Source organism: Pacificoceanicola onchidii, assembly GCF_004804335.1.
Taxonomy (GTDB): Bacteria; Pseudomonadota; Alphaproteobacteria; order Rhodobacterales; family Rhodobacteraceae; genus Pacificoceanicola; species Pacificoceanicola onchidii.
On sequence record NZ_SRXY01000012.1, the window covers coordinates 1 to 55,382 of the forward strand.

Consider the following 55,382-nt stretch of genomic DNA (forward strand, 5'->3'; position numbering starts at 1 on the left):
GGCGAGGGGCCGGTCAGCGGCTGCACGCGCTCAAGGTCCGCCCAGTTGCGGAATTCCACAACGCGTTCCTTGCGCACGCCTTTGGCGCGCAGCTTGGCGAGCATCGGCTGGGAGATCGAGCTGACCCGGTCAAACCGCGCCATGACCCAGCGCTCGAAATTCAGCGCAAAGCGCCCGCCGCGGCTGTGTTTCTGCAAAAGGCCGGTGGCAAAGGCCGCCTCGACCTCGAAATCCTGCACATGCAGCCATGTTTTTGACCCGCTGAGCTTGGCCACGGCCAGCAGAAGCGGCGCGGGCAAAAGCGATGGCGCGATCAGCACCATGACATCGGGGCGGCGCGTGAGCGCCTTCCACAGCAGCACCGGCAGGGCGGTCAGGGCAAAGCTGATGTAATGCAGCATCCGGCGCGCGCCCTTGGGCACGGCGGGCACGTAGATCGGGCAATGCACGATTCGTGTGCCGTTCTCGCTGGTGCGGGTTTTCCACCACGGCCGCTTCCAGCCGTCGAAGGTGCGCCATGCGGGGTAATAGGGGCGGGCGGTGACCACATGGGTCTCGACGCCTTCCTGCGCCATGTATTCGGCAAATCCCGTTGTGTAGAGACCGGTTGCGATGAATTCAGGGGCATAGTTGATCCCGAGAACCAGAAGCCGCATGGCTTTTGCGTCCTCCGGCGGGGTCCCCCTGGTTGTCATCTGTCCGTGTCTCCTGAACCCGGGCCTTCTGGCAGCGAAATGGTGCCGTCGCCCATGGCTATGCAATCTCTACCATGAACGGTTGCTTTATGCCTGTTTGGCAAGCGTTGGACCCGGATGTACAGGGGTTTCTGCCGAAAATCTGCTTGTTTTTTATGCTTGAGCGGTTGGTCGCAGGCAGGGCGGGTCTCCGCCCCGGCGCGGGGCCGGGGCGGAGGCGGGGTGGCTTAGCGTCCCGAACGGGTTGGCAAAAGGGCCCGGGCGCGGCGGCGCTGGTCGCGGCCGCTGCGGCTGGCGAGCAGCATCAGGGCGAGCAGGGCGTCACTGCCGTCGGCGGTCTGTCTGCGCGCACCGGACAGGGCCGGGTGTGGGCGCTTGCCCGCTGCGGCGGCTTGCAGGGCGGCCAGCGCCAGCACTCGGCGGGTGCTGCTGCCAAGGGGGCCGGAGAAGACATACCCATTGTCCCCGGTCCGGGCGCGGGCGTTCAGGATCGCGTCATCAAGGCTCCGGTCACCGGATCGGTGCCGATCGGACAGGCCAACGGGCCCTGACCCGCGTCTGTCCGTTCTGAGCATATTGGGAAGCACAAAACGATCACGGACCACGACGGGCAGCTGGCCCGGATCGTGGTCCGTGGTTTCGAAGTCGATAACGATGATGCAGTTTTCGCCTCGGGAGTAGTGAACCAGCAAGTCCGAGACCTGCGCCACTTCGATGACAAGGCAGTCCGAGGGAGCGTTGCGCGGGGTGCCAACCACGTGGCACTGCAACTGTCGCAGCTGCCCGAGGATGCGCTGGCGCCGATCCGGGCGGCGCATGGCCCGGAGCGTTTGGGCCGGTTTTTTAAAACAGGGAACACCACCAAGAACTTCGTATCCGGCAGGCAGCAGCCCTCTGACTGTCATCTTCGTTCTTCTGTTCATCACTGTCTCCAGTCCATCCGGCCCTTCCTCAGGGGGAGGGTTGTCCGGAAATGATTTTGTACAAATCTCAGAGAAATTTGGTGTCCCTTTCAACAACTTCAAGGGTTCTGGCGTATTTATGTACAATATTGAGGGGTGATTTTCAAGGGAAACCCTGAAAAATTGTACAATACCCTTGACTGACGCGGGGGGTTTTGTACATAACTGGGGTGTAATCCGATTTGGAGAAAAAAATGGATACTGTAGCAGAAAAGGATGCCGTGACCGGCCGTTACCCAACGGTTTCGGTCTCCGACGCACGGGCAACCATTGCGACCCTGGTCGACAGGGTGAACGAAATGGGAGAGCGGGTGATCATCACCAGGCACGGTGATGCGCGCGCCGCCGTTATTCCGATTCCTGACCTGCTGACCCTGGAAGGGGCCGATGCGCAGGCGCAGGCCGCGATGGACTGGCCGGGCGAGGGGATTGGCGTGCCCGAAAGCGCCGAGCCGCTCGGGCAGGCCATACAGCCGCCGCCCGAAGACACGATGCTGGAAGCCGAGATCGAGCAATTGGTGCGGGAAACCACCTATGCGCTTTTGCATAATCCCGGCCTGCAGGATGTTCTGGCGACCTTTGCCGATCGCACGCGCGCCGAAGGCACGGACAGCGGCGGGGCCGCAGCCGCCTGATGCGCACGCCCATTGCAGACTTCGAGGTTCATCTGCAAGCGGGCGTACGCGCCCAGGTGCTGTACCCGTTGTCCTGTGCCGCCAAGGCGCGGGGCTTTGGAGAAAGCGCCGAGGCGCTTCTGGACCTCATCGCTCTGCGCATGAAGGCGGTGCACAACGTGGGCGGCAAGGGGCCGGGCCATGTCCGGGAAAGCTGGGACAGCGTGCCCGAGGCAAAGCGCGCGGCCTACCGGGCCGCCTATGACGCGCTCATCATCGAGCGCTATTTCGGCGTGCACATCCGCTTCGGGGTGCAGAGCAACCCGTCACGGCTGATGATCATCACGGCCCATTACCCGCCTGCCGCGGCCTGACCCAAAGGGCTTTTTCGGCCTTGGCCAGATGCACGGTGCAGGGCACGCCGGTCAGCCGTCCGGGTGGCGTGTCGAACGCGCGCAAAAGCAGGCGCAAGAGCCCGGTCTGCGCCTGTGCCCTCAGGTGAACCGGGGTCTGGGCCTGTGGCTCCAGCGCAATCGTTTCGCCCGCGGCCAGCGGGACGACCGCCTCACTCACGCGATGCAGCGTGGCGCTCATGTCAAAGAGCCAGAACAGCCGCAGGCGGCCATGGTTGATGTGGGTGGCGGTGTCCGCGCCATTGTCGGCCAGCACGCGCAGATCGACCACCGGGGTTTTCTGGATCGGGTCATGGCCAAAGAACGACAGCTCCGGCATCCAGTCGAGGCTGACGCCAGTCTCGTCCCCGGCCTCAAGCCCCATGCGCCGCGCTTCGAGCCCCCCCAGCACCACGACCAGCAGCGCCACCAGTGCCAGCACCCAGAGGTTCAGCCCCGCCGGGGTGACCCAGTCGACGATGTAATTCACCCAGTCCCGCAACTGCGGGTCCGGGATCATGGTCTCGCTCACCGGCCGCGCGCTGCCGAGGGCGATCCAGCCACAGGCGACGGCGGCCAGGGTGACCAGCGCCCGCTGCAGCCGGTATTTCGGATCAAACAGCCCGAACAGCGCGATCCCCCCGGCGCCCACCGTGCAAAGCACCACCAGCCAGACAGCGGGCGGCCAGAGAAGGAAGGGAAGCGCACAGAGAAGGGCCAAAAGAGCAAGACGCGAGAGGAAAAACATGAGATCCGGGAATGCCTGTTAAGAAACACAACCGGGACGGTAGGAGATTTTCCCTCGCCTGAGAACCCCGTGGTGCGTCTTGGTCACGTAAACAACATAACATCGGTTATCCGGGTTTTGCGGTGGCCGCAAAGCGCGGGGTCACCCGTGCGAAATCCAACCGCGTGATAACGCCCATTCCTCCTTGCCGCGCAGCGCAGATCAGCGGGCCCTAAGGTATTCCTGACTGTCCGTGGCCGACTGGCGCAGTAAGCTGCGCCCTTCGGGCGCGTCGCCCGGACAGGGTCTTTTCATCCTTTATGGGGGGTATTTCCGTTGAAATCTTTTCTTACCGCAGTGGCGCTTGTTTTCGGCGTCGCAACGGCGGCACAGGCGACCACGGTCACCGTGGAATTCGCTGGTCTGACCACATCAAACCCGGGGCTGCCCGGGTCCGGCGGCTATTCGGGCACCGTGACCTATGAGACCGAAGGCGCCACTTGGGTCTCGGGCGGGCTGTTCAACTCCGTCATCACCGAGGTCGACATCGACATCAATGGCGTCAACATCGAGTCCGCGGGTGCGCCCACGCTCAACACCTTCAACCAGGTGCAGCTGGGGGATGAGCGCGATGCGTTCTTTGGCACCTACGAGGGCAGCTTCCTGCCGACCGGTATCCCGCTCATTTCCATCAAGTCCGTCTATCTCGAACTGCGCATGCAGGAGGATGTCGAGATTTTCTCGACCGTCTCGGAGCTGTTTGACGAGCTTGCCGACGGCGAGACCCTTGGCCTCGGGTCCGTGGGCTTCTTCAGCCTTGTGGTCGAATACAATGACGCGCCCTTCTCCGACAGCTCCATCCTGCGCCTCGGGTCCGTGGGCAGCCTTGAGATCACGGTCTCCGGCCCGGCCGCCGTACCACTGCCGGCAGGCCTGCCCCTGCTTCTGACGGCTCTGGGCGGGATCGCCTTGCTGCGCCGCCGGTCTCGGGGCTGATCTGCGGCTCTTGCTCTCCGTCGGTATGGGGTGTTTCATCGCGCACAGTCACGAGGGAGACCCGATCTTGTACCGGACACTTGGTTTTGCGACGGGCCTTGCAGCACTTTCCTTTTTGCCTGTGCAGGCAACCGCCGAGGTGTCTCTGAGCGCCATCTTTACCGCCTGTGAAGCCAGCGTTGTTCAAAACACACCCGCCCCGCTTTTGGCCTTGGGCGCAGTCCTTGACCAAAACGACCGCCAACAGCGCATCCGTCTGGACACTGAGGCGGGAACCTTGCTCGCCACGGTTTTCCCGCCGCCCTCTGGCGCTGTACGGGGCTGCATCCTATGGGGCAGCCATCCCGATTTGAAAGCCGAGTTTGCACGGGACTGGCAGGATTGGGTCACTTGGGATGAGGCCGAACTGGCGGCCAGAACATGGCACCAAGAGCAACTGGCCGCGCCGGGACGGGTTGATTTGACCGACAACGCGCGACCGGGTTTCGTGGTGGCGCGCTGTGACGTGTTGGAAACCGGCATCGTTCTGGCAAACCAACCGATGGTGACGGGCGGGATCCGGCAGGTTCTGCCCGCTCTGGACCCGCCGCCAAGCCCGCAGACATTTTTCCAGTTCAGCGTGATGAGAGCCCTACCCGGACGATGCCAAGCGGCTGTGACTGCGGGACACTAGGCAGGGCTGACAGTCGCCTCGAAAATCACTGAGGAGGCCCCGGATCAGGTCCGGGGCTGCGCCATCCCTACCCCGCCTTCCGCTCCGCCACGATCCGGCATGTTTGCCTGACCCGCACCATTGCGGCCCGAGGGTTCTTGAATTGTGGCAGATCGTGCCCACGTTTTAGAGAACGGCATGCAGCGTCCGCTGTCTTCCGCCTGATACGTCCCGATGGGTTCGGCTTCTTGTGCATTTCCTCCCTGGCACGGAAGCTTCATCGGGAAGCGTCTCTGTCAGGCACTGGAGACACGCCATGAAAACGCCGATGCTGACCGTGAATGTGAAGATTGCAGCCTGGGTGGTAATCCCCGATGCCCTCTTCGAACTCCTGATCGATGAGCGGGTTTTTGACCTGCTCGGCATGATCTCGGAGTGGCTTGCCTGAAACGGCGCGGGACGGCTTTACGCCGTCCCGTTTTCTTTTGCGAACAGGATTTTCGCCCCTACCCCGCTTTCCGCTCCGCCACGATCCGGCAGAAGTTGTCGATCATCGTATGGCCGAAGTTCGTCCCGAAGGATTCGGGGTGGAACTGCACGCCGAAGATCGGCAGCTCGCGGTGGCGGAAGGCCATGAGCTCTTTGCCATTGGCCGCGAACTCTTCGCTGGCTTCCGCATAGGCCGTCGCCTCCAGCACGTCCGGAATGCCGCCTTCCGGGTCCGCGATGATCGAGTGATAGCGCATCACCATCGACCCGTTCGGCACGTTCTGCAGGATCGGATCGTCGCCGCAGATGTCCAGCGCGCTGACCTTGCCATGCACCGGCAAAGCCGCCTGTTTCAGCGTGCCGCCGAAGAGGTGGAAAATCCCCTGAAACCCGAGACAGACGCCCAGGATCGGCAGACCCTTGGGGCCATAACCCGTGATCACCTCGGCGTTGCGGCCAAAATACGCCTCATCCTCGGCACTGCCCGGACCGGGGCCGATCAGCACGCCGTCGATCTCTCCGGCCTCAAGCAAGGGCAGGAAATCGTCGTCATTGCGCACGAGGGTCAGGTCCACATCGGGCCGTTCCTCCAGCATGTGCAGGAGGTTGAAGGTGAAGCTGTCGTAGTTGTCGACGAGCAGAATCCGCAGCTTGCTCATTGGGCCTCTCCCGCAAATTTGGCCAGCGTCTTCCTCATCCCGTCCAGTTTGCGCTGCACCTCCTGGTATTCATGCGCCGGGCGGCTGTCATAGACCACCCCGGCAGAGGTCTGGGCAAAGCATTGATCGCCGTCGCAGAACAGGCTGCGGATCGGCAGGCAGAAATCGCAATCGCCGTTGAAGCCAAAGCGCCCCACCGCCCCGCCATAGGGGCCGCGCGGCTGGGCTTCATTGGCGTCGATGATCTTGACCGTTTCGATCTTCGGCGCGCCGGTGACCACGCCGCCGGGCAGGATGCAGCGCAGCACGTCAAAGCCCGATTTGTCCCGCGCCTGCACACCCACAACGTTGGACACGATGTGCTGCACATGGCTGAACTTGATCACATACATCAGGTCTTCGACCACAACCGTTCCCGGCTGGCAGACCATGGAGATGTCGTTGCGGTGCAGATCGACAAGCATGTTGTGCTCGGCAATTTCTTTGGGATCGGACAGCAGTTGCCGGGCCAGCGCCACGTCCTCGGCCTCATCCGCCCCGCGCCGGATGGTGCCGGCGGTGGGCGTGGTCAGGATGCGGCCGCTCTTGGAGCTGATCAGGATTTCGGGGCTGGCGCCAAACAGCTCCTGCTCCCCGAATTGCAGGTAATACATGTAGGGGCTGGGGTTCACTTCGCGCAGGTGCTTGTAGGCGGTGAACTTGTCGCCTTTGACCTCGAAGTAGGACTTCATGCCCACTTCGGCCTGAAACGAATAGCCCTCGCAGATCTTCTGCTGGGTGTCGGCCACCTTCTTCGAAAAGCTCTCTTCGGTCTCGGAGGCCCCGAGATAGCGCGTCTCAACCGGCCCGCCAGAGTTCTCCAGCGGCAGCTTGCTCAGAAGCGCTTTGACCTCCTCAGAGCGGTCCTCGTCATAGGTGTAATAGCTTAGGGACTGCGTCACCGTGTCGAGGATCAGGCCATCGAGATAGAGCCCAAGGCGGAACGGCTCAAACACCGGATGCTCTTCGAGCTTCATGCTCGGCTCGAAGTAATTCATCGCCTCATGGCAAAAGAGCCCGATCAGCCCCCCCTGATGCGACCGCGCGCCCCGGTTCATGTCGAGATTGTCCGACAGGTACTCGTAAGGGTTTACACCTTCAATCTTGAGACTATCGGTTTCGGTGCCAAAACACCGCCCCATGATCTCGGGCCTGCCGGTGACGGTCAGCGTATCGCCCCGGGCGCTGAGCAGGAGCGCAGGGGAGAAGCCGAGGACGTGAAACCGGTCCTGATGGCGCGGATGCGAGATGCTCTCGAGCAGATAGCAGGTCTCATGCTCCTGTTTGACCAGCCAGAACAGATCGAGCAGGGAAATATCATGCCCGAGGGGCACATCCTTGGGGGTAAAGGGGACCCAATCGAGGGTCATCTTCGCCGTGCTCATGTCTGTCATCGCTCTCGTCTCTCATTGGAGGGTCGCGGTGTTATTTGAGTTGGGCTGGGGGATGTCAAGGATGGGGGGTGTTGGGGGCTTGCTGACGGTTGACCAGACAAGGGCTTTTGCGGTTTTTACCGCACTGCCGCGAGCCATCCTGCAATCTCCGCTTTGAGCCCAGAGTGCCGAGTTTGGGTTCGGGAGGATCCGGCTCAAAGAGCCTTGAGCGGCCGTTCATCTCACCCAAGGCGCGGAATCAAGCCCGAAGGGCGCCGCGTCATCGACGGGCCGTCCCCACGGCACGGCGATTGGGTTGTCGTATCGAGCCACACCAGCCTAGCGCGCCAGTATCTGAGATAAATCGAGGGGATCAGAAGGAGGATCGCCGCACCACGGCCCGTCGATGACGCGGCTTGCTCTTTGGTCGAGAGGTCCCGGATCAAGCCCGGGACGGGGGGCGCAATGACCGCGCAAGGCCAATTTCGACATCAGGACTTCTCACGATCAGCGACCGCTTTGTCCGCAAAGCCGACCCGCGCACAAAAGGCCAAGCCGTTAAAAAGAAACGTGCTGACGTGGTGCACAAATCTGGCGCAGCCGGAGAGGCCTTCTTGCCTCCCCCCTTGACCTCCCACCCCCAAGCTGCGTTCTAAAGGAAACCTCTTTTCAGACCGTGATCCCTTGTCCCAGACGTCCATTCCCCCCGCCCTGACTGGCCAGCCCGGCGCGCCCGCCGAGCTGACCGTCATCATTGTCAGCTACAACACCCGTGATCTGACGCTGAAATGTCTTGAGACCCTCTTCGAGAACACGCATGAGGCGCGGGCGCATGTGGTGGTGCTGGACAATGCCTCCAGCGATGGCTCGGCGGAGGCCGTGGCCGAACATTTCCCGCAGGTGGAGCTGATCGCTTCCTCCGAGAACCACGGTTTTGCCAAGGCCAACAACCTTGTGGCCGCTGAGGCGAAGACCGACTGGCTGCTGCTGCTGAACCCCGACACCGAGGTGCATCCCCGCGCTATCGACAACCTTCTGGCCTTTGCCAAGAGCCGCCCGCTGGCCGGGATCACCGGGGGGCGGACGGTGTTCCCCGATGGCTCGCTCAACGCCGCTTCCTGCTGGATGCGCATCACGCCGTGGTCGGTGTTTTGCATCACCACCGGGCTGACGGCGGCGTTTCGGGGCTCGGTCCTGTTCAACCCCGAAGGCATGGGCGACTGGCCGCGCAACACGGTGCGCGAGGTGGACATCGTCGTGGGTTGCTTCCTGATGATCCCGCGCAGCCTGTGGGACGAGCTGGGCGGCTTTGATCTGAAATACTTCATGTATGGCGAAGAGGCGGACCTGTGCCTGCGCGCCGGGGCCAAAGGCTATCGTCCCGCGATCACGCCGGATGCGCAGATCATGCATCTGGTCGGGGCTTCGTCGGGCAAGGTGGCGCGCAAGACGGTGATGGTGGCGCGGGCGCGGGTGACGCTCCTGCGCCAGCACTGGCCGCGCTGGCAGGTGCCGCTGGGGCTTGGGATGATGTGGCTCTGGGGCGCTGTGCGGCGCGGGGCCAGCGCAGTCCTGGCGCTGAGCGGCTCCGAACGCCGCCGCGCCAACGCGGGTAAATGGCGCGAGATCTGGGCGGCGCGCAAGGACTGGCTGACCGGGTACCGGGACGAGGCCTGAGGCTCAAGGCTCGCCTGGCGGCGGGTGGGCAGGCAGGCGCTGCCCGGCGGTGCCGCCGGGCGGGACAGTTGAACGCAGCCTGACCTCTCTTAACGCAAATGTCATCCCGCCCCGGCCCGCTCTGGCGGCGCGGCGGGGAATCCCGTAAGCTCCGGCGCGATATCCTTTCGAACCGGTCCTTTGCCCGTAATGTCCTTTTCCCTGTCCTCCTTCCCTGCCCCGGCCCTGTCCCGGCGCCGCCTGCTGGCGCTTGGCGCGGGTCTTGCGACCCTGCCTTTCGGCGGGCTGCACGCGCAGAGCGCGCCGCGCCAGGTGGTGGATGTGGCGGATGAAGCGGCGCTCAGGGCCGCGCTTGGGCAGGCCGGCCCGGGCACGCTGATCCGCCTTGCGCCGGGCTCCTATCCGCGGCTGCCGATCAGGGCGCTGCGCGGCGAACCGGGCGCGCCCATTGTCCTGACCTCGGCAGACCCCGCCAACCCGGCCCGGATCGGGCGGCTGCGGGTGCGGGATTGCGCCCATGTCAGCTTTGAGAAACTGGTCTTCGACTACAGCTTTGAGCCCGAGCACAAATACACCTTCAAAGCCTTTTCACTGGTGAACACCGAAGGCGCGGTGATCGCCGATTGCCGCTTCGAAGGCGATCAGGCGCAGGGCACGGGCAAGCCGCAGGACGGCTTTGGCTGGGCTTTCTGCCTCGGGCTGACCCGCTGCCGCGAAACGGTGGTCTTTCGCAACCTGTTCCACGGGTTTACCACCGGGCTGAGCTGTAACGACTGCCGACACCTGCAGATCCTCGCCAACCGGATGCATTCGATGCGCGTGGACGGGATGAACTTCGCCCAGGTGCAGGACCTGCGGGTCGAGGCCAATCACATCACCGAGTTCCTGCGCAGCCCCGAGGACCGGGGCCACCCGGACATGATCCAGTTCTGGACAACCCGGACCAAGCGCCCGAGCGCGCGTATCGTGATCCGCAAGAACCTGCTGAACTCGGGCAACGGGCCTTACAGCCAGTCGATCTTCATCCGCAACGAGATGGTCGACACCGGCAAAGCCGGGCGCGAGATGTTCTACCGCGACATGCTCATCGAGGAGAACCTCATCATCAACGCGCACCTGCACGGCATCACCGTGGGGGAGACCGTCGGGCTGACGATCCGCAACAACACGCTGATCCGCAATCCGCGCTCTGATGGGCCCAAGAAGAACCCGCAGCTCTATACCCCGACAATCCGGGTCAAGGAGCGCTGCGAGAATGTCGAGGTGCTGCGCAACATTGCCCCCAAGGTGCCCAAACCCCGGCGCGCGGGCGGTTGGGACATCCGGGACAATGCGCTGATCCAGGACAAGCGGCGCGGGGTGTCGAACCACTATGATGCGCTTTTCGTCAATGCGCTGAACGGCGATCCGCATGACATCAGCAACTTTTACTACCGCGCAGGCGGCGTTCTGGACGGGGCCGGGCTGGGTGCCGGCTGGCTGCAACCGGAGGGCTGACGGGCGATGGCGGTGACCGATCCGAGCCTGACAGGCGCCCTGCCCAATGCCCGCCCCCGTCTCGGGGCGCGCGGGGAGACGGGGCTGTCCTGGGTGGTGATGACCTACCTGATCTGCATGGTCCTGCCGCTGTCTTTCCGGCTGGGGCCGCTGGCGATGAGCAACCTGCGCCTGCTGCTGCTGGTCATGACCGTGCCGCTGCTTGTGCGCATCTACATGGGGCATTTCGGCCGGATCCGCCTGCCGGACATCCTGTTCCCCGGCTTCATGTTCTGGACCATGCTCGCGCTGATGAAGAACAACCCCGCCATGGTGATCGAGAACACCGGGGCGACGGCGATGGAGTTTCTCGGCGGCTATGTGATCGGGCGCGCCTATGTGCGCACGCCGGAGCAATTCCTGCGCCTGTGCCATGTGCTGCTCTGGATGGTGCTGTTCCTCATGCCCTTTGCCTTTGCCGAGGCGTTTACCCGGCGGCTTTTCCTGGGTGAATTCCTCGCCTCGATCCCCGGTTTCGGCTCGGTGACCACCAACGTCAGCAACATGCGCTTCGGGCTGGACCGGGTGCAGACCGTCTTTGCCCACCCGATCCACTTCGGCCTGTTCTGCTCGATGGCGCTCTCCATGGTGTTCATCGCCCTCAAGGACCAGATCCCGACCGGGCGGCGCTATGTCATCGCGGCGGTGGTGCTGGTCACCGGCTGTCTGGCCCTGTCGAGCGGCGCGATTCTGGCCATGATGCTGTTCATCGGCCTTGTCAGCTGGAACACGATCCTCTCCCGTGTGCCCCAGCGCTGGTGGATCCTGCTCTGGCTCATGGTGGTGGCCTATGTGGTGGTGGACCTGCTGTCCAACCGCACCCCGATCCGCGTCTTCATGAGCTATGCCACCTTCTCTGCCGACACCGCCTACTGGCGCGGCCTGATCTTCGAGCACGGGCTGAAGAACGTCTGGGCCAACCCGCTGCTGGGTCTGGGCTTCAACGATTGGGTCCGGCCCAGCTTCATGCACAGCTCCAGCGTCGACAACTTCTGGCTGCTCATGGCCATGCGCTACGGCATCCCGGCCTTTCTGATGCTGATGATCGGGGTCTTTGTCCCGGTGTTCCGCATCATGTTCCGCCGCTACGGCGAGGACATGCGCCTCAGGAATATCCGGCTGGCCTGGATCTTCACCTTTGTCGGGCTGAGCTTCACGCTGGCCACGGTGCACATCTGGGGCAATGTCTTTTCGCTTGTCTTCTTCATGTTCGGGGCCGGGATCTGGCTGATCGAGGCGCAGCCCGCCTCTGCGGATGAAGAGGCCCGCGCCGATGAGACCGGGCCCGCGGCCCGCTCCGGCACCCGCTTTTCCCGCTTCGCCCCGGTCAAGGCCGAAGACAGGGCGGGACAGGAGACAGAAGGCAAGACGGGGGACAAGGCAGAAGGCAAAACGCGGCAGCCCCTGCCTCAAAGCCGGGCACCCCGGACGCCGGGGGCCGGTTCTGCGCGATTGCGCTGAATTCCGGGTTGAGCCTTACAAACCCGCAGGCTATCGGTTTTCTCAAGGCCCGCCGGCCTTGGCGCGGCTCTATTGACTGATGCATTCTGACCCTACGGAGACCCCGCCGGCCGCTCTGCGCCGGATTTCCCCACATGACCGCTCCCGCCTCCTCCGCCCCCCTGAGCTTTGACGTTGTCATTGCCACCCGCAATCGCCCTGACGCGCTGGCCCTGACCATTCCGCTGTTGCTGAGCCAGTCGCGGGTGCCGGAGAAGCTGATCGTCATCGACAGCTCGGACGATCACGCGCCGGTGGCGCAGGTGGTGGCCGAGACCACGGCGGGCCATGACGTCGAGGTGATCTGCGAGCATTCCGAAAAGGGCCTGACCCGCCAGCGCAACCGGGGCCTGACCCATGTCAGTGCCGAGATCGTCTTTCTGCCCGACGATGACACGCTGTTCTTTCCCGGCACCTCCGCCGCGATCCTCGAGGTCTACGAGCGCGACACGGAAAAGAAGGTGGCCGCGGTCAACCCGCGCATCTCGCTGGTGCCGCCGCCGGGATCGCTGGACGAGGCCGCCTATGCCATGTCCGACGCCCACACCGCCGAGGCCAAAACCGTCAAATGGCGCACGCGCATTGGCCGCATGCTGCCCGACATCAACCCGCGCATGGTCATCGGCAAGGCGCTGGTGGCGCGCGCGCCGGATCTGCCGTGGATGGCCGAGATCGACGCGGTGCACGTGGAATGGATGACCGGCTTTCGCATGACCTTCCGCACGCAGGCGATCAAGGCGGTGGGCTTCGAGCCGGTGTTTGGCGGCTATTCGCTGTTCGAGGACACCGATGCCTCCTGGGCGGTGACTGATCACGGCTGCGTTGTCGGCGCCCACAAGGGCAAGGTCTACCACCACCGCTTCCCCGGCGGGCGCGCGGACCGCTACGGGCTGGGGGCCATGGGGCTGGCGAACCTCGCTTACCTGATGGCCAAACATGTGACCGACCGGGGGCTTTCCGCCGCCGAGCGCGCCGAGGCGATCCGCAAGACCAAGAGCTACACCCGCCTGCGCATCCTCAACGCCTGGCTGCGCTCGCTCAAGGGCGACAAGGGCGCGGCGGAGGACCTGCGCGGCATGCGCGCCGCGCGCCCGGCCATCGACCGGCTGTTCGACGCCCCGCGCGAGGCGCTGGCGCAGACCTATCTCGACATCAAGAGCGAGCTGGGGATCGACTGAGCCATGGACAAGACCCTGATCATCAAGGCCAAGGGTGGGCTTGGCAACCGCATGCTCTCGGCGGTTTCGGGTCTGATCTTTGCCGATCTGACCGGGCGGCGGCCGATCATCGACTGGCGCGACGGCAGCTATGCGCCCACGGGCGAAAATGCCTATCCGCTGCTCTTCGACACGCCGCTGACCACGCCGATCGAGGAGTTCGACGATTTCGAGGGGCCGGTCTCCCCGGCGATCTGGCAGGGCAACCTGCGCAAGAGCCCGGTCAATCTGATCGACGAGATCGACCCGAAGCTGCACTCCGGCGCGCGCGTCTACCGCCGCTTCTGCACCGATCTCACCCGGCTTGATGCGCCGGAAGACCTGGCGGTGTTCTGGTGTTACCTGCCCAAGTTCGGACGGCTGACCCGCCACCTGCGCCGCGATGCGCGGTTTCGCGGCAAATCCGAGGATGCGCTGCTGCGCGACTACCTCGATCGCTATTTCACCCCAAACGCCCGCGTGCGCGAGGCTGTGGCGGGCTACAAAGAGCGCTTTGGCCGCCCGCTCATCGGCGTGCACGTGCGCTATACGGACCGCAAGATCGCGGTGGAGCCGCTGGAGGCGGCGCTGGATGCGGCGCTGAAGAAGGCGCCGGATGCGCGCATCTTCCTCGCCACCGACAATGTGGAGATCCAGAACCGCTTTTCCGCCCGCTACGGTGATGTGCAGTTCACCGACAAATACCTGCCCGAGGATGGCGCGCGGCTGCACCTGCCGCAGGCGGATATCGAAAAGCAGCGCGAGGCGGAGAACGCCCTGATCGACATTCACCTGCTGGCCGGCTGTGATCACCTGATCTGTTCGCGCCATTCGACCTTTGCCGAAACCGCGATCCTGATCGGGCAGATGCGGGGGCGGAGCGTGGATGTGGACCGGCTGAACGCCACCGTCGTCGCCAAACGCGTGATCCAGAGATACATATGAGCCAAAGCCCCCCCGACGCAGCGGTCATCATCCCGCATTACAACGATCAGACGCGGCTGGCGCGCTGCCTCGATGCGCTGGTGCCGCAGCTGGAGGATGCGCCGGGGACCGCAGAGATCGTCGTGGTCGACAACAACTCCGATCCGGCGCTGAAACCCGCGTACATGGCCCGCTGGCCGCAGGTGCGCTTTATCGTCGAGACCGGCAAGGGCGCGGCGCTGGCGCGCAATCGCGGCGTTGCCGAAACCACCGCCCCGGCGCTGTTCTTCATCGACAGCGATTGTCTGCCCGCTCAGGATTGGCTGGCCACCGCCTTTGCGGTACGGGACCGCGCGCCCTTGGTGGGCGGCTCTGTTCCGGTGTTTGACGAAACCCCGCCGCCGCGCTCCGGCGCAGAGGCTTTCGAGGCGGTTTTTGCCTTTGATTTCAAGACTTACATTGAACAGAAGGGCTTTTCCGGCTCCGGCAACCTGGTGACCCGGCGCGGGGTCTTTGACGCCATTGGCGGCTTTCGTCCCGGTCTGTCCGAAGATCTCGACTGGTGCCAGCGTGCCACCGCGGCGGGTTTTGCGCTGGTCTATGCCGAAGAGCTTTGCGCCAGCCACCCTTCCCGCTCCGACTGGCCCGCGCTGCGGCGCAAGTGGCGGCGGCTGACCGACGAGACATGGGGGCTGCGCGATCACGGCGCGGCCGGACGCCTGCGCTGGGGTCTCAGGGCGCTGGCCATGCCGCTGTCGGCGCTGGCCCACACCCCCAAGGTGCTGCGTTCAGCGCGCCTGGATTCGGGTCAGGAACGGCTGGCGGCGCTTGGCACGCTCTACCGGCTGCGCATCCGGCGCGGCCTGTGGATGATCGGACAAGCCCTGCGCTGACATCGCCAGACAAAAACACTCTATGGTTGCGCTGCGCGGAAAAAACCATCACGTTGGGATGAATTCCGCGCAAACACCCCAAAAACACACGGAAATTAGAAAAAATCGTGTGCATGTCCGGGGCGGGAGTGCTATCAAAAGGTTAAGAAATTCCTGTCGTGTTTCATGGCAGGGCTTGCCCGACGTGAAGGGATTGTAGAGATGACTGTTAATTTTGCTAAATTTTTTGGGGTTTTGGGTCTTTCTGCCCTGGCCGCTGGCAGTGCTCAGGCACTGACGACAATTGATTCGGTTGCTTCGAACGGCAGCGGTGTTGTCACCGCGACAAGCTACGGAACATTTGCAAACGTCGAGTTCGACTGGACGACGAACCCGTCTTCCGGGTACGCGAAGTTCACCATCGACACCACGTCGAACCTCTACATCGTCAGCCTCGTTGAATCGACAGCAGGCCAGTACACCGGCTTCATGCTTCTGGAAGATGGCGGCGCGCGCCAGACCACCCAGCACGCAGCCTGTAACAACGTCAATGTTCTTCTGCCGGTACGCGGCAACTGTAACCTTGCGACAAACACTGTGGGCGCTCCGCTGACCTCGCACAACCCGGACACGGTCAACCCTTACGTGACTCTGGCTGCAGGCACCTACTACCTCGGCTTCTATGACGGCAACGATCCGTCTGGCACGCTGAGCTTCCAAATCTCCGAAGGCGCGTTCCAGGAAATCGCTCCGGTTCCGCTGCCGGCCGGTGGTCTGCTGCTTGCAGGGGCTCTGGGTGGCATCGCTGCCCTGCGTCGTCGCAAGAAAGCCTGATCACCCGTCAGGTTCGTCATCTCATGAGAAAGGCGCCTCACGGGCGCCTTTTGCATGTCTGGCGTACGGTGGTCTAACCTCTTGTTCATGGCCTGCGGGCACAGTCCTCCCCGGTACCAACTGGAAAACCGGATTGAACCGCAACGGCTCTCACCAGGCCAATGCGGTAGCCCCATCTGGGGGATGTTCGATCTGATCAGACTGACAAGCCGGGATTAAACGCCCCGGCCTTGATGATCCGTCACTGGGCGGCCGCCTTTTTCAGGCTCTCACATCACTTATAGGCAAACCCCCGCCCGGCAGATGCGCCGCGGCGGGCCAAAGGTCTGGCTTCGAGCGTTTCGAAAACTGCCCAGACAGAGTATCGCCAATGCAAACGTTTCTCGAAACGCTATAGGGGGTAGTTTCCGGTAGGGGGCAGGATCGTATCACAAGGCTAACCTTGCCGCGTCGTCGCAAGTCCGCTCTGAGCCCAGAGTGCCGAGTTTGGGTTCGGGAGGATCCGGCTCAAAGAGCCTTGAGTGGACATTGAGCCTACCCCGTCCCGGACTTGATCCGGGACCTCAGGATTAGAGCACAAGCCGCGCCATCGACGGGCCGTGGTACGGCGATCCTCCTTCTGATCCCCTCGATTTATCCCTGTCACTGGCGCGCTAGGCAGGTGTAGTTCCGAGCAACACCCCAATCGCCGTGCCGTGGGGACGGCCCGTCGATGGCGCGGCGGCCTGCGGCCTTGATTCTGCGCTCGGGTGCAGATGAACGGCCGCTTCAGGCCAATTTCGACATCAGGACTTCTCACGATCAGCGACCGCTTCGTCCCGCACAGGAGCCGTTCACTGTCCCACTTGAAAGAATGATTTTCTAGGACGTTTTCTGCATCAGCAAAATCAAGGAGTTATGAGGTAGAAAATCCAATGGGTTCAAATGGTACGCGGTCACCGGATTTTCTTATGATACGATCCTGCCTTCAATAATAATCGTAGCCATACCCGTAGGTGCCGCCGGAGAACTTGCACTTGTTCAGCACGACGCCCAGCACATTGGTGTGAGAGGCGATCTCGCGTTCGGATTCGTCGACCTGCTTGATCGAGGTCTGTTCGGCAGCGGCGACCAGCATCACGCAGTCCACGTGATTGAGAAAGCCGATGGTGTCGTCATTCACCAGAAGCGGCGGCATGTCGAAGATCATCAGCGTCGGCGCGTAGGATTGTTCGATCTGGCGCAGGATCTCGCCCACCTGCGGCGCCTGCAGCAGGTCCGAGGAGTTCGGCACCGGCCGGTCATTGGTCGAAACCGCAAAGCGATCGGAGATCCGACAGGCGTTGTCGGCAAAAGGCGCGGCCCCCCGCAGCACGTCGGCGGCGAGGTAGTTGCGCCGGATGCCCAGCTTGTCCGCAAGGCTCGGGCGGCGCATGTCCGCCTCGATGAGGATCGTCGAGACATCGTCGCGCCGGGTCAGGCTGAGGCCGAGGTTGATCGCCACCGTGCTCTTGCCGCAGCCCGCCGTCGGCGAGGTGATGGCAAGACGCTTCCAGCCGTTCTCCTGCATCATCTTCAGCGTGCGGGTGCGCATCAGGTCAAAGGCGGCGCTCTCCCCGCCCTGCCCGCTCTGCACGATCCGGTTGTGTTCTGCCACTTTCGGGTCCAGCGGATGCCGGGGCAGCGCCTCCCAGTGGCCGCTGATGTCATGTTGCCCGGCATTGCCCAGAACGGGATGCGGCGCGGCGGTGTCATGGGTGCCCTGGCGTTCGGCGCGGGCCTTGGCAATGGCAGCCTGAATACGTTCCATATCAGTGACTTTCGATCAGGAAGAGACTGCGGATGTCAGCGAGTTGAGCTGGCTCAGGATACGCTGGATCAGGTCGCCGCCAAGCGCGCCTCCCGGCCCCAGCAGGACCCAGGCCCCGCCCACACCGACCAGCAGCACAGCGGCAAAGGCCGAGGCCCGCACGATGCGGCGGCGGCGGATCTGCGCCCGGGTTTCGATGTAGGGCACGGTGGCCAGCGCCGCGATGCCGAGCTTGTCGCCAATCTCCGACGGGCGGCGGATGGCGCTGTTCAGCAGTTCAAGCAGCGCGATCAGGCCAAGCGCCACAAACAGACCGCCGCCAAAGCCCCCGGCCAGCAGCAGCGGGCGGTTCGGGCTGACCGGGTTCTGCGGCGCGATGGCCTGTTCGACAAGGCTGATGCGCTGCCCCTTGGAGAGCGCTTCGATCATGTCGCCGGTCTCGGCGCGGGCCTTGTTGGCCACGGCCTGGTTATACTGGGTCTGCAGGTTGGTGTAGTCGCGCTTCATCGCGTCGAGCGTCACCGTGTTGCCGGGCGTCTCCGAGATGGTCTCGACCAGGTCTTCCATCTGCGCCTCAAGCTCGACGCGCTGGCGCTCGATGGCGGCGATCTGGGCGTCGATATCCGCAAGCTGCAATTCGAAGGGGCTCGGCGGCAAGCCCACTTCGGAAGAGGCGCCATCGCTGGCCTGGGCCTGGCTCTCCTGCTCGGCCACCACCTCTTCGAGCGCGGCGATGCGGGCGCGCAGCACGGCGATCTTCGGGTTGTCGAGCGACAGGATGGCCACGGAGCTGGAGTAATCCCGCTTCAGCGCGATCAGCTGGCGGGCCTCGACGGTCAGCTGCTGCCCGGCTTCGGCATCGGGCACGGTGCCGGTGTCTTCGAACAGCTCGACCAGCCGGTTGCGGCGGTCCTTGAGCGCGTTTTCGTTGCGGTCGAGCGCGGCGAGACGCTCCTGCACCGAGGCCTGACGCGAGCGGCGGAAATCGAGACTGTCCGGCAGGCTGTCGAGGTTCTCTTCCTGGAAGGCCAGCATCCGCGCCGACAGGCGGGACATCTCTTGGCCCAGCCGGTCCACCTCCTGGGTGAAGAAATCCAGCGTCTGGCCCGAAACCGTGGTCCGCATGGCCACGTTTTCCTTCAGGATCAGCGTGACGATCTCATTGGTGACCGTTGCCGCCTGCTGGCCCTTGTCCGCCTTGAAGCTGACATTGACCAGCGTGGCCTGATTGCGTCCGCCCTGCACCGCGATGCCGATCCGCTCGCGCAGGTCCGCGACCTTGTCGCTCGCCGGGATGCGCGCATCGTCGTAGATATCCAGCCGGTTGGCCATTTCCAGAAGCACTTCGCGGGTCAGGATGCGCTGTTGGATGATCTGGATCTGCTCGGTGGCGGCGGTCTGCACCGTCGAGGCGGCCAGCTCGTCGGGGATCTGCTCGGATTCGACCAGCAGACGGGCTTCGGCCTTGTAAACCGGCGGCAGGGTCGAGGCGAAGTAGAAGCCCACCCCGCTGCCAATCGCAACGAAGAGGATCACCCAGGGCAAACGCCGCAGGAAAATTCGGAAGTAATACCCAAAATCCATCACTCGGCCCTCTTACCGACATCCGCCTCCGGTTCTTCGGCGTCCGGAACAAGACGCGGGGAAGAGCCGGCCCCGAAGAATACACCATCGTCAAGCACGGCCTGAACACTCTTTTCCCCCACGGTCTCTTCAGAGCCCCCGAAGGCATAAAGCAAGGAAAGCTCGGCCAGTTGGTTAACCAGCCGCGGCACCCCGTCGGTCATGCGGTAGATCAGCGCCACGGCGGCGTCGGTGAACAGATCGGACTTGCCGCCCGCCACTTCGACGCGGTGGGCGATGTAGCCGCGGATCTCGTCGGCGGTCATCGGGCCGAGATGGAAAGAGACCGCCACGCGCTGCGCGAACTGCGCCATGTCCGGGCGGCGCACCATGTCGCGCAGCTCCGGCTGCCCGGCCAGCACCAGCTGCATCAGCTCGTCGGAGCCGGAGTTGATGTTGGTCAGCATGCGCAGCTCTTCGAGCGATTCGCGCGTCAGGTTCTGCGCCTCGTCGAACACCAGCACCACGCGGCGCCCGGCGGCGTATTCGGAAATCAGGAACTGCTGCAGCCGGTCGAACTGGGCGACATAGCCCTCCCCTTCGGTGATCTCGATCCCCAGCGCCTGCAGCACCCATTGCAACAGCTCGCCGCGCGCGCCGTGGGCATTGGCCACAAGGCCGATGCTCAAGAGCGGATCGGCGGAGTTGAGGAAATGGCGCAGAAGCGTTGTCTTGCCCGCGCCCACCTCGCCGGTGATCAGCGTGATCGGCGCGCAGGTCAGCAGACCGTATTCCAGCAGGGTCCAGGCGCGTTTGTGCGCAGGCGTCCAGTAGAGATAGTCCGGGTCCGGCGTCAGGGAAAAGGGCCGTGACTGAAGTCCGAAATGATTGAGATAAAGCTGCAGGTTATTCATGAAATAGTTGGTTCCGGGCCATGCGAATAATGATCTGGCTCATCAAAGACGACGCCCAGGGAGTCTCAGGTTTTGCCGCCCGAGGTATGACATATATTCTGTCTACCGTACAGACAATGCGGCAGGCTCATTGCCCCTGATCACGGCAAATTAACGATTTTCCGCTCAAAAATCAGTCTCATCCACCCGCCCGGCCGCAGCACAGCGCCCGGCGCCCGATCCGCCCAAATGCGGAATTGATCCATGCCGAAGCCCGGTTCGATGTCGACATTCCGGGCCGATTGCCCATAGTACACCAGCAAAGCCATACCCTTTTTCTTAACGTGACAGACTGCCCATGCTCCGATTTCCCCGACTTCTGCCTGCCCTGCTGATCTGTGTCACCTTTCTGGCCGCTTGCGAAAGCGACGAGGAAAAGGCGGAGCGGTTCTACCAGTCCGCGCTGACCTATATCGAGGACGGCGACGTCGACCGGGCGCTGGTCGAGCTGCGCAACGTGTTCATCGCGGATGGCTTCCACAAGGAGGCGCGCCTGCTCTATGCCGGTCTGCAATACGAGCGCGGCGAGCTGTCGGAGGCCTATGGCCAGTACCTGCGCCTTGTGGAGCAATACCCCGACACCGCCGAGGCGCGCGAGCGGCTCGGGCTGATGGCGCTGGAGCGGCGCAACTGGGAAGAGGCGATCCGGCACGGTGAACAGGCCATGCTGCTGGCCCCGGAGAGCACCGGCACCCGCGCCATTGCCGCCGCCCTGCACTACCGCACCGCAACCCTGGCCCGGAACCCCGATGGCCAGGCCGAGGCCGTCGAAGAGGCCCGCGCGCTGCTCGAAGAGGCCCCGGACGCGCTGGCTGCGCGGCGCGTGGTGATCGACGATCTGCTGCGCCGCGAAGAGGGGGCTGCGGCGCTGGAACAGGTGGATGCGGCGCTTGAATTTGCCGACACCTCGCTGGAGCTGAACACCCTGCGCGCGCAGCTGCTGGCCAACCTCGGCCAGATCGAGGCGCTCGGCCCGCATCTTCAGGCCATGTATGAACTCTATCCCGGCAACGAGGAAATCCGCACCTCGCTGATCCGCTGGTACATCAGCCAGCAGGACTTTGAAGGGGCTGAGGCTTTCCTGCGCAGCGAAGCGGGCAGCCCGACCGAGGACACCGACGGCAACATGGCCATTGTCGAGCTGCTGCAGCGCACGCAGGGCGCCGAGCCGGCCATGGCTGAGCTGGACGCGCTGATTGCCGCCGCGGGTGACAGCCCGGCGGGCGAGCTGTACCGCGCCGCCCGCGCCTCGGCGGATTTCGCCGCGGGCCGTCAGGACGAGGCCATCGCCGCCATGCAGGCCGTGCTTGAGGGGGCCACCGCTTCGGATCAGACCCGCCGCATCCGCGTCATGCTCGCCCAGATGCTCACCGCCACCGGCAATGCCGTCGGCGCGCGGGAACAGGTCGAGCGGGTGCTCGAAGAAGACCCCAGCCACGTCGGCGGCCTGAAGTTGCGCGCCGCCTGGCTCATCCAGGACGACAAGCCCGGCGAGGCCATCGCCAACCTGCGCACCGCGCTGGACCAGAGCCCGCGCGACACCACGGTTCTGGCGCTCATGGCCGAGGCGCACCTGCGCGACGGCAGCCCGGAACTGGCGCAGGAACGCCTGTCTCTGGCGGTGCAGATCTCCAACGGCGGCGTGGCGGAATCGGTGCGCTATGCGCGCTATCTCGTGGGCCGCAACCGGCTTGGACAGGCGGAAAGCGTGTTGATCAACGCCCGCCGCAATGCCGCCGGAAACGTGGAAATCCTCGGCCTGCTCGGGGAAATCTACCTGCGCCAGCAGAAATGGCCGCAGGCACAGAGCATCATCGAAACCCTGCGCCAGGTGGACACGCCGCAGGCGTTGCAGCTGGCCCGCGTCTACCAGAGCAGCCTGCTGCTCGGGCAGAACCAGATCGAGGAAAGCCTCGACTACCTGCGCGCCCAGATCGCGGCCGAAGATGGCACCAACCTTTCCGCGGTGATCCAGCTTGTGCGCACGCAGGTGCTCACCGGCCGTCTCGACGAAGCCCGCACCTATGTGGATGAACAGCTTGCGGAGAACCCCGGCAGCATCCCGCTGGAGCTTCTGAGCGCCAACGTGCACGCGCTGCAAGGCCAGCTTCAGGAAGCCGAGGACATCTACCGCGACCTGCTTTCGCGCCAGCCGGACATCGAACCGGCGATCCTGCAATTGCAGGTCCTCTTGCGCGCCACCGACCGCGAAACCGAGGCCGAAGAGCTGGTCAGCCGCAGCCTCGAGTTGCTGCCGAAATCCCGCCGCCTGCGTCTGCTTGAGGCCTACCGCCTTGAGAAACAGGGGAAATTCGAAGAGGCCATCGCGGTCTACGAGATCCTCTACGACGAGCAGACCTCGGATGTGGTGGTGGCCAACAACCTCGCCTCGATGCTGTCGAACCACCGCGACTCGCTGGAGGATCTCAACCGCGCCTATGCCATTGCCCGCCGTCTGACCGGCTCTGACGTGCCTGCTTTCCAGGACACGCTGGGCTGGATCCTGTTCCTGCGCGGTGACATCGACGAGGCGGTCATCCAGCTTGAAGCGGCCGCTGCCGCCCTGCCCGAAGAGCCCAGCGTCTCGGCGCACCTCGGCCTTGCCTATGCCAAGGCGGGCCGCACCGAGGAGGCCAAGGCGGCGCTGGAGCGCAGTCTCGCCATCGGCGGCGAGACCGACGCGCCCTGGCGCGCCCAGGCAGAAGCGGCGCTGGCGGAGCTTTAAAGGTCAGGGCACCCTGGCCTTGAACTCCCTTCACCACAGGCGCGGCTTGTGCTCTGACGATGAGGTCCCGGATCAAGTCCGGGACGGGGGTGTGCTCATGCCCGGCAGCGCCCCAATCCACGCCGGAACTGCGTGCAGAAGGACACAAATCCGCGCAATCCGCGCACAACAGATTGTATGCGCCGCGCGTCCCCGGCATACAGGCGAAAGCGCCGGTGCCTGCTGCCCATGACACGCGGCGATCATTTCGACCGGGGGATTCATGATGACGATCATCCGCGCCTGTTTCGCGCTTTGCCTCGCCATGCTCGCTTTGACCACACAGGTCGCCGCGCAGGGCTCTTACCGCATTCAGCCCGGCGATGTGCTGCGCGTCGAAGTGCTGGAGGACGAAAGCCTCAACCGCGAGCTTCTGGTGCTGCCGGACGGGCGCATCTCCATGCCGCTGGCGGGCGATATCAAGGCGGCGGGCCGCACGGTCAGCCAGGTGAAGCGGGCCATCACCTCGGGGCTGAGCAACAACTTCTCGCTCAAGCCGACGGTTTATGTCGGGGTGAACAAGGTGACCGAACCCGAAGAGCGCCCCGAGCCGGAAGCCCGGATGCTCAGCGTCTACGTGCTGGGCGAGGCGACCAAGACCGGGCTGTTCGAGGTTGAACCGGGCACCACCGTGCTGCAGGTCTTCTCGCGGATGGGCGGCTTTACCAATTTCGCTGCCAAGAAACGCATCCAGCTGCGCCGCCGCACCAAGGAAGGCGAGCGCATCTACACGCTGAACTACAAACATATCGAGCGCGGCAAGAGCAGCGCGGGGCTGGCCCCGGTGATGGAGGGTGACGTCATTGTCATCCCCCAGCGCCGCCTGTTCGAATAAGCCGCCCGAGGCGTCCCGGTGGCCCTGTTCCGCACGCTTTTCGCCGCAGGCCTTGCGCTCTGCGCGCTCCCCCTGCCGCTGGCGGCGCAGGACGGGGGAGATGCGGGCGGTGTCTGGCTGCGGCTTGGCCTGAACCAGCGCTTCGAGGCCACGGAAAACGCCGATCTCAATCTTTCTTCCGAAGGCCGGACCACCCGCGCCGCCACCGCGCTGGCGCTGGTCCTGTCGAGCGAGACCCGCACGGATTTCATCAGCCTGAGCTTTGGCGCCAGCCTGCGGCATGCCGAAGGTCCGGATGACGAAGATGACGTGAGCTTTGCGCTGCAGGCGCCGCGGGTGGAGCTGTCTTATGCCCGCAGCGGCACGCAATCGCTGCTGGAAACCCGGTTTGCGGCGCGCACCGAAGAGGTCTCCTACCTGCGCAATCTGCGGGACTTCCTCAACGAGGACGGCACGCTGCCGGAGGAATTCGAGACGATCAACGACCTGATCGACAGCGTTGACCGCGAGGCAGAGGGCCAGCGCCGCACCCTCAGCGCCAGCGCCGGGGTGCGGTTCGGCATCGACGGGCCGGTGGAAGGCGGGCTGCGGCTGAGCGCGCAGCACGTGGATCACTTCGGCACCGATCCGGCGCTGTTCTTCGACAGTGAATCCTACACCGCAACCGGGGATCTGCGGCTGGCGCTGACCGAGACGCTGACCCTGAATTCCCGGCTGAGCTATACCGAGTTCCACCAGGACAGCAGCCCGGTGCGGGAGACCTGGGCGCTGACGCTGGGGCTGTCGCAGAGCCGCCCGCGCGGCACCCTCTCCTTCAGCCTCGGCGCGCGGCAGGTGGAGGAAGGCACCAGCTACACGCTGAACAGCGGCTGGTCGACGGAGCTTGCGGGCGGGGACCGGCTCGGCTTCACCCTCGGCGCAAGCCGCAGTGCAAACGGCACCGACGCGCTGACCGGCACGCTGAGCTACAACCGACCTCTGCCGCGCGGGGCGTTTTCGGCGCAGCTGCGGCGCGGGCTGACCAGCGGCACGGAAGAGAGCGAAGAGCTTTTCACCCTCGCCTCGCTTGGCCTGACCCATGAATTCGGCCCGCTGACCAGTGGCCAGATCGGCCTGTCCTGGATCGACACCGAAGACCTCGCCATGAGCGCCCGCACCACGCGCGGCGCGCTGGATATCTCGATCAGCCACCAGTTCGTGCAGGACTGGCAGATCAGCGCCGGCTACCGCCGCAGCATGCTGCGTGACACCACCGTGGGCAGCGGCTGGGCCGAGAGCGACAGTCTCTTCGTGAGCATCAACAAGACCTTCTCGCACCGGTTCTGACCGGGCGGCGCGCCCGGCCCTGCCGCGGACACCCGCGGCGTCACCAGTGCGCCGGATCCTCCAGCGGCGGGACGCAGCGCGACGGGCCGGCCAGCGGGGCGAACGCCCCGTCGGGCAAAGCCCGGCCAAGCCAGCCTTCGGGATAGCTCAGCGGCTGCGGCGGGCGGGCCTGGGCCTCGGTGATCGGGGCAAAGCCGACCCGGCCGTAAAAGGCGATATCGCCATAGGTCAGGACAATCTCCACCCCGGCCTGCCGCAGCACCTCAAGCGCCCCGGTGATCAGGCGCTGGCCAAGGCCCCGGCCCTGGTGGCCGGTGGCCACCGCAGCCGGGGAGAGGATGAACACGGTCCGCCCGTCCTCCGGGTAGGTCATGCGCGTGAAGAGCACGCAGCCCAGCACGGCCCCGTCCTCGACCGCCGAGAACACAGACATGTCCTCAGGGGGCAGCGCCGCGAGCATGTCCTGCACCAGCTGCCCGATCACCGCCCCGGCCTCGGCTCCTTCCGATGCGGTGAACGTGTCCGAGAACAGCGCAAGGATGGCGCCGGTTTTGTCTTTGTAGTCCGTTGTGATGTGCATGATCTGTATCCGTGGGTCTGTCTTGTCATCGTTGGTTGAGCTGCGCGCGCACGGAGCGGATCCCCAGCGCGGAAGCGCGGTAGGGACGACCGTTGCGGGACAGGATGAAGCGCCGTTTCAGCAGGCGCTGAAACACGCCGAGGGTGCAGTCTTCCAGCACGTACCCATCGCGCGTGTAGCAGGTGACGTTGTGGATCTTGCCGTTTTCCAGGCGGTCGTAGTGAATGGACCCGCCAAGCGCGAGTTCATGCAAAACACGTTGTTCGTGCTTTGAGATATTCATGGGATGTCTCGATTTTAGGAAAGAACAGGGCAAGGCCGCCCAGCGTCACGCGTGAGCGGTCCTGTCAGTCTTGGTGTTCCTGAGGGGCTTGCCAGGAACGGGCGTTATGCCCGGGACTCTTTCATAAAATCTCCATTGGATGGGACGCGCCGCCCCATACATGCCTTGTAGGTAGGAACAGCGCCCGCCGCCGTCAACACCGCGCGCGCGCCCCTGCCCCGCCAGCGCGGCTTCGCGGCCACAGGGGGATCTTAGGGTCAGGACCCATTGATTTACGACGCGCAGTTTGACAGATTTTGCTCCAGACTAGGCATAAAGCCGCAGGAATAGTTATCTATTTCAAGGCTCTATAACGCAGGTTGGGGCAAAATCCGTCAAATCCGTCATGCCGAAGGCATGCCATAATGCGTAGGCGCGCCTTCGGCGCGACGGACAAGGAGAAATGCACGCTCTCAGTCGCGTGGCTTCCTTGCCAAGGCAACCAGCCTTGTCTGCGAAACCCAAACGCCTGATACCGCGCATTTTTCCTTGCTGCGCATCGCAGATCAATGGGTCCTGACCCTAACGTGGATGCGCATTTGAGCTTTTGTTTTTCTCCGCAGGCGTTAGCCTCGGAACCCGGGATGACAGATCTTTTTAGGGGGGGATTCACAATGCGCAGATTTCTGGTCGCCGTTCTGGCTCTGTGCGGGAGCTTTGCCGCGCCAACGGCAGAGGCCGCAACGATCAACAGTGGCAGCGGGCAATATGTCTGGACCGACCTTGTCGGCACGTTCAGCGCAACCCAGGCCACCAGCACCCCCGGGGCCGTCTCGGTCCTGATGAGCGGCGTGGACCCGCTGAGCGACATCGCCGGGTTTTCCGCAGGGGACCAGTTGCTGATCACCATGCTGGGGATCGCCGGGGATTCCCGCGCCACCTCCGGGGACAACCGCTTTCGGCTGACCTCTTCGGGCACAACTGCCGATTTCACCTGGGTCGCCGGGCAGCAGAGCACCGCCGCCGATTACCGGCTGGCCCCGACACCGGAGCCCGGCGCGCTCGGTTTTCCGTCAACCGGCTTCACCTACCAGAGCGTGAGCTACCTGCTTGCGCCCGGCGAAGGCTTCAACGTCTTCTGGGATTATCATCACGATTATGACGGGCGCTACGCCGGGGCCACGGATATCCTTGGCAATGCCTTTGACGACAGCGCTTTCCCAAGCTCGATCCGGGCCTGGGTGCAGTTCGAGATCGTGGAAGCGGCTGCCGTTCCGGTCCCGGCCGCCCTGCCCTTGCTGCTCGCCGGTCTTGGCGGGCTGGGGCTTGCCACCCGCCGCCGCCGCCGGACCTGAGCGAAACGCTTCAGCCGTGATCGGGGGACCGCCCGTGGTGTCGCCCGATCACTTTCCCACCAGCACATCATCAATCAGATCGAGCATGTGCGGGGAGAGCTGGGTTTCGTCGAGTACAAACGGGTGCCGCCCGGCGTGATCCGTCACCGTGATCTCATAGGTCAGCGTATCCGCGCGGCCCGGCGTGGCCAGCCCGTCTGACAGGGCGCGCAGAGCCGCCGGATCGAAGGCCTCGCAAAGCGCCTGGGCGCGGGCCTCCGGCAAATCCGCAAGGGTGACGGATTTTGCCGGGGAGGTCACAGCCAGCCCGCCAAATCCACCCGATTTGCTGATCTCGATCAGAACCACAAGGCATCCCGCCGAGAATATGTCCACGCTTCGCTCCTACGCATCAATCCCCACAAGGTTCCACGCCCGGCGCAGCATCAGCATCTCGTAGCTGCCCGCACCGTAGAGGTCGATCGCCGCATCGAGCGTCTGGGCCGCCCAATCGCCGAAGGTTGCGTGCGGGTTGTTGATCTGTTGCAGCGCCTTGTACCAGATCTGCCCGGGTTTTTCCCACGATTTGCCGCCCATGTACATGCAGTAGAGGTAAAACGCGTGGTTCGGGATGCCCGAATTGATGTGCACCCCGCCGTTGTCCGAGGTCGTGTTGACGTAGAAATCCATGTGATACGGCTGCGGGTCCTTGCCCAGAAGCGCATCGGAATAGGCCATGCCCGGCGCTTTCATCGACCGCAGGGCGATGCCGTTGATGTTCGGCCCGAGGATGCCCTTGCCCACCAGCCAGTCCGCCTCGTAGACGTCCTGCCCCTGCGCGCGCTGCTGGGTCATGGCGCCGAAGACATCCGCATAGCTTTCGTTCAGAGCACCCGATTGCCCCTGGTAGATCAGCCCGCCGGAATGCTGCACAACCCCGTGCGAGATTTCATGGGCCACCACGGACAATTCGGTGAAGGTCTGGAAGATCTGGCCGTCGCCATCGCCATAGACCATCTGTGCGCCATTCCAGAAAGCGTTGTTGTAATTGCGGCGGTGGTGGACGGTCTGGAGCATCTTCATGCCGAAACCGTCGATGGAATTGCGGCCGAATTCCTCCGAATAGAGATCGAACACCGCCCCGGCCCCGTCATAGGCGGCGTCCACCTCGGCATCGCCGGTGGCCGGATCGCCTTCCTTGCGGGCCAGCGTGCCCGGCAGGCTGGCCTTTTCCTCGCCGTCATAGACCTCGCGGTAGCAGGTATGGCCCGTCGCGGCCCCCTGCGCCATGGCCATGGAGACGAACGTCCCGCCGCCCCCGGCGCTCGGCACCACCCCGGACCCGGCGCTTGCCGCCCGCTCTTCGCGCACGCTGTCGCCGATCTTGATCAGACCCTCGGCCATCTTGCGCACGGATTTGTCACCGCGCAGCAGCATGACCTCAAGCATATGCGGTGGAATAATACAATTGATCGGATTGTGACACTGGCACATGGGTAATTCTCCCCGTTTGAATGAATAGTTTTGAATGGGGATAGGGTATCACAAATATAATTTCGGATATACAATTTGGTTTCCATTTCCAATCAATTACCTATGGGCGATTCGTTATAATGTAACTCTCTGTAATAGGGTGAGCCTGCCCGCCTCATCCCCCGACGCAATCCAAAGGACAGGACCCATGCCCCGCCCCCTGACACATCTCAAGCGCAGGCTTGTCGCCGCGCGTCGCCTTTCTGCCCTCACGCTGGCCTTGAGCCTCTGCGCCGGCGGCGCGCAGGCCGCCACCTATACGCTTGAAGCCTCCGGGCGGCTGTCGACGTTGAGCAGCTATACAACCGTGACAAAAACCGGCGACTCCGAGAGCCTGTTTTCCCGGATTGATCAGGCTGCCGTGGCGGTTGGGGTTGATCCGCTGTTCCAGGCCGTCGCCCGGCCCACAAGCGTCGCGGTCAGCACCAGCGTTCTGGAAGAAAACGGCAGCCCCTCCGCCGATGCCTCGACCAGCAATATCCCGGTGCATTTCACCAATCTGGGCGCGCATGCCGGAGGCGCGTCTTTTGTGGACGTCTATCTGAATTTCAGCCTTGCGGGGCTCTTCAACTTCCCGCCGGACGGCGGCACCTTCACCCAGGCGACGGGCTCGGCGGACTACCGGATTTCACTGGCCTCCAGCGCCGATTTCATCGTCACCTCTGCCGATGTGGATTTCCTCGTCAACCGCCGCACCTCGACCATCGACCTCAGCGGCGACCTGATCGATTTCGCACTGGATCCCCTGACGAGCGGGGCCGATACATACGGCTTTGGCGGCAATATCGCGGTGCCGGTTCGGGTTGACCTGGCCTCTCCTACCGTCTTTGTCGGGCTGGAGGTCGGGGCCTTCAGCTTCAAGGTGGGCGGCGGATACAGCCAGGTGCTGGCAAGCCTCAACTTTGTGCCGCAATTTGCCACCCTGGAAGACGGCACCCCGGTGGCCGCACAGGTGCCGATCTCCAGCGTGCCGCTCGGCGCATCGGGGACCTACCTGATTGCCCTGATGCTCATCATCGCTTTTGTCAGCCACAGGCTCAGAACCCGCGCCATGTGTTGACCTGCATCTGCCGCTGTGCGCCACGGGCCGGGCAGGTCAGGCGGGGATGGCCTGCCAAAGCTCGATGGGGTTGCCTTCGGGGTCGTGGATGCGGGCGAAGCGGCCGATGCCGTCCATGTCCTGCCGGTGGCTGACCACGATCCCCGCCGCGGCAAGCTCGGCCACCGCTGCCTCGATATCCGCCACGCGGAAATTGAGCATGAAGCCGCGGTCTTCAGGGAAGTAATCGCTGTCTTCGGGAAAGGGCGCAAAGACCGTCACCCCCGCCTCTGTCATCCACGGCGTGCCCTCCGGGCCAGTGGGCACGGGATTGACGCCCAGATGCGCCTCGTACCACGCCGCCAGCGCCGCCGGGTCTTTGGCCCGAAAGAAAATCCCCCCAATCCCGAGTGCCTGCACCATTGTGTTGTCCTCAAAGGGTCGCTGGTGGGGAGCATAGGGCGCGGGCCGTGCGGCGATCAAGCGGGAGGGCCATTGCTGGCGCATTGCCTCTGGACATCCTCTCGGGATCATGACCGAATTCCATATCAATCCGATACCCGCCTGTGTTGATTTGACGAGACCCTTATGAAACCTCTTCAACTCGATGATGTTGCAAAAATTGTTTTGGTGACCCTTGTCATAATGGTCATTGCATCTGGCATCGGCTATCTCCTGAAACACGTGCTCTATGGGGAGCTATCAGCCTGGGTGCAGGCGGTCGGGGCCACCCTTGCCATCGTCGTCGGTTTCACCGTTGCCAATAATCAGGCCAAGGCGCAGCAAGACCAGCTGCAAAGCGAGCGGGCCGCCGTGGCGCAGGCCGCTCAGCTTCTCGCCTTCGAGGCGCTTGAAACTGTCGGTGGACGTCTGGAAGCCGCGTTGATGCCGCCCGGATCAGGGAAAATCCTGTCCTTGCAGGGAGACCGGACCACCGAGATGATCCTTGCGCTGCGCGAATTCGAGACATCCCGCCTACCGGCTGTGATGCTTACCCCCTTCATCCGCCTGCGCAGCCACGTCTATGCCATCAATGAACGCATTTCTGAAATTTTCGACAGCGAAGAAACTTCTAATCCAGAGAAAAACAAAGAGAACAAGGCGAGGCGGCACGCGCGCCTGAAAAGTACGGTGCGCGTTCGCAAAGAGGCCGTTGCCTTGTTCGAGGAGTTGCAGGAGGCGGCAAAGCCCTTTGGCGTGACACCCCAAACGCCCACCATCCACCCACGCGTCGCAGACTACGAGCACGATCTAACCCCCAAACCGCACAGCCTTTAACCACTCCGGCATGCGCGGCCCTGTGGCTGCGAACTCACCCCTTGCCCCTGCCCCGCCTGCCTTCGTACAAGCATCCCCGGTTTCATTTGAACGAAAGGGGCGCCGGACGCTGCGCCGGAGCCGCCCCGAGGGACAGGACATACGATGAAAAAGGCATTGATTACGGGCATTACCGGGCAGGATGGCTCCTATCTGGCGGAGTTTCTGCTGGAAAAGGGCTATGAGGTGCACGGGATCAAGCGCCGCGCCTCGCTGTTCAACACCCAGCGGGTCGATCACATCTATCAGGATCCGCACACCACCAATCAGAATTTCCAGCTGCATTACGGCGATCTGACCGACACCTCGAACCTCACCCGCATCATCGCTGAGGTGCAGCCCGATGAGGTCTATAACCTGGGCGCGCAGAGCCATGTGGCAGTGAGCTTTGAAGCGCCCGAATACACGGCGGATGTGGACGGCATCGGGGCGCTGCGTCTTTTGGAGGCGATCCGCTTTCTGGGCCTTGAGAAAAAGACCCGGTTTTATCAGGCGTCCACGTCCGAACTCTATGGCCTCGTGCAGGAAATCCCGCAGCGCGAGACCACGCCGTTCCACCCGCGCAGCCCCTATGCGGTGGCCAAGCTGTATGCCTATTGGATCGCGGTGAACTACCGCGAGAGCTACGGGATGTATGCCTGCAACGGCATCCTGTTCAACCACGAGAGCCCGCGCCGCGGCGAGACCTTTGTCACGCGCAAGATCACCCGTGGCCTCGCGAACATCGCGCAGGGTCTCGAAGACTGTCTTTACATGGGCAACATCGACGCGCTGCGCGACTGGGGCCATGCCAAGGATTACGTGCGCATGCAGTGGATGATGCTGCAGCAGGACGCCCCCGAGGATTTCGTGATTGCCACAGGCGTGCAGTACAGCGTGCGCGAGTTCATCCAGTGGTCAGCCAAGGAGCTGGGCATCGAGCTGGAATTCTCCGGGGAGGGGGTGGACGAGATCGCCCGTGTGGCGGCCGTGACCTCGAACACGGCCCCGGCGGTCAAGGAAGGCGACGTGATCCTGCGCATCGACCCGCGCTATTTCCGCCCCGCCGAGGTGGAGACGCTTCTGGGCGATCCGGCCAAGGCCAAGGAGGTGCTCGGCTGGGAGCCGGAGATCACCGCGCAGGAGATGTGCGCGGAGATGGTCGCGGACGATCTCAAGACCGCACAGCGCCATGCCCTGCTGAAACAGCACGGCTATGATCTGCCGGTGTCTCTGGAGGGCTGACCCATGACCAAGATCTACGTGGCAGGCCATCGCGGCATGGTGGGCGGGGCGATCCTGCGCCGTCTGGAGGCGCGCCGGGAGGCGGGCGAGGGTCTGAGCCTGATCACCCGCACCCATGCGGAGCTGGACCTGACCAATCAGGCGCAGGTGGCGGATTTCATGGCGACCGAGAAGCCGGACATTGTGGTTCTGGCGGCGGCCAAGGTGGGCGGGATCATCGCCAACAACACCTATCCGGGCCAGTTCATCTATGAAAACCTGATGATCCAGAGCAACGTGATCCATCAGGCCCATGCAAACGGCGTTCAGCGCCTGCTGCAGCTTGGCTCCTCCTGCATCTACCCCAAGTTCGCAGACCAGCCGATGCGCGAGGATGCGCTGCTGACCGGCACGCTTGAGCCGACGAACGAGCCTTACGCGGTGGCCAAGATCGCCGGGATCAAGATTTGCGAGAGCTACAACCGCCAGTACGGGCGCGATTACCGCTCGGTCATGCCGACCAATCTTTATGGCCCCGGCGACAACTTCCACCCCGAAAACAGCCACGTGCTGCCCGCGCTGATCCGCCGCTTCCATGAGGCCAAAGAGGATGGTCTTGAAGAGGTGGTGATCTGGGGCACCGGCACGCCGAAGCGCGAGTTCCTGCATGTGGATGACATGGCCGAAGCGTCCTTGTTTGTGCTTGATCTGCCGAAAGAGGCTTATGACGCGAACACCCAAGAGATGCTTTCGCATATCAACGTGGGCTGCGGGGAGGATGTGAGCATCCTCGAACTGGCCCAGACCGTCGCCCGCGTGGTGGGCTATGCGGGGCGCATCGGCACCGACCCAAGCAAACCCGACGGCACCCCGCGCAAGCTGATGGACGTGGGCCGCCTGAAGGACATGGGTTGGCAGGCGCGGATCGGACTGGAGGACGGTATCAAGGAGACCTACGCCTGGTTCCTTGAACGCGATCTGGCGGAGCTGCGGCAGAAATGAGCGGGGCGGGAGCACAGACGGGCTCCCGGATGAGCGTTGCAAAACGCCCCCCGAAAAGCCGCCTGCGCGCTGCCCGTCCGGGGCCTTGCCCGCTGGTCGCTTTTCCGGGCGCGACCAACCCATGATCCCCTTCTACCTCATAAACTGCCTTGCGCTGATCACCGTCTATGCCTCCGGCGACGCACATCCCGGGGCCTCGCTCCTGCTGGCGGCGAGCTTTCTCGTCTCTCTGGCCTGCTTTTCCCACGCGGTCTTTGCCCGCAGCCTCTCGGCCACCAGCTTTGCCTACCTGCTTTATGCCACCTACGGCTTTATCCTGCCGGGGCTGATGCAGCTGCGCAGTGACCGGTTCTACTGGATCAACAACTCGGTGCGGCGCGAGCTGATCCCCGATGCGGCGACGCTGGTCTTTGTCAGCACCGTGGCCTTTGCCATCGGCTACTTCGCCCGCACGGCCAGCGCCCGGCCCGAGCCCCCCGGCACCACCGCCCCTGCTCTCTCTGTCACCCGCAGCGCCGCGCTGTCGCGGGCGACCTTCGCGGTCTGCCTGCTGGCCTTTGCCTACCTGGCGGTGAACGTCCAGCGCTACGGGCCGCTCTCGTTCATCGGCACACGCTTTACCACCAGCCTCGCGCAATCGGCGGGCGCGGGGGGCGTGTCGGGGATCGGGCTGGCCTTTACCCTGACCCGTGGTCTCGCCATCGCCGCCTTTGCCATCTCCGGCTTCGTGCTCTGGCGGATGCGCCAGCGCGACGTGCTCACGGTCAGCGCCTTTGGCCTTTCCTGCGTGACGCTGGCGATTGCCAACTTTCCCCCCGCCCTGCCACGCTTCTGGCTGGTGGCGACCATCCTCGCGGTGCTGATGAGCGCCTTTTCCGGCTGGTTCCGGCGCTGGAAGGTGCTGCTCTTTGCCGCCGCGCCCTTGCTGCTCTTCTTCGTCTTCCCGGTGCTGCAGGCCTACAACCGCCGCAGCGAAAGCCTGAACTTCGAAGTCTCGCTGACCTCGCCGCTGCAATCCATGCTGCATGGCGATTACGACGGGGTGCAGGCGGCGGTGAACGTGATGGGGCTGGTGGGCGAAAGCGGGCTGGCCTTTGGCGGGCGGCTTCTGTCCTCGCTGCTGTTCTTTGTGCCGCGCTCGATCTGGAGCGGCAAGTACCAGCCCACCGGCTCCGAGGCCGCCGATACCGCAGGCTATCACTTCCTCAACATCAGCGCGCCGCTGCCCGCGGAGTTCTTTGCCGATTTCCACTATGTCGGGGCGGTGCTCGGGATGGGGCTCATTGGCTGGGCGGTGCGCAGCCTTGATGACATCTACGAGGCCGCCACCCGTCCGCTGGTGGCGATGGTCGCGATCATCCTTGCGGGCTTTGCCCCGATCATCGGGCGCGGGCCGCTTCTGGGGATCATCGCCGCCCCCGCCTCCTCGCTGTTCCTGCTGGCGCTGTGGTTCATTCTTTTGCGCCTGCGGCTTGGCCGGGGCGGGCAGACACGGGACAGACCGCACGCCCACAGGGCACCATGACCCGCCGCGCCGCCTTTTTCGCCTGTTCCGCGCCTTTTCCCTTGCGCAGCGGGGCGCGCCGCCTCTAGGGCAAAGGAAACCACTTTCATGATAACGCCTTCCCCGGAGATATATTGGATCTCTTTCGGAACAGACCACAATGGTACCGGACCGGTCGGCCTGCTTTTCCCGCCACAGAAGATGGATGCCCTGCATGAGTAGCTTCAGAAAATGGCGCGTCACGCGCCTCGTTCTTTGCTGGATCAAGGCATTCCACTGGACGCGCCACTACATGCGCCAGTCCGGGGCCTTTGTGCGCGGCTACAATCAGACCGCCTCGCGCGCCTGGATCCTGCGCGAGGCGCATACGGTCGAAAAAGGGCTTTCCCTGCCTGCGGTGCGGCACTTCTTTGGCCGGGCCAAGATCGACCATCTGCGCAGCGAGATGGCTGCCAGCGCCGGCACGCCCGGCAATGCCCCGGCCATTGCCGTGGGGCAAAGCGTTCTGGGCAGCTATGTCGCCTGGCACGCGCGCGAAGGGGTCAGCGATCCGCTGACCCAGGAGGTTGCCGACTCCCTCGCCGGGCGAACGGACGTGGACCCGGATCTGGGCGGCACCATCGCCCCGCGCCCGGCTGTTGGTGCCAACGAACAGGCGATCTACGACCGGCTGGTCAGTACCCGCCGGTCCGTGCGCAACTTCAGCCCCGAACCGGTTGACCCGGCGCTGATCGACGAGGCCATCGCGCTGGCCAATCTCAGCCCTTCGGTCTGCAACCGCCAGCCCTGGGCCGTGGCGGTGGTGCAGGAGCCGGACATGGTGCGCAGGATGCTGAACCTGCAGGCGGGCAACAAGGGGTTTGACCAGACCATCGGTACGCTTCTGGTGGTGCTGGCCGACACCACGGCCTTTGTCGAGGAATACGAGCTGTTCGAACCTTTCGTCGATGCGGGCATCTTCTCCGGCGCGCTGGTGAATGCGCTGAACGTCCGCAACATCGGCTCGTGCTGTCTCAACCTCTGCGTCTCGCACAAGATGGCACGGAAGGTGATCCGCGGGCTCGGGGTCGAGGAGCGGTTCTTTCCGGTGATGATGATCGCCTGCGGCCATGCCGCCGAGGACTGCGTCGTGCCGATCTCCAAACGCCTTGACGTTCAGACCTTCCGGTTCTGAAGCCGCCGACACGAGGACACCCCATGCCCGCCAAGAAAATCGTCTTTTCCTACCAGCTTCTGAGCAACATCGGCTGCGAGATCATCATTCGCGGCTCCATCGCCTTTCTGACACGCGCCTTCCCGCAGCACGATCTGCGCTTTGTGGTGCAGAGCTATCACCCCGAGGAAGACCGCGCCCTCTTGTCCGATCTGCCCAATGTCGAGGTGGTGCCGATGCTGGAGTGGAAGCGCTACCTGCGCGGGGTGCTGCGCAAGACCGGGCTGTTTGTCTCGCACTGGACGCCGCGCTTTGCCTCGGCCAGGGCGCGCGATGCGGATCTGTTTGTCTCGGTGGGGGGCGATATCTACACCATGTTCGGCGATGCCCTGCCCGAGGACTGGCTGGGTTTTGAAAGCTACGCCACCCGCAACAAGATCCCGGTGATGATGTTCGGCGCCAATATGGAGCGCTTCGAGATCCTTTCGGAGGGCGAGCGCAGGACCCTGCTTGATCACCTGAAACGCTTCCACCTGCTGGTGGTGCGCGACAAGGGCACGCATGAATATCTGGGCGGGCACGGGATTATCGGCAATACCGAGGTTTTCCCCGATCCGATCTTCTCCCTGCGCCCTCATGCCAGCATGGCCCGGACAAAGATCAAGCGCATCGGCCTCAACTTCACCCCTTTCCTGATCAAGGAATTCGGGGAAGAGAGCGTCACCCGCTTTGCCGCGCTCACCGAAGGGCTGGTCGAAGCCGGTTACGAGGTCACGTACATCCCGCATGTGGCCTCCCGTGGCGGGGCGGGCACCCAGCATGACCCGGCCGCGCTGGAGACGCTCTACAAGGCGCTGCCGCCGCAGATCGCCGAGAAGGTCACCGTCTATCGCGGCGAGATGTCCTTTGCGAAGATCGGCGCGGTGATCGGCGGCGTGGATCTGTTCATCGGCGCGCGCATGCACGGCTGCCTCAATGCGCTGACCCAAGGCAAGGCCACCTGCTTTGTCGCCTACAGCCGCAAGGCCTTTACCATGGTCGACTGGCTCAAGACCGAGACCCCCTTTGCGGATGTGGCCCAGAGCTTCAACGTGCTGAACGGCGACGCGGTGGACATGGCGAACATCACGGCGCTGATCGACGCCCATGACACATGGGCCGGGGCCAACGAGACCCCGGTGGAGATTGACACGGACGGGTATCTGCAAAGCCTGCCGGTCTGGGAGCATCTCTCCCGCGCGGTGAAGATCTGAGCCGATGAGCGAGACGCCAAACCAACGGCCCGCCGCCTCCGGGCGCACCGCCGCCAAGGGCATGGCCTGGACCGCGCTGGCGCTGCTTGTGGCCAAGGCGCTGTCCTTTGTCAGCCAGATCGCGCTTGGCTACCTGCTGGCGGTCGAGACCTACGCGGTCTTTGCCATGCTTGGCTCGGCGCTGATCTTCGTCAACGGCTTCCAGAATTCCGGCGTCGGCAAGGTGCTGATCGCGAAACAGGACCAATATGACGAGCTGCTGCCCAGCCATTCGGCCTTTGCGCTCTGGCTCGGGCTGATCGGCATGGCGCTGTTTGTGGTGGTGGGGTTTGTCTTTCAGCAGTTTTACGAGATCCGGCCGCTGTTCTGGATGATCGCGCTGGCCGCCTTCAGCCTGCCGCTCTCGGCAATCTCGACCATCTACATCGCCGCGCTCAGCATCGATCTGCGCTTTCGCGATCTCAGCCTCGTGGAGGTGCAGCGCTCGTTCTTCTACTACGTGGTGTTGGTGGGGGCGGCGGCGCTCGGGGCCGGGGGCTATACCATGGCCGCGGCGATGAGCCTTGGCGCGGCGTTTTTCGTGCTGATGCTGATCCGCAAGACGCCGCAGACCAAGGTCAGCTGGCGCATCGCGCCGCGCACCTTCCTGCGCATGCTGGTCGAGCTGCGCTGGGTGCTGGGCTCGGGCTTCCTGCTGGCGCTGGGGATGAAGGGTGATTACCTCGCGCTTGGCGATATCCTCACCCCCGAAGAGCTGGGCTATTACTATTTCGGCTTCGTGATCCTGGTGAATCTGACCACGATGATCTCGGTCGGGGTGAACCAGACGCTGATGCCGCTGTTCGCGCAGCTCAAGGCCGACATGCCCCAGCTCCGGCGGCAATACCTGCGCATCGGCGGGGCGACGACCATGCTGATGAGCCTGCTGAGCCTCTCCGTCATCGGCTTTGCCCCGGTGATGATCCACCTGGTCTGGGGCGGCAAATGGGATCCGAGCATCCTTGTCATCGTCGCCATCGCCGTGGCCCTGCCGATCCGCCTGACCTCGAACCTCGCGGGCGTGGTGTTTGAATCGCAGGGCGCCTGGGGCTGGCGGCTTCTGGTGCTGCTGTGGGATGCGGGTTTTGTGGTGATCTGTGCCCTGATCGGGGTCTATTTCGGCGGCATGAACGGCGCGGCCATCGCCGTGGCCTGCCAGCGCGCCATGAGCGGGATGCTGGCCTTCCCGCTGGCGGCGCGGCTGATCGGCCTGTCGGTGACCCGCGTGGCCGGGTTCTTCATCCGCTGTTTCGGTAGCTACCTGGTGATTGTCGCGGTGCTGATCATGATTGATCCGTGGCGGCATGTGATCTCCGGGGAAAGCACGCTGATCCTGCGGCCCCTGCTGGAGACCGGCGCCGCCGTTCTGGCCTTCCTCGGCGCGCAATGGCTGATCAACCGCGAGCTTGTGACGGCCATGATCGGCCTGATCAGGAACCGCAGAAAGCGCAAACCCGCATGAGCCGCCCGGCCCCCGATCCCAGGCACCTGCTGTTCCTGCTCGAAGGCGGGGAAGGCTACGGGGTGATGCGGGTCTGGGAGACGCTGCGGCGTGGCCTGTCCCGGCGCGGGGCGCGGATCACCGCCGTGCTGCTGCGCGACAACCCCGATCTGCGCGCCCGCTGGACGGCGCAGGGGGTCGAAGTGCTGATCCTGCCGAGCCCCACCCCGCTGCCCGGCGGCGGTGTTCTGGGCCGGCTGCGGGCGCTTGGCGCGCGCGGGCTGTCGCAGATGCGCCTTTCGAGCAGGCTGGCCGGGGAGATCCGCGCACGGGGCGTGTCTGACATCATCCTGCAAAGCCCGCTCGCCACGCCGCTGGCGTCTCTCGCCGCACGGCAGGCGGGGGCCGGGGTGCGCGCCTTCTGGATGATGCCGAACACGGTCAGCGGCGGCTATGCGCTTGATCTCAACCGGCGCATCTATCGCGCGCTGTTCCGGCTTGGTCCGCTGATCCCGGTGGCCAATTCACACCACACCGATGAAAGCCTCGGCGCGGGCCGCTACCCGCGTCACGTGCTGCATCTGGGCATCGACACCGCCGAATTTGCGCCGGGGGCGGGCGCGGGGGTGCTGAGCCGGGCTGATCTGGGCATCCCGGAAGAGGCCCCGCTCTTTGGCGTCTTTGCCCGGCTCACCCCGGAGAAGGGGCAAGGCGTGCTGGTCGAGGCGCTGGCACAGGTTCGGGACGCCCATGTGCTGATCTGCGGTGGGCCTCTGGAGAGCCGCTTTGGCCAAGAGCTTCAGGCCCGCATCCGGGCGCTTGGACTTGAGACCCGCGTGCACCTGCCCGGCCCGCAGGCGGAGGTGGTGCCCTGGCTGGCGCTTTGCGATGTGGCGCTGAACACAAGGCTCGACCCCGAGCCCTTTGGCCTGTCGGTGATCGAAGCCATGGCTATGGGCAAGCCGGTGCTGGCCCATGCGGCGGGCGGGCCATCCGAGACGATTGTCGACGGGCAAACCGGCTGGCTGATGTCTGAGCCGACCAAGGAGGCCTATGCGGAGGGCCTGCGGCGGGCGCTGGCAGAGCGCGCGCGCTGGGATGAGATCGGCGCGATGGCGCGGGCCCATGTGCAGGAACATTTCTCCGAAGAGGCCATGCTGGACGGGCTTGTCGCGATTATGGAGGGGTGAGGGCCGGGGCTTTAATCCGCATGACAGTGGTGTTGATCAAGGCAGACAGCCAATCAACAGGGACGGTCAAGGTCGGCTGCGCGGGACAGAGCCGCCATTTGAGCTTGCCATGTGAACGTCTGCTTCTGGAAAGCGCCTTCATCGAAAATGGGGCCCAGCCCTGTTCGCGGAAGTCTATGTCCGTTAGTGTAGCTGTGAAGGAACTATGAGTTTTTGTTTCGGTTTGCAGACTTCAATGAAGACAAAGAACACGATACGAAGCAATGCCCTAGGGACAGCTAGCGCGGGTCTCGCGTTAATCGCTGTCCCATCGTTTGTACTCTTTGCCGTGTTTTCATTGATAGTTGGTGGGGATGCTCTCAATGGCTTTTCAACTGAGGGACGATACTTCGTGTCCTCTCATGGAAACGATACCGAAGTCTCTTGGCTGACGTATACTATCTCGTGGTATCTCGGCTCACTGACTTTAGTGACGTTCCTGCCGATGGTGCTGTTGGGTGCCGCTTCTCAATTTCTGGGCGCAAAAGACAGCGATTGAACGACATTGAGACATTTGTCCGCTGTGCAGCATTGGGTAGGTCTGGGCTCAAAGTGGCCATTTTCCGCACTGCGGAAAGGGCGGTGCGCTAAGCCCGGGACGCCCCCTACGCTGCTGCCCCCTTAACACCTAATCGCTGTCGCGCGCCTCTCGCGCACCAAGATCGCGCAAAGGATTACCCGCCGCCATCCGGCCTTCCGGCACATCCCGAAGGACCAGTGAGCGCGCACCGATGACCGTGCCCAGGCCCACCGTCACGCCGGGGCCGACAAAACAGCCCGCCGCCAGCCAGACCTCCGGCTCGATCCGGATCGGCGCACAGTCATAGCGGAAATCAACGCTGCGCGGGTCATGCGAGCCGGTGCACAGGTAGCAATCCTGCGAGATGCAGGCGTTGTCGCCGATCTCGATCCGGTCGAGCGAATAAAGCTCCGCCCGATCCCCGATCCAGACATGATCCCCCAGCCGCACCTTCCACGGGTAGGTCACCCGCGCCGAGGGACGGATTTTCACGCCCTGTCCCACCTCGGCCCCGAACCGCCGCCAGAGCCAGGCCCGCCAGCCATAAAGCGGCTGCGGCGACAGGCCAATCAGCACCGCCTGAACCAGCCACCACAGCTGCACATACAAACCCGAGCGGCCCCGAAACCCTTCGGGCACCCTGAAGCGGGACAGATCCTGATATTTCGCCATGCCATCTCCGCGCAGGAAAAAGGGGGAGCATTCTGCGCCATGTCTAACCTGTGTCACGCCCGAGGGGCCAGCCTCCGCAGACCACAAGAGCAGGGTCCATGCGGGAGGATCACGCGGTTCTCCGGACAATTAACCCACACCTTTGCCCGGAACAGCGCGCGCTGTCTGGGTTCACCCCCAAGCCAAGAGACGCACAGTGCTTCTCCTTATCACCCTCATGCGACTTGCAGTCGCCATAGACACACGAAAAAGGGGGGCGCCCTGCCCCCCTTATCACCATAGCCGTCCCTCGGATCAGGCGATGAACTCGACCTCGACAAACAGCGTTGTGCCGTTCTGGTTGGCGGTGCCTTGGGTGTTGCGCAGGACCAGCCGCTCTTCTCCGGCCGGAACCATGTAGCAGGTGGGAGCGTCCACCGACCACGCTACGTTCAGCGGCGGCACGCCGCTGGTGCTTGCGATCACCGTGCCCGCTCCATCCTCGACCTGGAAGTCGGCGGTGATGCTCGATGTCAGCAACCCAGAGTTGCGGAAGCTGACACGGGTGACAAGCGCTCCGGCCGGCAGGGTCGCTGCAAAGGTGCCGGTGGTCAGCGGCGTGCCCCGGCCATCGGCGCTGCGGAACACGAAGGACCGCTTGCCGAAATGGCTGTTCATCGCATAGCGCGCGCCAAACACCGCATCCCAGACCACGATCTCGCCATTGATCAGGTTCGGTGTCGCCGACTTGCAGCGATCGAGCGCCACCAGCCAGCTGCCGCCGCGATTGGAGGTGCGGTCAAAGACCAGGAACTCATCAGGATTGTCGTGACGGATCGTGCACAGATTGTACCGGGCATTGTGCTCGAAATTCCAACCATTGGTGCCGTTGACGTACTTGTGCTGGCCAATCAGGTCACAACTGTCGAACAGCACCTGCGGGCCAGCCGCGTTGCCCGTGTTCAGTTCCACATGGGTGACGGTCTCGTAGCCGACCGGGCTGACCGGCGCGCAATCCACGTCGCGGAAGCTGACCGTGCCATGCGGCCACTCGCAGTAGAGCAGCTTCGAGTTGCTGTTCTTGTGCTCGAACCGCCCGCCGGTGACCGTCAGGGAACAGACCCCACGGGAGTGCGTCGCGCCCAGAAGCTCGAACAGCGCGCCGCCATTGACCGAGGTGTTGAGCGTCATGCCCGGTTCAAGACCGGACCAGTCGCAATTCACAAAGTGGAAATGCCCGCCCTTGTGCGCGCGGATGCACTGGCCATCATAAAGCCAGAGCTTGGTATTGGTGAACCAGTAGTTCAGGAACTGGTCCGAACTGTTCGCAGACGGGATATCGAGCATCACGTCACGGATGCTGGCGGTCACGGCGCAGTTGCTCCACTTCCACTCGGAATTGTTGTTGGAGCCTTCGAGACGGTACAGCTTCTGCCAGACCCCGTTCCAGTTGCAATCCTCGAAGAGGATATCCTGCGCGCCGCCATTGGCATCCACAAACAGGAACTTCGAGAGGTCCGAGGAACAGGTGAACCGCAGGTGGCGGAAACGCACGAACAACAGCTCGTTGTCATTATACGCCAGATAGTCATCGCCGTTGTAATCGAAGTGGATCGAGGTGCCGCTGGCATCGCCCTCAAAGCTCAGCCCCATGCTGCGGGGCAGGCCCGTGGCATCCATCAGGCTGCGCGGCGTGGTGATGCGATACTCGCCGCCCGGAAAATGGATGCGGTGCAGGTTGACCGCGTTGGAGCCTACGGCCGGCGTCTGGCGCGCCGCAACGGCGGCGGTGAAGGCCATGGCCACGGCGGCGCTGTCATCGGCAGCCCCGTCACCCACCGCACCAAAGGCGCGCACGTTGAAGCCGCTCTCGCCCGCCCGCGCATAAAGCTTCACACCGCCAGCGGTCTGCACATGCGCATCACTCGCGGCCGGATCGGCCACGTCATAGGAAAAGCCTTCGGCGCGGGTGCGCAGGCAGGCCCCGGTCTCGAAGAAGGCCGGGGTCCGGGTGTCGGCCAGAAGCGCCGCAACATCGGCCACAGGCGCGCCCACGGACAACACCGCCTGCAGACCGCCGGTGAGGTCGATCACGGTCTCCCCTGTCGGCAGGCTCAGGCCGTCGACGATGTCAAAAGCCCCCTGCGGCAGCAGGCAGCGGTCCCCCGCCACAAGATCGGAAAGCCCCTGCATCTCGGTGACGGAGCTGGCCTTGAACGGCACCGCGGCCCGCAAGGCATCGAGAGAGGTTTTCAGGCTGCTCCCGGTCATCGGAAGTGAGGGAATTGCAACGGCCATGGCCTTATACTCCGTTTATGGATCCGGTTGCCCGGAGAGGCAGCGCAGGCACAGGCCGGGGGGAACCCCCTCGGCGTGCCGCGCGGTGCCCTGGTTCAAAGAATGACGGTGGAGGCGGTGATCACATCGGCGGATTGAATCAGCGCGAGCCCGCCGCCCTGGGCCGACAGGACCACCGGGGCGGTCATGCTGGTGCCGGTGAGAAGCCCGATCATCAGTACAGCCCCACGATATCGCCCGCGGTGGTGCCAGTGGCCCAGACACGGGTGGCCCGCATCGGAAAGACCGTCCCCGCGGCGAGGTTGAGCGTCACAACGCTGCCATCGAGCAACGTGGCGCGCACCGCGCCGGCGATCCCCACGTTCAGCGCCCGCGTCACCGTGGACAGGTCCGTGGCGTCATCGGGCGAGATGGCATAGCCGCCGAACGGCGGCGAGGTGATGCTTCGGCTGTACTTGCTGAAATAATCAGACATGGCGGTCCCCTTTGGAAATTCGAATGCTCCGCTCCGGGCAAAGCCCATGCCTCTGCCCGGGTGATGCTCAGACAGTCCGCCCAATATGTTGACAATTTTCGACACCACCGGGCGCTCCGCCCCGCCTGCACGCAACACCCCGCCCCGGACCGGTTGCGCCGCGCGCGTCAATCGGCATAACGAAAGCCGGGCCTTTCGTGCCCCCAAGGGCGCTGGAGATCCGCGTATGAGCCAGAGCAGACTGATCTTTTTGTGGAACAACTTCGGCCCGATGCACGCCGACCGCGTCGAGGCCGTCGCCCGCCGTTTCCCGGAAGCCGAGGTGCAGGGGATCGAGCTCTTTGCGCAGGATGTCACCTATGACTGGGAGAGCGACAGCCGCGCGGCCTTTGACAAGACCACGCTGTTTGGCGCGGGAGAGACCCCGGGGCTGATGCGCCGCCTGCGCACGCTGCTCCGGATGGGATGGGCGAGGCGCCGCGCCACGTGGTTTTTGTGCCATTACGAGCGCCCGGAGGTCTTTGCCCTCGCCCTGCTCTTGCGGCTGACCGGCCAGCGGGTCTTCACCATGGGTTGCTCGAAATTCGATGACAAACCGCGCCGGGCCCGCTCCGAATGGCTCAAGAGCCTCGTTCTGCGCCCCTATCACGGCGCGATCAGCACCGAGCGCCGCGCCGCCGATTACTTCCGCTTTCTCGGCTTTTCCAAACGCCCCGTCGCCAGCCCCTACAACACGCTCTCCATCGCCCGCATGCGCGCGCAGGCGCAAGGCGCGGACGAGCCTGCCTTTGCGGAGCGTCCCTGGGTAATCGTCGCGCGACTGGTGGAGAAAAAGAACCTCCGGATGGCGCTTGAGGCCTATGCACTCTACCGCGCGGCGGGCGGCACGCGGGCGCTGGAGATCTGCGGCAATGGCCCGCTGGAGGCCTCTTTGAAAGCCCGCGCGGCAGAACTGAACATCCAGGATCACGTGGTGTTTCACGGCTTTATCCAGACAGAGGCCATCTCGAAAACCCTCGCCCGCAGTCTCGCGCTCCTGCTGCCCAGCCTTGAGGAACAGTTCGGCAATGTGGTGATCGAGGCGCAGGCGCTGTCCCGCCCGGTGCTGCTTTCGGAGACCTGCGGCGCGCGCGAGCTTCTGGTGCAGGATTGGGTGGGTGGCTTTGCCTTCCCGCATGACGCGCCCGAAAGCCTTGCGGGCTACATGAGCCTGCTCGATCAGGACGAGGCCCTCTGGGCGCGCCTCTCCCAAGGCGCAGCCGAGGCCGCCCCGCGCGGCGATGTCGCCGCCTTTGCAGAGGCCGTGGCAAGCCTTGTGGAGCGCCCATGACCACCCGTCTGGCGATCGTACTGCCCTTCATCTCACCTGCTGGCGGCGGCGTGACCGAAGCGGTGCGCATGCTCACCGCCGCCCTCGCCCGCACCCCCGGCTATGAGATCACCGTCCTCTCCTTCGCCTCGGATACGGATGTCGAAGCCCAACAGGATTGGCCCGAGGGCGTCACCTATCGCCAGTTCAAAACCTTTGGCCCCGCCCGCTACGGCTTTGCCCCGGGGATGGCATGGCACATGCTCACCCACCGCTATGACCTCGTGCACATCCACGGCATCTGGATGTTCCATGTCTTTGCCGGATACCTCGCCATGCTGCGCGGGGTGCCGGGGATCATTTCGCCCCATGGCATGCTGGAGCCGTGGATCCTCTCCCGCTCGCGCAAGCTCAAGGCCGCTGTCTCAAAACTCTACCAACGCGCCGCCCTGCGCCGCGCCTTTGCCATCCATGTGCTGACTAAAAAGGAACGCGGCGATCTGGACGCGCATCTGCCCGGTCTGCGCTCGGAGATTGTGCCGAACTTCGTCCCGCCTGCCCCGCCACCAGACGCCCCCGCCCCATGGGAGGCGCAGGTGCCTCAGGGCGCGCCGGTCTGGCTCTTCCTCGCCCGCATCCACGAAAAGAAAGGCTGGCCCGCGCTGCTGACCGCCTGGACGCAGTTCTGCGAAGAGGTGCCGGAGGCAGAGGCGCATCTGGTCTTCTGCGGCTGGATCGACGGGGAGAGCGATTTCGAGACGCAGATCGCCGCCGCCCCCCGCGCGCTCTATGCCGGGCCGCAATACGGGGAGGCCAAGGCCGCCAGCTACGCCCGCGCCGATGTGTTCCTCTTGCCGTCGATGAGTGAAGGGCTGCCGATGACCGTGCTGGAGGCGGCGCAGTCAGGCGCGCTCATCGCCATGAGCGCCGAATGCAACCTGCCGGACTTCTTCGAGGGCTGCGCCATTGAGACCGGCACCACGCCACTGGATATTCTGAACGCCCTGCACCGCCTGCAGGCCATGCCGCGCGAAGAGGCCGAGGCCATGCGCAAAGCCGCGCGCGCCCGCGCCGAGGAGGTCTACTCCGAAGCGGCCGTTCTTGCGCGGTTCGCAGAGGTTTATGCAAAGGCCAGCCAATGACGATCCGCCTCTTGGCCGCCCTCGCCTTCGCGACCTCCCCCGCCCTTGCCGACGATTTCCTTTGCAGCGATTTCGCCTTTGTCACGCCTGAGGCGATCACCTTTGTCGCCGAAACCGGGGGTATCGCGCCGCCTCCGCCGCCCCGAAGTGACATCGACGCGGTGCTTGAGGCAAAAGGCGGCATGATCTGGATTTTCTCCGGCCCGAAGCCATCCGAAGACATACAGACCTGCCTGGCGGTGACCGAACAGCGGGTGCCGGGAGTGACAGAGCTTTTTGAGACCATCATGGCCGGGATCGGCCAACCCCTCTCACCGGAAGCCCTCGAGATGCGGTTGCGCCCCTTTCCCGAGGACATGCACAGCACCCTCCTCGCCCAAGGATATGGCGGTCCGGTCGAGAGCCACGGACAGCGCATAGAGGCCGGTCCCTGGGCCAGCTATGTTCTGGTCACAACCTTTGAGGAACCCCGGCGCTCGTTTGGAGCTATTGAGACGATCCTGGGCGGGCCCGGCCCGCAGTGCACAGGCTGCATTGGGGCCTTCCGTCACTTCATCGCCGAATAGGCCCGGCCTTCAGGCCGTCAGTGCCCGGTGCCTTTCACAACCACACCCACCGTGGCCACGAGGATCTTGGCATCCTCTTTCAGCGACAGGCGGCGGTTGTAATCGGTGTCGAAATGGGCGCGATCGGAAAAGGCGCTCTCGTTGCGGGCGCTGACCTGCCACAGGCCGGTGATGCCCGGCCGCAGGGCGTAGTAGTCCTTGGCCGGGTAGAAGGCGCGCTGGTCCTCCATCATCGGACGCGGGCCGACAAGGCTCATGTCGCCCCGGAGCACGTTCCACAGCTGCGGCAGCTCGTCGAGCGAGCATTTGCGCAGGATGCGGCCCACGCGGGTGATGCGCGGGTCGTTCTTGAGCTTCTGATGGTGATCCCATTCGGCGCGGGCCTCGGGGTCTTCGGCGAGGTGTGTCTTGAGACGGGCCTCGGCGTCGGGCACCATGCTGCGCAGCTTCCACATGCGGTAGATCCGGCCATTCAGGCCGACCCGCATCTGCGTGTAGAACGGGTTGCTCCCGTCACAGGCCACAAGCAGCGCCATGGGAAGCAAGATAAGCAGCACCGCAGGGGCTGAAATCAGGACCAGCAGGACGTCAAGCAACCGCTTGCCCCCTGCCCTGTACAGACCGGAGCGAACCGGAACCTCTTCGTAAAGGGGGGCCTCTCTGACCGCAATCGCTTCAGCGTTATCGTAGGCATATGCCGGCATAAAACTGTTTTCCCCCGAAGCCGGTGCACCCTTGGCACGCGGTTCAAAATACATTGTCGGCATACCCGGACCTCCGGGCGGACCGTTTAAAAACAAATCTGTCAGTCGGCGCGTCCGACCAGAGGCCGGCTGTTGCCCGCCTTGTAGAAAACCACCATGACCGTCGCGACCACGGGCCAGACCGTGCACAGAAGATACCCGATGAGTGAGTAGACCGGGGAGCTTTGCCCGCGTCGTTTCTGTTCCTGGTAAGTCAGCGTAATCGCCATGATCGCACTCAGGCAGTAGGCCGCCATGACGAATGTCCAGAAATCCATAATCCAACCCGTTCTTTGTGCCGTGAAATCCGCGTCCCGAAGACCTGTTTGAGACTATCAACAATTAAAACAAATGTGAGCAATCTGGCAGTGACTGCCCTCACAATTTGTTAGCCTTTGATTAAATAAAAAGCAAGATTTCCTGAGGCGGCACGCTGAAACGGCACCGAACCGCACAGAGGCGCGGATCAGGGGGTGCCGCGGCGTTCGTTCCATTTGCGGCAGAAGCCGAGGAAGGCCATCTCCGGATTGCGCGGAACCTCCGAGGCCCAGCGGCGCCATTCCTGCTCGATCATGCGCACATCCCAGCCCGGCGCGGCAGCGCGGGCCATGTCGTAGACATCCGGGTCCAGTTCGGGGATCCGGACCATGTCCGAGATATCCGGGCCGACGGTGCCGCGCGAGCGGGCGATAAGCTGGTCCTTTTCCTCGTCGATGCGGATTTCGTAGTCCGGCATATGGCCGTATTCCTTGTCCTCCTTGGCAATGGCCGAAACCAGCCGGCGGAACTCGCGCAGGGTGGAGCCGGAGCCGCATTTCTTCTGCAGCACCTCCATGGAGACCCGCCATTCGCGCTGGCGTCCGCAGTGTTTGCGCGCCAGCTCGTAGATGCGCCGCTCCAGCGGCTTGCGCAGGCGGAAGTATTCGCGGGAGAGGGTCAGCACCTCCTGCGCCCGGATGGCGTTGAACACCCAGTCCGACAGCTTGACCTCCACCTCCTGCATGCGCCCGTCGCGGGTTTCGCGCACGATCCGCGCCCGTTCGATCAGCCCGAAGGTTTCAAAGATCTCCTGCCCGCCGGTGGTGATGTTGGTCGAGATGCGCGTGCCCGCGAGCCGCTCCATGGCCGCCTTCAGGAGGTTGTAGCCGCGCCCGGTGGTCATGCGGTTGGTCGCCTTGAGAAGGTCCGAAGCCTGGAAGCGGATCACCTGCTGCGGCTCGCGGCCTTCGTTCATGCCTTTGATCAGGCTCGAGATGCAGTAGATCAGCACATCGCGGTCATGCACCGTGGCCAGCCCGTCGACCGAGGGCTTGATCTCGACGGTCATGCCGTTGTGTTCGTATTTGCGTGGGCGTGTGTCCGGTTTCGTCGACAACGAGAAGATCGGGTGCTCCATGGAGCCCACATCCCCTTTCGGCGCGGCATCGAGAATGTCGCAGACAAAGAAGTCCCCTTGCGGGTGGCGGTCCGGCAAAAGTGGGTAGTCGGTGGTCATGGCAGCTCCCTTCGACACTTCACACACGGGGCACTCTAGAACGACACTTCACACACGCCAAGGCCAAAACGACACTTCGCCCACGGGCAAACGACACTTCACCCACGCTCGAACTGCGAAAAACGAATCGGGATCAAAGGGTTATGGCCTGTTTTTAAAGGGGTCTGATTCGCGGAATTTGGAATCACCACTCTACACACGGGGAATCACCACTTTACACACGCAGAATCACCACTTTACACACGGGGGGTGTTCGCAAGATTTTGGAATTGTTTGGAAAAATGCCGATTCGAGAGGGCGTAACACTATATTTAACACATATATAACACCCCAAAGCCCGCTGGGTGGCTCCGGAGGCCCCAAACGGGCTTTGAAAGAGTCAGAAAAGCCCTGAAACACCAAAAGAACGGGAGCGGTCAACGCCGCTCCTTTTGCATGAGAGAGACTGCGTGTTCGAGCGTCTCGCCCAGCCCCCAGCCGCGCGCATCGGCGATGGCATAGAAGGCTTCGATGGTTTCGGGTTTGGTCTTGATGTTGAACTGCGCGTTGCGCCCGGTGCGGCGGCGGCGGACCGGTTTCGTCTCCCCTGCCCCTTTGGCCGGCTTTTTCGGTTTTGCCGGCTTCGGATCGGGTTTGGCCCTGGCAGGCTCGCGGGAGCGGAAGCCCGTGGCTTCGGCCAGCTCGCGGCTGGCCGCCTGCGCTTCGGGTTTCGGTTTTGCCTTGGGTTTCGGGGCCCAGTCGGCGGGGTCGAACCCTTCCAGCTCGTCGTCAAATCCCAGATCGGCGCGTTCCTTCATCAGCTCACCTCCGCCATGCGGCTCGATTTCAGCCAGGACAGCACTTCACCGGCGAAGGCCTGCGCATTCAGACGGGCTTTCTCGATGTTGCTGACCAGTGCCGGGTCCAGCGTCGACAGGGTACCGCCATAGTCGAACAGATCGCGGAAAGCCGCGCGCTCGACGATTGGGGTGCGGAAAACCTCGATCCCGGCGCGGGCCAGCTGGGCCTGCACGTTTTTCATGGCGCGCGAGGTGACCGCAGCACTGGTGCGGGTCAGGGCCACGCCATGCGGGATCTTGCGGCGGGCGAGCCGCTCCTGGTTGCGGATCAGGCGAATGGTCTTGGCGCCGCCCTTGGCATCCATCGAAGAGCCCTGCAGCGGGATCACCACCAGATCGGACATGCCGATGGCATTGGCGACCATCAGGCTCGCCGTGCCTTCGAGATCGACGATGACGAACTGGCTCTCCTGCGCGGCTTCGTCGATGGCTTCGACAATGCTCTCTTCGGTCACGTCGCTCTGGATGATGATGGTGTCCGGCTTGCCCGGCAGGTTCGCCCATTGCGAAATCCAGCGCTCCGGGTCTGCGTCGATGATGGTGACCCCTGCCCCGCGTTCGGCAAGCTCCATGGCCAGAAGCAAGGCGGTTGTGGTCTTGCCCGCCCCGCCCTTGGGGTTGGCGAAAGAAATGATCGGCATGAGAACTGCTCCCTCATGATGTTTGTTATGCGGATATGGTAGCCGGTAGCTATCAGCTACTCAACTGTTACCTTGATAGTATCCAGTAGCTATCAGATATGCATTTAGTATCGGGTAGCTATCCGGTATCTTTTTATTACTAATAAAGTACTACATGGATACCATATAAGTACCAAATGGGTATCCCATGCATCATGCTTGAGTGTCCGCCCCCTGCGGGATAGGTCAGACAGCGGCGCCTTTGCCTTTCACGCGCCCTGGAGCAGACCCGCCGTGATCATTTCGCACAAACACCAATTCGTTTTCTTCCATAACCCCAAGGCCGGTGGCACCTCGATCCGCAGCGCCATTGCGCCGTTCAACGACATCGGTTTCGGCCTCTGGCACGCCGATCCGGCCCAGACAAAAGGCATCGAGGTCGACCGCGCCCATCTGGGGATCGACGAGTTTGCCGGGTTCTATCCGGACCTCTGGGCCGAAGTGCAGGGCTATGCTCTCTTCTGCCTGATCCGCGATCCGCGCAAACGCTTCCTGTCCTCGGTCTCCGAGTATTGCCGCACCTTCACCGATACGGATCTGCGTCTGGCCAGCCCCGAAGAGGGCCGGGATATGGTGTTCAGGGTCATGGACAGGCTGGCGGCCAAGGGCTCGGCCGAGACGGTCCTCGATGACTTCTCCCTGACCCATTTCAAACCGCAGCATCTCTACTGGCGTTCCGGGCAATCGGGCATTCGGGCCAAGGCTTATGAGACCGCCGACATCGCCGGGCTCTTTGCCACGCTCTCCGAGCGCACCGGCAGCGAAATCCACGCGCGTCAGGAGCGCGCCGCCGAAACCTATGACCTGCCGCCCGCCGCGCGGCTTCTGCACCGGGCCAAGGGGCTGCAATCGGCGCTGAAGCGTGTGCCGGGCATGGCGGCCGTGCTGGACCGGGGCAAGCGGGCGGCGCGCGCACGCTATGCCACGGGGCAGGGGCGTCGGCTGGCGCTGTCAGAAGCGGATGAGACGGCGATCACCGCCTTTGTCCGGGATTTCTATGCGCAGGACTACGCGCTCTGGCCGATCCCGGAAGCCGCCTCCTAACCCCAGGGATCCGCGATCCCGAATTCCGCCAGCTTCGCCGTGACCCCTTCGACGCTCTCGGCCTCGTTTTTCCAGGCCAGCTTGAACACCGGCACGGCGGCGAGCTCTTCGGGGGAGGGGCGCTTGGCCGGATCGTCGGCCCCATGCAGCAGCCACTTGAGATGATGCGGGCCGTCCGCGCTCAGCACCGGCACCCGGCGCCAGGCTTTTGCCGCCGCCGATCCGCCCCACATGGCGGCCAGAAAAGAGAAATGCACCGCGAAATAGGCGATGGGATGCGGGCGGTGGGCGATGTAGCTGCCGAACCAGTCCTGCCAGCGCGCCGCAATCGCCGCCCCCGGCACCCCGGCGAGGAACCACGAGGACACCCGGCGATAGGGAATGTCCTGCCGGAAGGCAAAGAAGCCCTCGTCCATCAGCGCCCCCAGCCAGTCCTCCAGGGGCCGCATGGGCAGCAGCGTCGCATCGGCCCAGATGCCGCCGTGCCGCTCGATCAGCCGCAGGCGCAGCACGTCGCTGCGGGTGGCGATGGGCAGATCGGGGTGAATGTCGGACATGTCGACCCAGTCGCCTTCGCTCTGTTCGGTGATCTCCACCACCTCCCAGCCGGGATTGAGGCTCTGCCAGCGCGCCCGGATCGCCTGCACGATCGGCGGGGCGTTCTCGAACCCTTGTTTCCAGTAGATGAAGATCCGCCGGGTCAGCGCCTCCGGCAGTGGTTTCGGGGCGGGCAGCCGGGCGTAATCGCGGGTGAACTGGCCCATGTCGAAGGGCGGTTTTTGGTGGTGACGGCGATGCAGGAAGCCGCAGGCCAGCATGTAGAGCGGCATCACCCCGCGCGCGATAATCCGTGATGGCATGAGGCTGGGCCCTCTCTCCTGTATTGGCTCACACAAACATCAGCCTCCGGCGCGGCACAACCGCAAACCGCGGTTTTTTTGATCGGGGCAGGGGCTTTGCCCAAGCGGGGATCAGCCCGCGCGCGCGCCCCGGCTTGTCCATGGGGGCAATGCCCCGTATGGACAAATCCCGGAACACTTGGGAATGCAGCCGCAAGAAGGAACACGTCATGAAGATCGCCGTTGCCGGGCTGGGCTATGTGGGCCTCTCGAACGCTGTCCTTCTGGCGCAGAACCACGATGTGACGGCGGTGGATGTCACCCCGGCCCGCGTGGACATGGTCAACGCCCGCCAGTGCCCCATCGTCGATGCGGAGCTTGAGGCGTTCCTTGCGGGCCGCGATTTGTCGCTCACCGCCACCACCGATGCGCCGAGCGCCTATGCCGATGCGGAATTTGTCATCGTGGCCACGCCCACGAACTACGATCCCAAGAACAACTACTTCGACACCTCCAGCGTCGAGGCGGTGATCGCCGAGGTTCTCGCGGTGAACCCGCGCGCCACGGTGGTGATCAAATCGACCATCCCCGTGGGCTACGTGCGCCATCTGCGGCACGAGATGGAAACCGACCAGATCATTTTCAGCCCCGAATTCCTGCGCGAGGGCAGGGCGCTTTATGACAACCTGCACCCCTCCCGGATCATCGTCGGAGAGCGCTCGGAGCGGGCGCAGGTCTTTGCCGGGCTGCTGCTCGAAGGGGCGGAAACGAAAGCGGTCGAAACCCTCTTCACCGACCCGGACGAGGCCGAGGCGATCAAGCTTTTCGCCAACACCTATCTTGCCATGCGCGTCGCCTTCTTCAACGAACTCGACAGCTACGCCATGGCGGGCGGCATGGACACGCGGCAGATCATCGACGGCATCAGCCTCGATCCGCGCATCGGCGGGCACTACAACAACCCGTCCTTTGGCTATGGCGGCTACTGCCTGCCGAAAGACACCAAGCAGCTTCTGGCGAACTACAGCCACGTGCCGCAGAACCTCATCCGGGCGATTGTCGATGCCAACCGCACGCGCAAGGATTTCCTCTCGGATCAGATCCTGATGAAGGGGCCGAAGGTGGTGGGGATCTACCGGCTGGTGATGAAGGCCGGCTCCGACAACTTCCGCCAATCCTCCATTCAGGGGATCATGAAGCGGCTCAAGGCCAAGGGTGTCGAGGTCATCGTCTACGAGCCGGTGCTGGAGGAGGATGAGTTTTTCCGCAGCCGGGTGATCCGCGATCTGCAGGCCTTCAAGGCGGAGGCCGATCTGATCGTCGCCAACCGCCTGACCGATGACATTGCGGATGTGGCAGACAAGGTCTTCACCCGCGATCTGTTTGGAGCGGACTGATGGCTGGCACGGTTCTCGTCACCGGCTCGTCGGGCTTCATCGGCTACTTCCTCTGCGCGCGGCTTTTGGCCGAGGGCTTCACCGTGGTGGGGATCGACAACCTGTCCGATTACTACGACGTCACGCTGAAAGAGCGGCGGCAGGCGATGCTGTTGCAGAACGCCGGGTTTTCTGTGGTCAACGACAGTATCGAAAGCCCGGGGCGGATGATGGCGCTCTTCGAGGCGCACAAGCCCGATTACGTGATCCACCTCGCAGGGCAGGCGGGGGTGCGGTATTCGATCGAGAACCCGCGCAGCTATCTTGAGAGCAATATCACCGGCACCTTCGAGATCCTGGAGGCGGCGCGGGCGCATCCGCCCAAACACATGCTGCTGGCCTCCACCTCCTCGGCCTTCGGGGCGAACACCGAGATGCCTTACGTGGAGACGCATAAGGCCGATCACCAGATGTCCTTCTATGCGGCCACCAAGAAGGCGACAGAGAACATGGCGCATTCCTATGCGCATCTGTTTGGCCTGCCGGTCACCATGTTCCGTTTCTTCACGGTCTACGGGCCGTGGGGGCGGCCGGATATGGCGCTGTTCAAGTTCACACGCGCGATCCTGAACGGCAATCCGATCGACGTGTACAACCACGGCGACATGAAGCGGGATTTCACCTACGTCGAGGACCTGGTGCAGGCGATCCGTTTGCTGATGGACGCCGTGCCGGAGCGGCCCGAAGACGGCGTGGTGGAGGAGGGCGACAGCCTCTCCCCGGTGGCCCCGCATCGCGTGGTCAACATCGGCAACAACGCCCCTGTGCAGCTGACCGACTACATCGCAGCCATCGAGGCAGCGACGGGGTTGACGGCCACGCGCAACCTGATGCCGATGCAGGCAGGCGACGTGCCCGCCACATGGGCCGATACGGCGCTGTTGCAGCGTCTGACAGGGTACAAGCCCCAGACGGACGTCAAAGACGGCGTGGCGGCCTTTGTGGACTGGTATCGGGGGTATTACGAGGATTGAGGAAGTGCAGGGATGGAGCGGTTTGACAGGGAAGCCCCTTTGCCGGCGCAGATGCAGGGCCGCTGGGTCGAGGCGGAGGACAGCGCCTCCGAACTGATCATCGAGGGCGGAGACA

Annotated in this window: 56 protein-coding genes (1 of these 56 running past the window's edge); 33 read left to right on the plus strand and 23 right to left on the minus strand. The window is 63.9% G+C overall.

Annotation, left to right across the window (positions count from 1 at the left end):
- Nucleotides 1-695, minus strand: a 695-nt coding sequence (locus tag E4662_RS22880; RefSeq protein ID WP_168798063.1) for a glycosyltransferase, incomplete at its 3' end; no start/stop codon positions are given.
- Nucleotides 696-922: 227 nt separating this feature from the next.
- The gene (locus E4662_RS22885; RefSeq protein WP_168798064.1) at nt 923-1,600 is read right to left on the minus strand and encodes a hypothetical protein; all 678 of its coding nucleotides are present in this window, start codon (nt 1,598-1,600) and stop codon (nt 923-925) included.
- Nucleotides 1,601-1,851: 251 nt separating this feature from the next.
- On the opposite strand from E4662_RS22885, the gene E4662_RS22890 reads away from it, so the two are divergent.
- Both E4662_RS22890 and E4662_RS22895 read left to right on the plus strand, forming a co-directional pair.
- Nucleotides 1,852-2,292, plus strand: coding sequence for a type II toxin-antitoxin system Phd/YefM family antitoxin (locus tag E4662_RS22890; protein WP_136443966.1), 441 nt, complete (start codon nt 1,852-1,854; stop codon nt 2,290-2,292).
- Complete coding sequence (locus E4662_RS22895; protein WP_136443967.1) at nt 2,292-2,645, plus strand: hypothetical protein; 354 nt, start codon at nt 2,292-2,294, stop codon at nt 2,643-2,645. The genes E4662_RS22890 and E4662_RS22895 overlap by 1 nt, the downstream gene beginning before the upstream one ends.
- Here E4662_RS22895 and E4662_RS22900 read toward each other — a convergent pair.
- A complete protein-coding gene (locus E4662_RS22900) occupies nt 2,614-3,411 on the minus strand; it encodes a hypothetical protein (protein ID WP_136443968.1) in 798 nt (265 codons plus the stop codon). The genes E4662_RS22895 and E4662_RS22900 overlap by 32 nt on opposite strands.
- A gap of 315 nt (nt 3,412-3,726) precedes the next feature.
- Between E4662_RS22900 and E4662_RS24390 the strand changes: the two genes are divergently transcribed.
- The 3 genes from E4662_RS24390 to E4662_RS24450 all read left to right on the plus strand — a co-directional run bounded on the left by E4662_RS24390 (nt 3,727) and on the right by E4662_RS24450 (nt 5,486).
- Nucleotides 3,727-4,386 carry a VPLPA-CTERM sorting domain-containing protein gene (locus E4662_RS24390; protein ID WP_240705302.1) on the plus strand — a complete coding sequence of 220 codons (660 nt, stop codon included), beginning with the start codon at nt 3,727-3,729 and terminating at the stop codon, nt 4,384-4,386.
- Between the two features lie 67 nt (nt 4,387-4,453).
- Complete coding sequence (locus E4662_RS22910) at nt 4,454-5,059, plus strand: hypothetical protein (RefSeq protein WP_136443969.1); 606 nt, start codon at nt 4,454-4,456, stop codon at nt 5,057-5,059.
- A 295-nt stretch (nt 5,060-5,354) separates the two neighbouring features.
- Complete coding sequence (locus tag E4662_RS24450; protein WP_276606325.1) at nt 5,355-5,486, plus strand: hypothetical protein; 132 nt, start codon at nt 5,355-5,357, stop codon at nt 5,484-5,486.
- Nucleotides 5,487-5,544: 58 nt separating this feature from the next.
- On the opposite strand, the gene E4662_RS22915 is transcribed toward E4662_RS24450, so the two are convergent.
- The gene (locus E4662_RS22915; protein ID WP_206080348.1) at nt 5,545-6,186 is read right to left on the minus strand and encodes an anthranilate synthase component II; all 642 of its coding nucleotides are present in this window, start codon (nt 6,184-6,186) and stop codon (nt 5,545-5,547) included.
- Nucleotides 6,183-7,619 (minus strand): anthranilate synthase component I family protein, encoded by a 1,437-nt coding sequence (locus E4662_RS22920; protein ID WP_136443970.1) that lies wholly within the window; start codon nt 7,617-7,619, stop codon nt 6,183-6,185. Before E4662_RS22920 ends, E4662_RS22915 begins: the two co-directional genes overlap by 4 nt.
- Nucleotides 7,620-8,282: 663 nt before the next feature.
- On the opposite strand from E4662_RS22920, the gene E4662_RS22925 reads away from it, so the two are divergent.
- The 7 genes from E4662_RS22925 (at nt 8,283) to E4662_RS22955 (ending at nt 16,137) form a co-directional block, all read left to right on the plus strand.
- On the plus strand, nt 8,283-9,275 hold the full coding sequence (locus E4662_RS22925) for a glycosyltransferase family 2 protein (protein WP_240705303.1): 993 nt from the start codon (nt 8,283-8,285) through the stop codon (nt 9,273-9,275).
- A gap of 189 nt (nt 9,276-9,464) precedes the next feature.
- Nucleotides 9,465-10,772, plus strand: coding sequence for a right-handed parallel beta-helix repeat-containing protein (locus E4662_RS22930; RefSeq protein ID WP_136443971.1), 1,308 nt, complete (start codon nt 9,465-9,467; stop codon nt 10,770-10,772).
- Nucleotides 10,773-10,778: 6 nt separating this feature from the next.
- Nucleotides 10,779-12,272 carry an O-antigen ligase family protein gene (locus E4662_RS22935; protein WP_136443972.1) on the plus strand — a complete coding sequence of 498 codons (1,494 nt, stop codon included), beginning with the start codon at nt 10,779-10,781 and terminating at the stop codon, nt 12,270-12,272.
- Nucleotides 12,273-12,406: 134 nt separating this feature from the next.
- Nucleotides 12,407-13,489, plus strand: coding sequence for a glycosyltransferase family 2 protein (locus E4662_RS22940; RefSeq protein WP_136443973.1), 1,083 nt, complete (start codon nt 12,407-12,409; stop codon nt 13,487-13,489).
- A 3-nt stretch (nt 13,490-13,492) separates the two neighbouring features.
- A complete protein-coding gene (locus tag E4662_RS22945) occupies nt 13,493-14,452 on the plus strand; it encodes an O-fucosyltransferase family protein (RefSeq protein ID WP_136443974.1) in 960 nt (319 codons plus the stop codon).
- Nucleotides 14,449-15,324 (plus strand): glycosyltransferase family 2 protein, encoded by an 876-nt coding sequence (locus E4662_RS22950; protein ID WP_136443975.1) that lies wholly within the window; start codon nt 14,449-14,451, stop codon nt 15,322-15,324. Before E4662_RS22945 ends, E4662_RS22950 begins: the two co-directional genes overlap by 4 nt.
- Nucleotides 15,325-15,525: 201 nt before the next feature.
- Nucleotides 15,526-16,137, plus strand: coding sequence for a VPLPA-CTERM sorting domain-containing protein (locus tag E4662_RS22955; RefSeq protein ID WP_168798065.1), 612 nt, complete (start codon nt 15,526-15,528; stop codon nt 16,135-16,137).
- A 967-nt stretch (nt 16,138-17,104) separates the two neighbouring features.
- On the opposite strand, the gene E4662_RS22960 is transcribed toward E4662_RS22955, so the two are convergent.
- The 4 genes from E4662_RS22960 to E4662_RS24190 all read right to left on the minus strand — a co-directional run bounded on the left by E4662_RS22960 (nt 17,105) and on the right by E4662_RS24190 (nt 20,711).
- Nucleotides 17,105-17,926: a CpsD/CapB family tyrosine-protein kinase gene (locus E4662_RS22960; protein ID WP_136443977.1), complete on the minus strand. Its 822-nt coding sequence runs from the start codon at nt 17,924-17,926 to the stop codon at nt 17,105-17,107.
- A gap of 15 nt (nt 17,927-17,941) precedes the next feature.
- Entirely contained in the window at nt 17,942-19,510 is a 1,569-nt protein-coding gene (locus tag E4662_RS22965) for a GumC family protein (RefSeq protein ID WP_136443978.1), read from the minus strand.
- Nucleotides 19,510-20,403, minus strand: a complete 894-nt coding sequence (locus tag E4662_RS22970) for an ExeA family protein (RefSeq protein ID WP_136443979.1) — start codon at nt 20,401-20,403, stop codon at nt 19,510-19,512. Before E4662_RS22970 ends, E4662_RS22965 begins: the two co-directional genes overlap by 1 nt.
- A gap of 140 nt (nt 20,404-20,543) precedes the next feature.
- A complete protein-coding gene (locus E4662_RS24190) occupies nt 20,544-20,711 on the minus strand; it encodes a hypothetical protein (RefSeq protein WP_168798066.1) in 168 nt (55 codons plus the stop codon).
- Between the two features lie 29 nt (nt 20,712-20,740).
- Between E4662_RS24190 and E4662_RS22975 the strand changes: the two genes are divergently transcribed.
- From E4662_RS22975 to E4662_RS22985, 3 genes are all read left to right on the plus strand, one after another.
- A complete protein-coding gene (locus tag E4662_RS22975) occupies nt 20,741-23,167 on the plus strand; it encodes a tetratricopeptide repeat protein (RefSeq protein ID WP_136443980.1) in 2,427 nt (808 codons plus the stop codon).
- A 262-nt stretch (nt 23,168-23,429) separates the two neighbouring features.
- A complete protein-coding gene (locus tag E4662_RS22980; RefSeq protein WP_240705304.1) occupies nt 23,430-24,041 on the plus strand; it encodes a polysaccharide biosynthesis/export family protein in 612 nt (203 codons plus the stop codon).
- 18 nt (nt 24,042-24,059) lie between these two features.
- Nucleotides 24,060-25,367 carry a hypothetical protein gene (locus E4662_RS22985; RefSeq protein ID WP_136443981.1) on the plus strand — a complete coding sequence of 436 codons (1,308 nt, stop codon included), beginning with the start codon at nt 24,060-24,062 and terminating at the stop codon, nt 25,365-25,367.
- Between the two features lie 40 nt (nt 25,368-25,407).
- Here E4662_RS22985 and E4662_RS22990 read toward each other — a convergent pair whose 3' ends face one another.
- Together E4662_RS22990 and E4662_RS22995 are read right to left on the minus strand one after the other, a co-directional pair.
- Nucleotides 25,408-25,947: a GNAT family N-acetyltransferase gene (locus E4662_RS22990; RefSeq protein ID WP_136443982.1), complete on the minus strand. Its 540-nt coding sequence runs from the start codon at nt 25,945-25,947 to the stop codon at nt 25,408-25,410.
- A gap of 25 nt (nt 25,948-25,972) precedes the next feature.
- On the minus strand, nt 25,973-26,230 hold the full coding sequence (locus E4662_RS22995) for a YjhX family toxin (protein WP_136443983.1): 258 nt from the start codon (nt 26,228-26,230) through the stop codon (nt 25,973-25,975).
- A gap of 653 nt (nt 26,231-26,883) precedes the next feature.
- Here E4662_RS22995 and E4662_RS23000 point away from each other — a divergent pair.
- Entirely contained in the window at nt 26,884-27,564 is a 681-nt protein-coding gene (locus E4662_RS23000) for a VPLPA-CTERM sorting domain-containing protein (RefSeq protein ID WP_206080349.1), read from the plus strand.
- Nucleotides 27,565-27,612: 48 nt separating this feature from the next.
- On the opposite strand, the gene E4662_RS23005 is transcribed toward E4662_RS23000, so the two are convergent.
- Together E4662_RS23005 and E4662_RS23010 are read right to left on the minus strand one after the other, a co-directional pair.
- Complete coding sequence (locus E4662_RS23005) at nt 27,613-27,939, minus strand: protealysin inhibitor emfourin (protein ID WP_136443984.1); 327 nt, start codon at nt 27,937-27,939, stop codon at nt 27,613-27,615.
- Between the two features lie 9 nt (nt 27,940-27,948).
- Entirely contained in the window at nt 27,949-29,037 is a 1,089-nt protein-coding gene (locus E4662_RS23010; RefSeq protein ID WP_136443985.1) for a M4 family metallopeptidase, read from the minus strand.
- Between the two features lie 187 nt (nt 29,038-29,224).
- Between E4662_RS23010 and E4662_RS23015 the strand changes: the two genes are divergently transcribed.
- Nucleotides 29,225-30,136, plus strand: a complete 912-nt coding sequence (locus E4662_RS23015; RefSeq protein WP_136443986.1) for a hypothetical protein — start codon at nt 29,225-29,227, stop codon at nt 30,134-30,136.
- Nucleotides 30,137-30,172: 36 nt separating this feature from the next.
- Here the strand turns inward: E4662_RS23015 and E4662_RS23020 are convergent, their stop codons facing one another.
- Entirely contained in the window at nt 30,173-30,538 is a 366-nt protein-coding gene (locus tag E4662_RS23020) for a VOC family protein (protein ID WP_136443987.1), read from the minus strand.
- A gap of 165 nt (nt 30,539-30,703) precedes the next feature.
- On the opposite strand from E4662_RS23020, the gene E4662_RS23025 reads away from it, so the two are divergent.
- From E4662_RS23025 to E4662_RS23065, 9 genes are all read left to right on the plus strand, one after another.
- Complete coding sequence (locus E4662_RS23025) at nt 30,704-31,393, plus strand: hypothetical protein (protein WP_136443988.1); 690 nt, start codon at nt 30,704-30,706, stop codon at nt 31,391-31,393.
- Nucleotides 31,394-31,537: 144 nt separating this feature from the next.
- The gene (gene gmd, locus E4662_RS23030) at nt 31,538-32,656 is read left to right on the plus strand and encodes a GDP-mannose 4,6-dehydratase (RefSeq protein WP_136443989.1); all 1,119 of its coding nucleotides are present in this window, start codon (nt 31,538-31,540) and stop codon (nt 32,654-32,656) included.
- Nucleotides 32,657-32,659: 3 nt separating this feature from the next.
- Nucleotides 32,660-33,637, plus strand: a complete 978-nt coding sequence (fcl, locus tag E4662_RS23035) for a GDP-L-fucose synthase (RefSeq protein WP_136443990.1) — start codon at nt 32,660-32,662, stop codon at nt 33,635-33,637.
- A gap of 121 nt (nt 33,638-33,758) precedes the next feature.
- Nucleotides 33,759-35,162 (plus strand): hypothetical protein, encoded by a 1,404-nt coding sequence (locus E4662_RS23040; RefSeq protein WP_136443991.1) that lies wholly within the window; start codon nt 33,759-33,761, stop codon nt 35,160-35,162.
- Between the two features lie 193 nt (nt 35,163-35,355).
- The gene (locus E4662_RS23045; RefSeq protein WP_168798067.1) at nt 35,356-36,315 is read left to right on the plus strand and encodes a nitroreductase family protein; all 960 of its coding nucleotides are present in this window, start codon (nt 35,356-35,358) and stop codon (nt 36,313-36,315) included.
- A gap of 23 nt (nt 36,316-36,338) precedes the next feature.
- Nucleotides 36,339-37,547 carry a polysaccharide pyruvyl transferase family protein gene (locus tag E4662_RS23050; protein WP_136443993.1) on the plus strand — a complete coding sequence of 403 codons (1,209 nt, stop codon included), beginning with the start codon at nt 36,339-36,341 and terminating at the stop codon, nt 37,545-37,547.
- Nucleotides 37,548-37,551: 4 nt separating this feature from the next.
- Nucleotides 37,552-39,048, plus strand: coding sequence for an oligosaccharide flippase family protein (locus E4662_RS23055; RefSeq protein WP_136443994.1), 1,497 nt, complete (start codon nt 37,552-37,554; stop codon nt 39,046-39,048).
- Entirely contained in the window at nt 39,045-40,217 is a 1,173-nt protein-coding gene (locus E4662_RS23060) for a glycosyltransferase family 4 protein (protein ID WP_168798068.1), read from the plus strand. The genes E4662_RS23055 and E4662_RS23060 overlap by 4 nt, the downstream gene beginning before the upstream one ends.
- A 235-nt stretch (nt 40,218-40,452) precedes the next feature.
- The gene (locus E4662_RS23065) at nt 40,453-40,755 is read left to right on the plus strand and encodes a hypothetical protein (protein WP_136443996.1); all 303 of its coding nucleotides are present in this window, start codon (nt 40,453-40,455) and stop codon (nt 40,753-40,755) included.
- A gap of 129 nt (nt 40,756-40,884) precedes the next feature.
- On the opposite strand, the gene E4662_RS23070 is transcribed toward E4662_RS23065, so the two are convergent.
- The 3 genes from E4662_RS23070 to E4662_RS23080 form a co-directional block, all read right to left on the minus strand.
- On the minus strand, nt 40,885-41,448 hold the full coding sequence (locus tag E4662_RS23070; RefSeq protein ID WP_136443997.1) for a putative colanic acid biosynthesis acetyltransferase: 564 nt from the start codon (nt 41,446-41,448) through the stop codon (nt 40,885-40,887).
- Nucleotides 41,449-41,742: 294 nt separating this feature from the next.
- Nucleotides 41,743-43,725, minus strand: a complete 1,983-nt coding sequence (locus E4662_RS23075; RefSeq protein WP_136443998.1) for a glycosyl hydrolase family 28-related protein — start codon at nt 43,723-43,725, stop codon at nt 41,743-41,745.
- A gap of 214 nt (nt 43,726-43,939) precedes the next feature.
- Nucleotides 43,940-44,200 carry a spike base protein, RCAP_Rcc01079 family gene (locus E4662_RS23080; RefSeq protein ID WP_136443999.1) on the minus strand — a complete coding sequence of 87 codons (261 nt, stop codon included), beginning with the start codon at nt 44,198-44,200 and terminating at the stop codon, nt 43,940-43,942.
- 226 nt (nt 44,201-44,426) lie between these two features.
- On the opposite strand from E4662_RS23080, the gene E4662_RS23085 reads away from it, so the two are divergent.
- The 3 genes from E4662_RS23085 to E4662_RS23095 are packed head-to-tail and all read left to right on the plus strand — an operon-like array spanning nt 44,427 to nt 47,217.
- Nucleotides 44,427-45,530: a glycosyltransferase gene (locus E4662_RS23085; protein WP_168798069.1), complete on the plus strand. Its 1,104-nt coding sequence runs from the start codon at nt 44,427-44,429 to the stop codon at nt 45,528-45,530.
- Nucleotides 45,527-46,651 carry a glycosyltransferase gene (locus tag E4662_RS23090; RefSeq protein ID WP_136444001.1) on the plus strand — a complete coding sequence of 375 codons (1,125 nt, stop codon included), beginning with the start codon at nt 45,527-45,529 and terminating at the stop codon, nt 46,649-46,651. The genes E4662_RS23085 and E4662_RS23090 overlap by 4 nt, the downstream gene beginning before the upstream one ends.
- A complete protein-coding gene (locus E4662_RS23095) occupies nt 46,648-47,217 on the plus strand; it encodes a hypothetical protein (protein WP_136444002.1) in 570 nt (189 codons plus the stop codon). Before E4662_RS23090 ends, E4662_RS23095 begins: the two co-directional genes overlap by 4 nt.
- A gap of 17 nt (nt 47,218-47,234) precedes the next feature.
- Here the strand turns inward: E4662_RS23095 and E4662_RS23100 are convergent, their stop codons facing one another.
- From E4662_RS23100 to E4662_RS23120, 5 genes are all read right to left on the minus strand, one after another.
- Entirely contained in the window at nt 47,235-47,921 is a 687-nt protein-coding gene (locus E4662_RS23100) for a sugar transferase (protein ID WP_136444023.1), read from the minus strand.
- A 101-nt stretch (nt 47,922-48,022) separates the two neighbouring features.
- The gene (locus tag E4662_RS23105; protein WP_136444003.1) at nt 48,023-48,238 is read right to left on the minus strand and encodes a hypothetical protein; all 216 of its coding nucleotides are present in this window, start codon (nt 48,236-48,238) and stop codon (nt 48,023-48,025) included.
- Nucleotides 48,239-48,426: 188 nt separating this feature from the next.
- The gene (locus E4662_RS23110) at nt 48,427-49,455 is read right to left on the minus strand and encodes a replication initiator protein A (protein WP_136444004.1); all 1,029 of its coding nucleotides are present in this window, start codon (nt 49,453-49,455) and stop codon (nt 48,427-48,429) included.
- A gap of 416 nt (nt 49,456-49,871) precedes the next feature.
- Nucleotides 49,872-50,252, minus strand: a complete 381-nt coding sequence (locus E4662_RS23115; protein ID WP_136444005.1) for a stability/partitioning determinant — start codon at nt 50,250-50,252, stop codon at nt 49,872-49,874.
- Nucleotides 50,252-50,935, minus strand: coding sequence for a ParA family protein (locus tag E4662_RS23120; protein WP_136444006.1), 684 nt, complete (start codon nt 50,933-50,935; stop codon nt 50,252-50,254). The genes E4662_RS23115 and E4662_RS23120 overlap by 1 nt, the downstream gene beginning before the upstream one ends.
- Before the next feature lie 273 nt (nt 50,936-51,208).
- Here E4662_RS23120 and E4662_RS23125 point away from each other — a divergent pair, with 273 nt between their 5' ends.
- Nucleotides 51,209-52,018 (plus strand): sulfotransferase family protein, encoded by an 810-nt coding sequence (locus tag E4662_RS23125; protein ID WP_136444007.1) that lies wholly within the window; start codon nt 51,209-51,211, stop codon nt 52,016-52,018.
- Here the strand turns inward: E4662_RS23125 and E4662_RS23130 are convergent.
- Nucleotides 52,015-52,878: a capsular polysaccharide synthesis protein gene (locus E4662_RS23130; protein WP_136444008.1), complete on the minus strand. Its 864-nt coding sequence runs from the start codon at nt 52,876-52,878 to the stop codon at nt 52,015-52,017. The two genes, E4662_RS23125 and E4662_RS23130, sit on opposite strands and share 4 nt — an antisense overlap.
- Nucleotides 52,879-53,087: 209 nt before the next feature.
- Here E4662_RS23130 and E4662_RS23135 point away from each other — a divergent pair, with 209 nt between their 5' ends.
- The 3 genes in view from E4662_RS23135 to E4662_RS23145 are tightly spaced (at most 12 nt apart) and all read left to right on the plus strand, a layout consistent with a single transcriptional unit that may run on beyond the window.
- Nucleotides 53,088-54,254: a nucleotide sugar dehydrogenase gene (locus E4662_RS23135; protein ID WP_136444009.1), complete on the plus strand. Its 1,167-nt coding sequence runs from the start codon at nt 53,088-53,090 to the stop codon at nt 54,252-54,254.
- Nucleotides 54,254-55,267 (plus strand): SDR family NAD(P)-dependent oxidoreductase, encoded by a 1,014-nt coding sequence (locus E4662_RS23140; RefSeq protein ID WP_136444010.1) that lies wholly within the window; start codon nt 54,254-54,256, stop codon nt 55,265-55,267. The genes E4662_RS23135 and E4662_RS23140 overlap by 1 nt, the downstream gene beginning before the upstream one ends.
- A 12-nt stretch (nt 55,268-55,279) precedes the next feature.
- On the plus strand, nt 55,280-55,382 hold the beginning of the coding sequence (locus E4662_RS23145) for a hypothetical protein (RefSeq protein WP_136444011.1). The gene runs 218 nt beyond the window's last position; only the first 103 of its 321 coding nucleotides appear in the window; the start codon lies at nt 55,280-55,282; the stop codon falls past the right edge of the window.

What these genes read in the sequence shown, in the direction of transcription:
- E4662_RS23135 (WP_136444009.1), top strand. Translation starts at nt 53,088, where the DNA reads ATGAAGATCGCCGTTGCCGGGCTGGGCTATGTGGGCCTCTCGAACGCT.
- E4662_RS23115 (WP_136444005.1), bottom strand. Translation starts at nt 50,252, where the DNA reads ATGAAGGAACGCGCCGATCTGGGATTTGACGACGAGCTGGAAGGGTTC.
- E4662_RS23085 (WP_168798069.1), top strand. Translation starts at nt 44,427, where the DNA reads ATGAGCCAGAGCAGACTGATCTTTTTGTGGAACAACTTCGGCCCGATG.
- E4662_RS23010 (WP_136443985.1), bottom strand. Translation starts at nt 29,037, where the DNA reads ATGTGCCAGTGTCACAATCCGATCAATTGTATTATTCCACCGCATATG.
- E4662_RS23050 (WP_136443993.1), top strand. Translation starts at nt 36,339, where the DNA reads ATGCCCGCCAAGAAAATCGTCTTTTCCTACCAGCTTCTGAGCAACATC.
- E4662_RS23130 (WP_136444008.1), bottom strand. Translation starts at nt 52,878, where the DNA reads ATGCCATCACGGATTATCGCGCGCGGGGTGATGCCGCTCTACATGCTG.
- E4662_RS24450 (WP_276606325.1), top strand. Translation starts at nt 5,355, where the DNA reads ATGAAAACGCCGATGCTGACCGTGAATGTGAAGATTGCAGCCTGGGTG.
- E4662_RS23025 (WP_136443988.1), top strand. Translation starts at nt 30,704, where the DNA reads ATGAAACCTCTTCAACTCGATGATGTTGCAAAAATTGTTTTGGTGACC.
- E4662_RS23040 (WP_136443991.1), top strand. Translation starts at nt 33,759, where the DNA reads ATGATCCCCTTCTACCTCATAAACTGCCTTGCGCTGATCACCGTCTAT.
- E4662_RS23090 (WP_136444001.1), top strand. Translation starts at nt 45,527, where the DNA reads ATGACCACCCGTCTGGCGATCGTACTGCCCTTCATCTCACCTGCTGGC.
- E4662_RS22915 (WP_206080348.1), bottom strand. Translation starts at nt 6,186, where the DNA reads ATGAGCAAGCTGCGGATTCTGCTCGTCGACAACTACGACAGCTTCACC.
- E4662_RS22990 (WP_136443982.1), bottom strand. Translation starts at nt 25,947, where the DNA reads ATGCACATCACAACGGACTACAAAGACAAAACCGGCGCCATCCTTGCG.
- E4662_RS23140 (WP_136444010.1), top strand. Translation starts at nt 54,254, where the DNA reads ATGGCTGGCACGGTTCTCGTCACCGGCTCGTCGGGCTTCATCGGCTAC.
- E4662_RS22980 (WP_240705304.1), top strand. Translation starts at nt 23,430, where the DNA reads ATGATGACGATCATCCGCGCCTGTTTCGCGCTTTGCCTCGCCATGCTC.
- E4662_RS23075 (WP_136443998.1), bottom strand. Translation starts at nt 43,725, where the DNA reads ATGGCCGTTGCAATTCCCTCACTTCCGATGACCGGGAGCAGCCTGAAA.
- E4662_RS23000 (WP_206080349.1), top strand. Translation starts at nt 26,884, where the DNA reads ATGCGCAGATTTCTGGTCGCCGTTCTGGCTCTGTGCGGGAGCTTTGCC.
- E4662_RS23070 (WP_136443997.1), bottom strand. Translation starts at nt 41,448, where the DNA reads ATGGCGAAATATCAGGATCTGTCCCGCTTCAGGGTGCCCGAAGGGTTT.
- E4662_RS23020 (WP_136443987.1), bottom strand. Translation starts at nt 30,538, where the DNA reads ATGGTGCAGGCACTCGGGATTGGGGGGATTTTCTTTCGGGCCAAAGAC.
- E4662_RS22895 (WP_136443967.1), top strand. Translation starts at nt 2,292, where the DNA reads ATGCGCACGCCCATTGCAGACTTCGAGGTTCATCTGCAAGCGGGCGTA.
- E4662_RS22940 (WP_136443973.1), top strand. Translation starts at nt 12,407, where the DNA reads ATGACCGCTCCCGCCTCCTCCGCCCCCCTGAGCTTTGACGTTGTCATT.
- E4662_RS22965 (WP_136443978.1), bottom strand. Translation starts at nt 19,510, where the DNA reads ATGGATTTTGGGTATTACTTCCGAATTTTCCTGCGGCGTTTGCCCTGG.
- E4662_RS23095 (WP_136444002.1), top strand. Translation starts at nt 46,648, where the DNA reads ATGACGATCCGCCTCTTGGCCGCCCTCGCCTTCGCGACCTCCCCCGCC.
- E4662_RS23065 (WP_136443996.1), top strand. Translation starts at nt 40,453, where the DNA reads ATGAAGACAAAGAACACGATACGAAGCAATGCCCTAGGGACAGCTAGC.
- E4662_RS22955 (WP_168798065.1), top strand. Translation starts at nt 15,526, where the DNA reads ATGACTGTTAATTTTGCTAAATTTTTTGGGGTTTTGGGTCTTTCTGCC.
- E4662_RS23110 (WP_136444004.1), bottom strand. Translation starts at nt 49,455, where the DNA reads ATGACCACCGACTACCCACTTTTGCCGGACCGCCACCCGCAAGGGGAC.
- E4662_RS23105 (WP_136444003.1), bottom strand. Translation starts at nt 48,238, where the DNA reads ATGGATTTCTGGACATTCGTCATGGCGGCCTACTGCCTGAGTGCGATC.
- E4662_RS22950 (WP_136443975.1), top strand. Translation starts at nt 14,449, where the DNA reads ATGAGCCAAAGCCCCCCCGACGCAGCGGTCATCATCCCGCATTACAAC.
- E4662_RS23120 (WP_136444006.1), bottom strand. Translation starts at nt 50,935, where the DNA reads ATGCCGATCATTTCTTTCGCCAACCCCAAGGGCGGGGCGGGCAAGACC.
- E4662_RS24190 (WP_168798066.1), bottom strand. Translation starts at nt 20,711, where the DNA reads ATGGCTTTGCTGGTGTACTATGGGCAATCGGCCCGGAATGTCGACATC.
- E4662_RS23045 (WP_168798067.1), top strand. Translation starts at nt 35,356, where the DNA reads ATGAGTAGCTTCAGAAAATGGCGCGTCACGCGCCTCGTTCTTTGCTGG.
- E4662_RS22970 (WP_136443979.1), bottom strand. Translation starts at nt 20,403, where the DNA reads ATGAATAACCTGCAGCTTTATCTCAATCATTTCGGACTTCAGTCACGG.
- E4662_RS23055 (WP_136443994.1), top strand. Translation starts at nt 37,552, where the DNA reads ATGAGCGAGACGCCAAACCAACGGCCCGCCGCCTCCGGGCGCACCGCC.
- E4662_RS22975 (WP_136443980.1), top strand. Translation starts at nt 20,741, where the DNA reads ATGCTCCGATTTCCCCGACTTCTGCCTGCCCTGCTGATCTGTGTCACC.
- E4662_RS23100 (WP_136444023.1), bottom strand. Translation starts at nt 47,921, where the DNA reads ATGCCGGCATATGCCTACGATAACGCTGAAGCGATTGCGGTCAGAGAG.
- E4662_RS22930 (WP_136443971.1), top strand. Translation starts at nt 9,465, where the DNA reads ATGTCCTTTTCCCTGTCCTCCTTCCCTGCCCCGGCCCTGTCCCGGCGC.
- E4662_RS22960 (WP_136443977.1), bottom strand. Translation starts at nt 17,926, where the DNA reads ATGGAACGTATTCAGGCTGCCATTGCCAAGGCCCGCGCCGAACGCCAG.
- E4662_RS23060 (WP_168798068.1), top strand. Translation starts at nt 39,045, where the DNA reads ATGAGCCGCCCGGCCCCCGATCCCAGGCACCTGCTGTTCCTGCTCGAA.
- E4662_RS22945 (WP_136443974.1), top strand. Translation starts at nt 13,493, where the DNA reads ATGGACAAGACCCTGATCATCAAGGCCAAGGGTGGGCTTGGCAACCGC.
- E4662_RS22995 (WP_136443983.1), bottom strand. Translation starts at nt 26,230, where the DNA reads ATGAATATCTCAAAGCACGAACAACGTGTTTTGCATGAACTCGCGCTT.
- E4662_RS22935 (WP_136443972.1), top strand. Translation starts at nt 10,779, where the DNA reads ATGGCGGTGACCGATCCGAGCCTGACAGGCGCCCTGCCCAATGCCCGC.
- E4662_RS22900 (WP_136443968.1), bottom strand. Translation starts at nt 3,411, where the DNA reads ATGTTTTTCCTCTCGCGTCTTGCTCTTTTGGCCCTTCTCTGTGCGCTT.
- E4662_RS22885 (WP_168798064.1), bottom strand. Translation starts at nt 1,600, where the DNA reads ATGACAGTCAGAGGGCTGCTGCCTGCCGGATACGAAGTTCTTGGTGGT.
- fcl (WP_136443990.1), top strand. Translation starts at nt 32,660, where the DNA reads ATGACCAAGATCTACGTGGCAGGCCATCGCGGCATGGTGGGCGGGGCG.
- E4662_RS22890 (WP_136443966.1), top strand. Translation starts at nt 1,852, where the DNA reads ATGGATACTGTAGCAGAAAAGGATGCCGTGACCGGCCGTTACCCAACG.
- gmd (WP_136443989.1), top strand. Translation starts at nt 31,538, where the DNA reads ATGAAAAAGGCATTGATTACGGGCATTACCGGGCAGGATGGCTCCTAT.
- E4662_RS22920 (WP_136443970.1), bottom strand. Translation starts at nt 7,619, where the DNA reads ATGACAGACATGAGCACGGCGAAGATGACCCTCGATTGGGTCCCCTTT.
- E4662_RS23080 (WP_136443999.1), bottom strand. Translation starts at nt 44,200, where the DNA reads ATGTCTGATTATTTCAGCAAGTACAGCCGAAGCATCACCTCGCCGCCG.
- E4662_RS23015 (WP_136443986.1), top strand. Translation starts at nt 29,225, where the DNA reads ATGCCCCGCCCCCTGACACATCTCAAGCGCAGGCTTGTCGCCGCGCGT.